The following is a 57,671-nucleotide window of genomic DNA, read 5'->3' as shown; positions in this document are numbered from 1 at the left end:
ACACCGCGCTGTCGGTGTTCCTGGACCCCGACGCCAACCTCGCCGCGCTCGGCATCCCCCACGACCCGGCCGGTGTCGGCAACCTGTTCATCGTCGCCTGTCTGCTGTGGGTCACGGTGCAGATCCCCGGCATGATGCGCCGCTACGTCACCCGCGGCGGTCAGCAGAACGCCGCCGGGATGTTCCTGCGGATGCTGCTCATCCAGCCGGTGTCCCGCTTCGTCCGACCGCCGTTCGGCCGGGCAGCCGGCCGCGGCCGGGCAGCCGGTGGCGCGCGGGCCCCGGCCTCCGGAACGGCCGGTGGATCGTCAGCGGCCACCGTCGTTCCGTACTGGCGGCCGCGGATGCCCCGGCCCACGCCGGCCTCCCGTCCGGCCACCGGCAATCCGACCGCACTCACGCCGGCCGGTGGCACCAGCGCCGCGACCGCCGGCAACGCCGACTCCGGTGGGCCGTCGGCGGGCGGATCGAGCGGTCCGCCGCGCCGCACGGTGCCGGCCGGTACCACCCCGGCGACGGTGATGCCGGTGCGGCGGCCCCGCTGGCAGGCGTACGGCGCCCGCCCGTCGAGCACCGGATGGCCCGACCCGCCGGTGCGCGGCGCGACCGGCAACCGGCCGACCCCGGCCACAGGGCGGCCCTCGGGCACCGGCTGGCCCGGCACCCGCGTGCGGCCCGCCGGCGACCCCCGGTACCCCGTCACCGGTCAACCACGTCCTGGAGGAAACCGTGGAAGCTGACACCGGCGTCCGCGCCCGCATCCCCGCCGATGTGGAAGCGCCCGACCGCCTTATCTGGAATCTGACCGCGCGGCAGGTGGCCATCCTGGCCACCGCCGCCACGACGGCATACCTGCTGTGGCAGGCCATCGGCAGCCGGCTACCGCTGCCGGTGTTCGCCGCCGCGGTGGTTCCCCTCGTCGGGGTCGCCGCGGCGCTGGCCGTCGGCCGCCGCGACGGACTACCGCTGGACCTGTGGCTGTGGGCGGCCATCCGCTACCGGCGCAGCCCGCGCCGGCAGATGCCCGCACCCGACGGCATCACCGCCGCGCCGCTGTGGGCTCCTGCCGCCGACAGTCCCGAAGGGACGCAGCCGCAGGTATTGCGGCTGCCCGCCCACACGGTCGGCGACGACGGGGTGATTAGCCTCGGCGACGGCTCTGCCGTGGTCCTGGTCGCGGCGACCACGGTCAACATTGGGCTGCGCACCGGTGCCGAGCAGGCGGCCATGGTCGCCGGCTACGCCCGCTGGCTCAACTCCCTGACCGGCCCGGTGCAGGTGGTGGTGTCCGCGCAGCGCGTCGACCTGACCGGACATGCCCAACGCGTCGCCGACGCCGCGCAGGCCTTGCCCGATGCGGCGCTGGCCGACGCGGCGATGGACTACGCGCACTTCCTGGCCGAGGTCGCGCAGCGCCGTGACCCGCTGTGGCGCACCGTCACCATCGCCTGCCGGGCCACCGGCCCGCACCCGGCGGCCGAGGCGATGCGCCGCGCCGTGCACACCGCCACCGCGCTGGCCGCCCTCGGCTCGCAGACCCGCGTCCTGGACGGTCCGGCCGCCCTGGCCGTGCTGACGGCCGCGGTCGACCCCTACGCCGGCGGCGACGCCAGCTGGCCCCGCGCCACCCCTCACACCCCGATCACCGCCCCACCAATTCGGGAGAGCCCGTGACGAGCACCACGAAGAGCCAACGAATGCGCACCGACGACAAGTGGTGGCCCCGCCGATGGGGCCGCGCCGGGGCCGCCCAGAGCGGTGAATCGGCCAGCGAACTCGCCGCCGTCATCGGTCCGGCGGCCATCGAGGTCGCCCCGCGGCACCTGAACCTCGGCGACGGGCACGCCGCCACGCTGGCGATGACCGGCTACCCGCCGGAGCTCAATCTGGCGTGGCCGGACATCCTGCTGTCCTGGCCGGGCCGGCTGGACTTCGCGCAGCACATCGAGCCGATCCCCGCGGCCACCGCGGCGGCGAAGTTGCGCACCCAGCGCGCCCGGCTGGAATCGGCCCGCCGTCTGGACGCCGACAAGGGCCGCCTCGGTGACCCAGCCACTGACGCCGCCGCTGAGGACGCCGCCGATCTGGCCGACCGGGTTGCCCGCGGCGCCTCGCGGCTGTTCCGCGCCGGGCACTACCTGTGCGTGCACGCGCCCGGTGAGACCGACCTGGTCGAGGCGGTGGCGGAGGTCCGCGCCGCCGCGGCGAGCGTGCTGCTGGACACCCAACCGGCGACCTGGCGGCAGCTGCAGGGCTGGACGTCCACCCTGCCGCTGGGTGTGGACAGCGTGCGGATGCGCAGGGTGTTCGACACCGACGCCCTCGCCGCCGCCTTCCCCCTTGCCTCCGCTGACCTGCCCGCGCCGCTGCCCGGCGACGGGATACCCGCCGGCGGGGTGCTCTACGGGTTGAACACCGCGAGCAACGGGGTGGTGTGGTGGAACCGGTGGGCCCAGGAGAACCACAACTCGGTGGTGCTGGCTCGCTCCGGCGCCGGCAAGTCGTACCTGGTCAAGCTGGAGACCCTACGGTCGTTGTACGACGGCGTCCACGTGTCGATCATCGACCCGGAAGACGAATACCTGCGCCTGGCCGACGCCGTCGGCGGCACCGCCATCCAGCTCGGCGCCCCCGCCATCCGGGTCAACCCCCTCGATATTCCTTCGAATGACAGGCGTCCGGACGCGCTGACCCGCCGCGCCCTGTTCCTGCACACGCTCGTCGCGGTGCTGCTCGGGGAACAGCCACCCCCGGCCGAACGCGCCGCCCTGGACAAGGCGATCACCGCCACCTACGCCGCCGCCGGGATCAGCAACGACCCAGCCAGCTGGGCGCGTCCCGCGCCGCTGCTGCGCGACCTGGTGGCGGCCCTGGACGCCGGCGCCGACCCGGCGGCCGGCACCCTGGCGGCGCGGCTGTCGCCGTGGGCCACCGGCTCCTTCCGTCACCTGTTCGACGGCCCCACCACGTTCCGGCCGCGCGGGCACCTGGTGGTGTGGTCCACCCGGCAGCTCGCCGACGAGCTACGCGCACCCGGCATGCTCCTCGCACTGGATGCCATCTGGCGCGAGGTCGACGTGCCCACCCACACCCGCGCCGACGGGCTCGGCGTGCGGCGGCTCGTCGTGGTCGATGAAGCCTGGACGTTGCTGAAGGACCAGGAGGGCGCCAAGTTCCTCTACCGGCTGGCCAAGGCGGCCCGCAAGCGCCGCGCCGGCGTCGCCGTGGTCACCCAGGACGCCGCCGACCTGCTCGGCAGTGACCTCGGGCAGGCCGTCATCGCGAACTCCGCCACCCAGATCCTGATGCGGCAGGCACCGCAGGCCATCGACCTGATCGCCGACACCTTCGCGCTGACCGGCGGCGAAGCCCGCATGCTGCTGGCGGCCGGAAGGGGCGAGGCCCTCTTGCTGGCCGGCTCGCACCGGGTCGCGTTCCAAACCGTGGCCTCAGCCCGCGAGCACCAGCTCGCGGCAGGGCTGGCCGACCTCATCGACGACGCCGACCTGTAGCGCAAACACACCCCTACGCGCAGGTGCATCGCCCCATCCTTCGACCATCCACATTGGAGTTTGCCGTGTCCGCACTTCCTGCATTGGTCTTGTCGCTTGTTCCTGCTCGGGCACCGTCGCCGTCGGCGGACCCGAACATGGTGCCCACACAGCCGCATTCGCCGTTGCTCGACGCCGCCGCCCGGGTGGTTGCCTGGCTGGCCGACCGGCCTTGGCTGGCCGCAGTCGTGGTGCTCCTGGTGGTCGCTGTGCACGCTGCCGGTGCGGCAGTCTGGCGGTGGCGGCACCGGCAGCTACTGCGCCACCCGCACCAGATCGTGATCACCCCGCCGCCGGAAGTCGACCCGGCCGGCGCAAGCGCCTGGTGGGCCAACCTGCACGAGCTGCTGATGCCCCCACGCTGGCGCCGGCTGCGGCACGGCGTGCCGCACCTCGCGCTCGAGTACCGGTGGGCCGGCCGGCAACTGACCATCGTGGTGTGGGTGCCCGGCACCGTGCCGGCCGGACCGATCGCCGCCGCGGTCCGTGCCGCCTGGCCCGGCGCCGCCTGCACCATCGACGACGCCACCGCACCGATCCCGGCCTCCGGCGCCTCCGCTCCGGTGGCGGTGGGTGGCGCGCTCGCGCCCGTGCTGCCGGCCTGGTATCCGCTGTCCGTCGACCACGACACCGACCCGATGCGTCCCCTCGTGACCGCCGGTGCCGGGCTGCACAGCACCGAGCACGCCTGTGTGCAGTTCCTGGCCCGGCCGGCCACCCCGCGGCAGATCACCCGACTGCGCAAGGGCGCCGCCGCGCTGCGCATCGGCAAGCCGGCCGGCGGCGGGCTGCTCGACCCGACGCCGCTGGTGCGCGGCGGACTCAACCTGATCACCGAGATCATCACCGAGCTGCTCACCCCGGGCCCGCCGCGCCGCACCACCACCGCCACGGGCGCGGGTTCTCGCCCCGTAGGGCTGGATCCGCTGCGCGACCGTGACGCCCGCCCCGCCATCGACAAGACTGTCGGCCCGCAGTGGGAGACCGCCATCCGCTACGCCGTCGCCGACACCCGCGACGGTGATGACTGCGACGCGCTGACCCGCCGGCTCACGACCGTCGCGCACGCTCTGGCGTCGGCGTTCGGCGCGTACGCCGGCCGCAACCATCTGCGCCGGCTGCGGCTGGCGAGGCCGGCCGCGGTGCTGGCCGCCCGGCCGCTGCGCCGCGGGTTCCTGCTGTCCGCCGACGAGCTGGCGTCGCTCGCCGGGCTACCCACCGATCTGGCCGTGGCGGGGCTGGACCGGGCGCGGGCCAAGGCGGTGCCGGCCCCGATCGACGTGCCCACCGGTGGCCGCAACACCAAAGCCCTCGGCACTGCCGAGGTCGGCGGTCACAAGGTGGCGCTGCCGATCGTCGATGCCCGCCAGCACGTCCACCTGCTCGGCTCCACCGGGTCGGGCAAGAGCACCGAGATGTGCCACCTGGTCCTCGACGACATCAGGGCCCGCCGCGGCGTGGTCGTCATCGACCCCAAGGGCGACCTCGTCCTGGACATCCTCGACCGGATCCCGGCGTCGCTGGCCGACCGGGTCGTGCTCATCGACCCCGACCAGCCCGGCGGTGCCACGCTCAACCCGCTGCAGGGCCTGGACGCCGATTTGATCGTCGACAACGTCGTGTCGATCTTCTCCAAGATCTTCCAACGGCACTGGGGACCCCGGATCGACGACGTGCTGCGCGTCGCGTGCCTGACGTTGATGCGTAAGGCCAACGCCACGTTGACCTTGATTCCGCCGCTGCTGCAGGGCCACCGGTTCCGGGCCGCATTCACCGCTGACTTGAACGACCCGGAGGGCTTGCTGGGCTTCTGGGAGTGGTACGAGTCCATCCCGCCGCCGCTGCGGGCGCAGATCATCGCCCCTGTGCTGTCGAGGTTACGGGCGTTCCTGCTGCGTGACTTCGTCCGCGCCACCCTCGGCGTACCGAAGTCGTCGTTCGACATGGGTCACGTGCTGGATCGCGGCGGCATCCTGCTCGCCCGGCTACCCAAAGGGCAGATCGGCGAAGAAACCGCCAAACTCATGGGCTCGTTCGTGTTCGCGTCCGTGTGGCAGGCGGCCACCGCCCGCGCCCGAATGCCAGAACCCGAGCGCCGCGACGCCTGCATCTACGTCGACGAGGCGCACAACGTGCTCAACCTGGCCGGCTCGGTGGGCGACATGCTCGCCGAGGCCCGCGGCTACCACCTGTCGCTGACCCTGGCCCACCAGAACCTCACCCAGCTGCCCCGCGAGACGCAGCTCGCGCTGTCCGCGAACGCCCGCAACAAGATCTTCTTCTCCTGTTCGCCGGAGGACGCACACCAGCTCGCCCGGCACACCCTGCCGGAACTGACCGAGCACGACCTGTCCCACCTCGACGCCTACACCGCCGCCGCGCGGCTGGTCGTCGCCTCCCGGCAGACCGCGGCGTTCACCCTGCGCACCCGCCCTCCGGCGCCGATCTTCGGCGAAGCCCTCACGATCCGCCAACGCGTCGAGCGCACCGAACCGACCGAACCCACCGGCGTCGGCCAACTCGCCCGACGCTCCCGCGGCCGAGCTCGCGGCGACCAGTAGCCCGCAACTGCCGAAGCCTGCACCTTTCCGTCTGCGGTTCGGAGCCGATGCCAACTTCCGTTCCACGGCGGCATCGGTTTCGGACCGCCTTGTCGTCTGGGGCCCTCATGCAAATCCCGAGTTCGTTGCTGCGGTCGAGAGGACTTCACCGTCATCGCACCCCCGACAAGTGGGTGCGAAGACGGGCCGACCGGCGGGTGCACCCCCGGGCGCTGTCCCATCCCGCTCGGCCGTGATCCACAGTGCCCAACCGCACCCAATCGCCCAGCTAGGAGGCCATGATCGAACCATCCGACGTAACCCGAGATATCCCTGCGGGGGATATCTCCCGACCGGGGGTACCGCATACCTCACGGCCCGCGAAGGCCCGGTCGTCCGACACCCCCCGCAGGTCTCGACCCGGCGACTCGCTGCGGGAGATCTCCTCGCGACTGGAACCCCGCGACTACGTCCTGGCTCATCTGCTGCACGAGCACCGTTACCTGACCACCGCACAGATCACCGCGATCCTGTTCACCTCGGAACGGACCTGCCGCAACCGGCTCAACGTCCTGCGCAAGATCGGCTTCATCGACTGGTTCATGCCGGTCCGGCCCGTACGCGGCCGGCTGCCAGTGCACTGGGTGCCCGGCCCGCTGTCGGCCCGTTACGTCGCCCTGCACCACGGGCAGCGGCCACCGACGGCGAAGGCGGTCCGTGAGGCCCAGGACGCGCTGGTGGCCGGCGGGCATCTGGACCACACCGATGGCGCCAACCAGTTCTTCGTCGACCTGCTCGCCCACGCCCGCAGCCATACCGGCACCCGGCTGATGCGCTGGTGGCCGACCCGGCGCATCGCCGCCGCGGTCAACCACAACGTCCGCCCGGACGGGCACGGGGTGTGGCGTGAGGACGCCCATCAGGTGGCGTTCTTCCTGGAGTACGACACCGGCAGCGAAGCGCACGCCGTCCTGGCCGGCAAACTGGCCGCCTACCGGAAGGTGGTCGCCGGCGGCGGACCGTTCTGGCCGGTGCTGTTCTGGCTGCCCACCGCGGCCAGGGAAACCAACTTCCACCGCCGGGTCAACGGTTCGGCGCGCGGGTTGATCGTCGCCACCGCCAGCCGCGACACCGCCGCCGCGCACGGCCCGGCCGGGCCGGTGTGGAAGGTCGCCGGCAACGGCCGGCGCCGGCTACGGCTGGCCGAACTACCCGGCCGGCTCGGCAAACCCGGCCCCTACCATCCCGGCCCGGCCACCGCGGAGCAAGACCCGCTGCACCTGCTGTCCGACGGCGCCGCCTGATCCCCGCGAGGCCCGCGCCGCCTGGGCGCGCGGCCCGGCGCCCGGACCAACGAAACCCTTCGACCGATGCTCAACCGCCACCGGTCCGGGCCGTGCCCCGGACCGGTGGCTTTCGTGTCTGCACTCCTGCAGCCGGACTCGGCATGGTCGTGGCCGGGCGTGCGTACCCAACTGACCCAACAACCCAACTGCGCCCGTCAGTGGTGTGCCGCCCACCCGGTCCGCGACGGACCCAACAGCGCACGTCATAGGGCGTTTCGTGGGCCACGCGCGGGACCGCCCGGCCTGTTGGGTGTAGCGGCTACGGTCGAGTCTTCTTCAAGAATCTCATGCAGCTCCACCTCGGGCGTCACCCGCCACGGCTGGGACACCGCACTCGCCCACCCGCCACCTGCTGGCCGGTCGGCCGCGACAGCTCCCACCCCGGGCGCCCCACCCACCGCAGCACCAGCGCTTCGGCGCTGTCCTCGGGCGCCATGCCGCCCGCACCACCACCGCGCACCGCCACTTTCCGGCGGACATCCACGCGGCCGTTCGGGCCGCCGTTCGGTCACGGCCACATTCCCCGCTTGCGCGATCAGCACCGTCTACCTGTCCGCGGGTCCACGTTTCGCGCACCGCCGCTCGCGCAGCGTCCAGCAAAGGAGGTTCCGTCATGCTCCGTACCGTGCGCGCACGTCTGCGCACGCCACCGCCTGCTCGACACGACCACCGCCACCACGACCGCCAGGTCCACACCGCCTCGCCTGGCTCGCTGCGGTCCCGCCCACGGGCTCGCATCCGCCGACCGTGACGGTTGGTTCACCGCCGGCAGCGGAGGACTGATCGACCAATTCGCCTATCTGCAGGCCGCCAACCACCTGGCCGGCTTGCACCCAGGCATACCACTCGCCGCGATGGCGATCCCCGCCTGACAGCCCTTCAGCGCCGCAACGGCATCACCGCGGATCGGCCGAATCCCGTACCCAGGGAACCGGCACGTCCGCCCGATCCGGATGACGGCCTGCTGACCGGCGGGTGCGACTTCATCGTCGGTCACCGCCACACCGGAACCGTTCACGGTAACGGCTCCGGGCAGACGGATGACCGAAGCGATCCGTGACGGATCGCGCCCGGAGCAGCTTGCGCTGCTTCCTTCTCCATCCCGTAGTTCCCACGCCTTTCTGGCAGACGCCAGGCGCGGACACCGGGACGGAGGTCCCGGTGCGCCCGGTGTCCGGGGACGTGTTCCCTCGGAGGTACCCATGCCGTGCCGGAATCCGGCCATCACGGTCAACCCCGATCCCGCAGCATCCGACGGCCGGCAGGCCGTCTGCGGCGGCTGCCAACAGCCGTATTTCGGCGACCGCTGTCTGACCTGCCGCCGCTGCGCCCGCTGCCGCGTGCTCGCCGCGGAGCACGACACCGCGACCACAGTTCGCGGCTCGACGATCTGCCTGTCCTGCCGCGACTGCTACTACTGGCAGTGCTCCAGCTGCGAAGGCTGGAACCGCGACAGCGACCGCTGCGGCAACAGCTGCGTGTGCTACTGCGGCAACTGCGACGACTGCGACGACCGGGCCAGCGACTTTCGCGGCCTCGTGCACGACTACGCGTACCGGCCGCGGCCGGTCTTCTACGGCCGCGGGCCGCTGTTCCTAGGCCCCGAAATCGAGCTGGAGATCATCGGCGGCGACGGTTACCGCTGCGCGGAGATCGCCAGCGAGGCACTCGAAGGCCTCGGCTATCTCAAGCATGACGGGTCCCTGTCCGCCGGCTTCGAGATGGTCGGCCATCCGATGGCCTACGACTGGGCGATCGAGAACTTCCCGTGGCCGATGCTGGCCGAACTGCGCCGCCACGGGGCGGAGGCCACCGACGCCACCGGCATCCACGTGCACGTGTCCCGAGCCGGGTTCTCCTCCGTGCCGCACACGTACCGGTGGATGAAGTTCATCTACCGCAACGAGACCGACGTGGTCCGGCTGGCCCGCCGGCAGGCGCCGAGTTGGGCGGCGTTTCGGCCGGAGGACCGGCGCGCGGTCAAGCACTACGTCAAGGGTCAGGGGTACGGCGACCGGTACCGGGCGATCAACACGAACAACCCGGACACCCTCGAGTTGCGGGTCTTCGCCGGATCCCTCGACCCGGACGTGATCAAGGCGGCGTTCGCGTTCGCCGCCGCGAGCGTCGAGTACACCCGCACGTTGACCATCCCGGACATCAGCGTCGGCGGTTGGGCGTGGCCGACGTTCACCGGCTGGCTGGCCGAGCGGCCGCAGTACGCGCCACTGACCCGGGAGCTGGAGGCGCTGTCATGTGCCTGCTGACCTTCCTGCCGCCCGGCGTCCAGCCTGATCCGAACGCCCTACACAACGGCAGCCTGGTCAACGACGACGGCCACGGCTTCGCCATCATCACGGGCAACACTCTGATGGTGCGGCACAGCATGAACGGCGAGCAGCTGATCGAGCAGTTCGCCGCCGAACGCCGGACCCATCCGGACGGGCCGGCGCTGTTCCACTCCCGGTACGGCACTGGCGGCACGGTCGATGTGGGCAACTGTCATCCGTTGCAGGTCGGCGGCGACGCCCGCACCGTCCTGGCCCACAACGGTGTCCTGCCGATCGACACCGGCAAGAGTGAACCGCGATCTGACACCCGCATCGCCGCCGAACAGCTGATCCCGGCGATGGGATCGCTACGGCTGCGTCGAACCCGGCTACGGCTGGAACGGTGGATGGGCCCACACAACAAGATCGTCATCTTGTCGGTGGACCGCCGCTTCCGTGACAACGCCTACCTGCTCAACGAGCAGGCCGGTATCTGGGACGGCGGCATCTGGTACTCCAACGACGGCTACCAGGACTTCGCCAGCCGGTACACGTCTCGGCTGACCTTCCTGACCGGCGGGCAGTGCTGCGCCTGGTGCGGCGAGCCGGTCGACGACAGTATGCGCGACTGCCCGGAGTGCGGGCTCTGCCTGGACTTGCGCACATCCGACGGATGGTTCGCCTGCCGGCGGCCCTGGCGACGGGCCAGCTGATCTTCCTCTGACCAAACTCCCCGGCCGGGGAACCCGACGCGTGTCTCCCGGCCAGTGGCCGGGAGTGTGTCCGCGCTCGGGTTCCCCGGTCCCTTTCCGGACTGGAGCAAACCGATGCACCATTCGCACGTCTTTCGCCTGACCAGCCTGCCCGAGACCGTGGCACTCGCCCCGTACCTGATCGGCTATCAACCGCAGGACAGCCTCGTCGCGCTGGCGCAGCACGGTCGGCAGGTCGTGTTCGCCCTCGCCACCGCGCTGCCGCAGCACCCCGAGTTCGACCACGAAGCCCTGCGTATCACCCGGCTGCTGGCCCGCGAGCACGCCGACACGGTCTTTCTGATCGGTTACGGCCCCGCGCTGCCCGTCCAGGTCGCGGTCGACCGAACCACCGACGCCTTGCGCCACTACGGGATCCCGGTGTTGGCCGCGGCCCGCGTCCACGACGGCATGCTGTGGCACCTGGACTGCCACGACAAGCTGTGCCCGGCTGCCGGCATCCCGTTCGATCCGGCCACCACCGCGACCGCAGCCCAGGCCACCGTCGCCGGCCTGGTCGCCCTGCCCGACCGGACCGCCGTCGCGGTCAGTCTCGACCCGGCCACCGACGGCGAACGCGACGCCACCAGCGCGGCCGTCCCGCGAGCCTTCGCCGACATCGCCCACCAACTGGCCGCGGCTGCGGGCGGTGACCGTGCTGCCGAAACCCAGCTCGGTCGCCTCGCCGAACAGCTGGTCGCCGAGGCGGTCACCGCCGCCGGCACCGCCGGCCGGCTCACCGACCCGCAGGCCGCGCTGCTGCTCGTGCTGTTGCGCGTGCCGCGGTTCTGGGACGCCGCTGTCCGGCACGTCGACCACGAGGATGCCCAGATCCGCGCGTGGACGGATCTGACCCGGCGCGCGGACGACCTGCTCGTACCCGGTGCTGCCCTCCTGCTCGCCGTGGCCGCGCTGACGGCCGGCAACGGCGTGCTCGCGGACGCCGCCGTCCGCCGCGCCCTGGCCGCCGATCCTGGCGACGAGATGGCGCACACCCTTCTGCAGGCGATCCAGCTCGGCATCGATCCGCCGACCGTGAGCCGCATCCTGCGCAGCTGATCTCTTCCCTACCGGCCGACGCCCGGCCACCTCATCTGGAGTACCGGGCGCGACGCGCCCGGTACTCCCTTACCCACGGGAGCAACCCGATGGCCTACACCCACTACTGGAGCGTGCCGATCACCCACCCCGACTACCGCGCCGCCTGGCCCCGGCTGGTCGGTGACACCGCCCGCATCATCGACGCCGTCCGCAGGCATGGCATCGTCATCGCCGGCCCGCACGGCTTCGGCCGCCCGATCCTCAACCCGGCCTGCGACATCGCCTTCAACGGCGACGCCACCAGCGACCTGGACGGCGACACCTTCGTCCTGCCCGCACCGCCACCGGCCGCCGAGCCCACCCCATGGCTCGCCAACTTCTGCAAGACCAGCCGCAAACCGTACGACGCCGCCGTCACCGCCGTACTGCTGCGCGCCCGCCTGCTGCTGCCCGAGGTGTTCATACTCTCCAGCGACGGCACCTGGAACCGGCAATGGCGGCTCGGCGCACGACTGCCCGGCGGCCGCCGCCGCGCACCCGCCACCCGCACACTCGTCACCGACCTGTTCGGGCCGATCCCGCAGGCCGATCCACTCACGCGCGTCGACCCGCACGCCTGGCGGGCGGGTCCGTGACCGGCGAACGACCGGACATCCCGGTCCACCTGCGGCAGCGGCCGACCAGCAGCGGCCTCGTCGTGCCAGTCCCCACACCCCGCACCGCCGACGGCCAGTACCTGTTCGGGCTGATCGAACGCGGCCAGCAGCAACGCCTGCTGCACGGGCGGCTCTGCCAGATTTGCGGGCAACCCCTGGACGGGCGACTCATCCTGTTCGCCCGGCCCGCCGACCTGCAGCTGTGCGGTACCTCCGAGCCGGCACTGTGCCCGCCGTGCGCCGCCTACAGCAGCCGGGCCTGCCCGATGCTGTCCGGCCGCCTCGCCGAGTACCGGCGCCGACCCCGCACCGCGTTCGCCGGGATTTCTGCCGACACCGGCGGTCACCTGCGGGCCGGTACGCACGCCGACCCGTGGTTCGCGGTGTGGGTGCGCGGCTACGACGTCGTCGCCCACCCCATCCGCGGCCAGGTGCTCGCCGCGTCCTGGCTGCGGCACCCGCCGCTGATCATCCGGCCGGTACCCGGCCGCTGACATCCGCCCCCTCCGGGCGGCTCCACCTCGCGCAACGCGGGCAGGGGAGGGCCGCCGAGTGCGGTTCCTTCCTGCCCGCCGCGCGGCACCCACAGGAAGGACAAGGCCACCCATGGCCCCCACACACCTTGAGCAGATCAAACACGACTTCGACGACCGGCTCGCCCAGCTCGCCGCCAGCCCGCAGCAATGGGCCGAGTTCCTCGATCAGGTCGCCGTGTTCGGCGCCCAATACAGCCTCGGCAACCAGATCCTGCTACTCCTGCAGGCCGAAGAACGCGGGGTCACACCCCGCTACTTCCTGCCGTACGGCAACGCCGAGGGCACCACCGGCTGGAAGGCCCACGCTCGGCACGTGCGCCGCGGCGAAATCGCGTACCAGATCTGGGCGCCAGTGCGCCGGCGCCCCACCGACGCGCAAGCCCGGCAGTGGGAGGCCGCCGGCCGCACCGTACGCCGCGACGCCCACGGCAAACCGGCCCCGCAGATCGTCGGGTTCCGGCTGGCCGGCACCTTCGAACTCGGGCAGACCGACGGCGAGCCGTTCGAACCGCCCACCGTGCTGCGCCACCGCCGGACCCGCACGTTGCCGCAACTGCTGACCGGCGAGGACCCGACCCACGTGTACGAGGACGTGGTCAGTTTGATCCGCGCCCACGGGTACACCTTCGACCTCGTGCCGCCGGGCAGCCCGTACCTCGGCGCCGCCAACGGTGTCACCGTTCCCGGGCCCCGGCAGGTCCTGATCCGCGACGACGTGGACCCCGCCCAGCGGGTCAAGACCACGATGCACGAACTCGCCCACCTGCGCTGCGGACACCCTGAAGAGCTCGACGCCGCAGCGAAACCACACCGCGGACGACGCGAAACCGAAGCCGAGAGCGTCGCGCACATCGTCTGCGCCGCGCTCGGCCTGGACACCAAGGACTACAGCGACGCGTACGTGCTCGGCTGGGCCGACGGCGACCTCAACCTGATCCGCGACTGCGCCGCCACCGTGCTCCGCGTCGCCAAACAGATCCTCACCGACCTCACCCCGAACTCGACCGGCCCCGACACCGGCACAGCATCCGACGACATCCACCCGGCCGACGGCAGGGAGTCCATCGCAGGGGAGGGCCGGTGAACCGCCGCCGCCGACTCACCGCCACCCGGCCCGAACCGGGCACCGGGCACCGGACGCGACAACCGTCGCTGCCGGCCGGACAGCTTTGCGCAATGGTGCTGACCCACCTGCACGCGTACTCGGCACTGGACTTCAGCCCCACTGAACTGGCCAACGTGCTGGGCCGGCCGAAGTCGCGCGGCGCGATCACCAACGCCTGCCGGCGGCTCGCCGAACTGGGCCTCGCGACACGAACCCAGCACCAGCCGCAACGCTACCGCGCCAAGACCTGACCGCCGCGCCGCGACCAATCGGTAGCCCTGAGCGGGAACTCGGGGGCGCCGGCGCTCCGTCGCCACGCCCCGACGACCAGAACCGCCTTCGTCGCCTGTTCCACACACGCCCCCGCGTGCGGTCCGGCGCCGGCACACCCAATTCACCGCTTGTGCCGGCGCCCTCGGGTGCCGGCACCAGGCCGTCATCCGACAGGAGCCCACCCTCATGTTCATCACCGACAGGCTCGCCCGCCGCGACCGGCGGAGCAGGTCATGACCGCCGCGACCACCATATCGACCACCGCCCCGGCCGCCGATCCGGTCAGCGAACCGGCTGGCGCCTCCCGCCCGGCCGTGCATTCCCGGGCGGCCCGCGTGACCATGGGCATCCTGCTGTGCATCGTCGGCGTGCTGCTCACCGTGGTCATCTGCACCCCGATCGCCCTGTCCAGCCAGGACCTCATCGACTGGGCCGGCGCACCGACCGGGCTGGGCCTGCCCGACCCGTGGCCGATGCTGGTGTTCGTCGCGCTGGACGCCGCAGCCGGAGTGTGTGTGCTGCTCACCGTGTACTGCGCCTGGCGCGGCGAGCCCGCCGGAGCGTTCGGCGCGCTGGTGTGGTGCTTCGCGTTCGGGTCCGCGTTCGCCAACTACCGGCACAGCACCACACCGAGCGCGGCACCGGACGCCATCTGGTTCTTCCCGCTGATGTCGGTGGCCGGACCGGCGCTGCTGGAAGCGATCCTCGGCCGGTTCCGGCGCTGGTTCCAACTCGACACCGGCCGCCGCGGCCGCCGGCTGCCCGCCTTCGGCTGGCGACGGTGGACGCCGGGGCTGGGTGCGCTGCGCGACACCTACGGCGCCTACCGCACCGCCCTGCTGCAGGGCATCGACACCGTCGACGCCGCGATCGCCGCCTACCACCAGCTGTGCCCGGACGGGTCCCTGCGGGTCGCTGCCGCGTTACGCGCCCGGCACGCCGCCGATACCGTCGGCGTGCTCACCGACGCGGCATCATCCGGCACTGGGCCGGGCGGCGGCCTGCCGGCCGCCATCATGCGCCGCATCCCCGTCGACCCTGCCGCCTACCGGCGGTGGCTGCAGGTCTGGGCCGACCTGAGCGATGCCACCGCCACCATCGATCTCGCCGACATCGCGGCACGGCACGGGTTCAGCCGGCGACAGATCCAGTGGGTGCGCCGCGCCGGTCAAGCCGGACTGCTCAATTCGCCGATCCCACCTGCGGTGCGGATGGCGGAGCTGGCCGCCACCGGCAACCACCACCAGCCCGGCAATGGACTGGTCGGCGCCGCCGGATAGCCCGTGACGCCGACGTGCCCGTTGGTGGCCGGGCTGTCGCAGCAGCCGCGGTCCCCGCAGGCGCAGCCTGGTGACGCTCCCCTTACGCCAGGCTGCGCCTGACCGCCGCGGCCATCAGCGCAGGTGACCTGTTGGCCCTGGCATCCGCCGCGCTGGGTGCGGACTGGGCCTGTTCGTCCCCGTGCTCGTCCCGGCGTCCGGATGGACCGGTGACGCGCAGCCGGCGGTGGTCATCGACGGCTGCCTCTGCTGGCTCGATCTCCCGTCGTCACCGCCACCGTCCCGTCCGTCCTGCTCGCCGCCGGGCCATGCCGCCGCCGGGCTCGCCGCTGGCCGCCTCGCCCGTCGTGACCCGCGCCGTACAGGGCTTCATGCTGCTCGGCGCGCGCTGCTCGCCGCCGCCGTCATCGGGTGATCCCGAGCCGGGCCTCGACGGACTGGCTGGGGTCGGCGCACCCAAAGGGGCGTGAAGCCCGGTTGTGCCCGAGCTCCGCCTGATCGCCTTCATCGCCGTCCTCGGCGCGCACAGCCGCGCCCTCTTTTCGTTTCTGCACCTTCTACTGCCGTCGCGTCGGCGCGCACAAGCGCGCCATATTCGTTTCTGGAGGTTCTCCATGCCCCTGCAACCCGCCGTGCAGCGATGACCCTCAAGGTGCTGGGCGGGATCGTCGCGTCCGCCATCAGCCTGGTCGTGGCCTGTGCCGCCGGCGTCATACTGCTGTTCGGCAGTGGCCCGGCGTCCCGCTGCACGATGCCGCTGCCCGCCGGTGCGATATCGATGTCCGTTCAGGTCGAGGGCCGGCAGCCGATCGGCCGCTTCAACCCGGAACAGGTCGGCCAGGTCAGCACCATTGTCGCGGTCGGCGCTCGCAAGGGTGTGCCGATCCGGGGCTGGATCATCGCGGTGGCCACCGCGATCCAAGAGTCGGACCTGCGCAACCTGCCCGGCGGCGCAGACGACTCGATCGGTCTGTTCCAGCAACGCCCCAGCCAAGGCTGGGGCACCCCGGCCCAACTCCGCGACCCCACCTACGCCACCGAAAAGTTCTACGACAAGCTCGCCACCATCACCGGGTGGCAGACCATGCCGCTTACCGAGGCCGCGCAAGCCGTCCAACGCTCCGCCTACCCTGACGCCTACGCGAAGTGGGAAAACGACGCGACCTCACTCGTGCAGCAGCAGTACACCGCAAACGGCGGCGCCGACGTCGACTGCTCCACCACGACGCTCGGCATGGCCGAACCCGCCCCGCGCAACCCCGATGGCTCGTGGCCGGACGAAGGCTGCACCATCCGCCCGGATCTCACCACCGGCCACGGCTGCGTCACACCACGCCTGGCCCACCTTGTCCAACAGGCCGTCGTTGCAGGCTTCCCGACGCCAGCCTGCTACCGGCACAGTGACCACGGCGAGCATCCCCAAGGCCGCGCCTGCGACTGGATGATGACCGCCGGCGGCCAAGCCTATGGCGCCGAGAAAGCCCGCGGTGACGCGATGGCGGCATGGGCCGTTGCCCACGCGGATCGCCTGGGCATCATGTACGTCATCTGGTACCGCATGATCTGGACCCGCGCCGAAGGCTGGCACGCCTACGACAACCCGTGGGGCGGCGACGACCCGTCCGGATGGCACACCAACCATGTCCACATCAGCGTCCACTGATTTCGCCAAAAGTTTCATCCGATGGTGGATTCGCATCGTTGGCCAACGGTCGGCGACGCTGTCACCAGCGGGAGCTCTGTCCGCGGGGAGACCTTACTATGCCACTGATAACGCTTGGTCCCCCGACGCGCGCGTTCAGGTCGCCGAGGAAGCAGTGCGCGGCGACATCGCCTTCCGCGAGGGCGCGCGAATACCATCCGAAGCTAGACCTATTGGCCGGGAGCGGTGGAAGGTCCTGGCCAGCAGAACGACATCAGTGTCTTCAGTGCTTGCGAACCCATGGCGTCTCCGGTCACCGGGATTTGGCCTGCGGCCCGGCCGCGAAGTTCATCGGCGTAGGCCGAGAAGGCGTCGCTCAACTTCGAATTGGTGGCCTCGGCGGCGAGCGTTCGCGGCATTGCCTCCTGCGCACTCCAGTAGGCGCGCTGGATCTCGATCAACTCGGGTTTCGGGTGCTGCTTGCCGACGTACTCATCTTCAAGGGCTTTGCGGTAGGCCTGCGTCTCGGGAGCCAGATTCTCATCCTCGGTACCCACGAAGGCCCGTGTCGAGTCCTTCCACCTTGTACACAGCGCCGCCGTGTTATCGGCGTTCTTCTGAGGCTCGTCGCGGATGATGCCACACCCGCTCACGGTCAGAGCCGCCGCTAGGATGATCATGCCCGAATGTGCCCGCACGCCTACTCCCGTCATGATCTCTGTCGATGCGGCTGAACCATAACCTAGGCATCACTCGGTGCGATCTCCGCTGCCCTCGTCGCATCGCTCCACCGAGCCGGCGTCATCCCTGACCAGAGCCCAGCCGGCCCAGTCGTCCACCGCGCGCTCGACACATTCCTGCACGCCGCGACATCACAGGCGGTCACCCGGCTACTGCCGCTGATCGACGCGATCCCGCCGATCCTAGGCCGGCGTGGACCAACGCCGCCCTTCGCCTCCCCATTCGCGGCACCTGTCCGGATCGGATCGCCCATGGTGGCCAGACGCGAGCCGCTGTGCGTGTCGGTGCATCTGTGCGGGCAGCCATGATGTCGACGCGAGCGCCTGTTGGCGCCGACCTCCGTGCCCCCTCGAGGCGATATCTAGGTCGGCCACGGTTCGTCGGCCAGACGTTGAAGCGAGGTGATCTTGACGGGCTCTGTCCTGTTTTGATAGCTCGGGGTTGCTGCAACATTGATCATTCTCTTAGTCTCCGTCGGCAGTCACACCGAGGGGGACCGAGAGCGATGCCTGGAACGAATGGTCGAGGGTCGGGCTTCTTGCCTCGGCAAGCGGCGGTGGTGGCTGTCCTGTTGTTGCTGGCGGCGTCCGGCACCATGCTGCCACCTGGTTCTGCGGTGGCCGCTGCTCCTCCACTAGGAGCACCTGCGGCTGTTCGCGATGTCGGTGCGGCGAAGGCTGCTGCGAAGGAGTCGGGCGAGCCAGTCGAGGTGGTAGGCGCGCGGACCGAGTATGAGCAGACGTTTGCCAACCCCGATGGCACGTTGACGACGGCGGTCGCGGCTCGGCCACAGCGCATCCGAGCGGCGAACGGTGCCTTCGTGGCACCGGATCCGAACTTGGTCCGTGCGGCGGACGGGTCGGCGACGACTCGCGCGACGTCGGTGTTCGTGAAGCTGGCTGGTGAAGGCTCGACCGAGCTGATGCGTGTCGGATACCGCAACTCGACGCTGGTGCTGACCTGGCCGACCCCGCTTCCTGAACCAGAGCTCGACGGGCCCGTGGCAACCTACCGCGACGTCCTTCCTGACGTGGACCTCATGGTCCGCGCGGACGTCGATTCGGTATCGCAGATCCTGGTGGTCAAGACACGGGAGGCGGCGGCGCTGCCTCAGTTGAAGGCGGTGCGGTTCGGCGTGCGCATGAGCGGCCTGACGTTGTCGTCGGACGCGGACGGTGGCGGCGCATGGCTCGACTCCGAAGGCACGGAGGTGTTCGAGACGGGACCGGCCGCGATGTGGGACTCCTCTGGTGGTACTGAGCCGACGGGGTCATCCCGGGTCGCGACCAAGGCTGCGGCGGACGACAAGACCGGTGACTCCGATGGCGGCCTCTGGGAACCGGGACGGTCCGCCAGGCAGGCCGCCATGCCCGTCTTTGTCAGCACCGACGAGTTGAGCATCGTTCCCGATGCCACCCTGATCGACGACCCGAAGACGGTCTTTCCCGTGGTCATCGACCCCACGGTGTCCCGGTCGAACTGGTCGATGATCAATGACACGTACCCGAATCAGTCGTATGTGATGAACGGTTACGACAAGAACGACCACATGAAGGTTGGTTGGACCAACGTCCCCAAGTCGATGCATTACCGCTCGATGGTCGACTTCTCGCAGGCCTCGTTCGCCCGCAAGCATGTCTTGGACGTCGAGCTCGAGTCCTACCTCACCTACTCGTGGGACCTGAAGAACGACAAGTGCACCGCCACCAAGACCCGCCTGCACTCCGTCGGCGCGTTCAACTCCAGCTCGAACTGGAACAATCACGAGAGCACCTGGAGCGGAACGCTCGCCGAGTCACCGTCGAACGAGAACTGCACCGGCGGCTCCATCCGCACAGAGTGGAAGTCCGACGCTCTCCGCAGTTACGTGCAGGGCCGTGCCACCAACAACGGCAAGGTTTACCTCGGGCTGTCCGGCTCATCTGACTCACACTGGAAGAAGTACGACGAGAACAAGACGAAGCTGCTCGTCACCTACAACTCGTATCCCAATACTCCGACGAACCCGACCGTGCAGAGTGGTACCTCGACCGCGGCGAAGGGGTGTGTCACCGGCGCCGGCCGTCCGGTGATCGGACTGCGTGCCGACGGAACGTTCCAGCCGATTCTCAAGGCGAAGATCACCGACCCTGACGGTGCTGCGGAGAGTGATCTGAAGATCGCGTTCACGTGGCAGAAGGACGCCGTCGCGGACGCGCCCGGCTGGACGGCGGGCGGTACCGCGGAGGCGACCAAGCTGAAGTCCGGCGGTGTCGGCCCGTACACGATCCCGGCCTCCGCCAAGATCGCCGATGGCGACCTCGTCCGGTTCAACGCGCAGGGCCTGGATCCGTGGTCCTACGCCGGGGAGTCCGGGACCGACAAGTCGAGTGTCACGGGATGGTGTGAGTTCCGGGCGGACAAGACGTTGCCGTCGGTGCCTGTCGTCTCCTCATCGACCTATCCCCAGGACGACGCTCCGCACGGGTCGGCGGGCGAGACCGCCACCTTCGCGTTCGGTCCGGGGCCTGCGACCGACGTAGTCGGGTACGAATGGGGCTGGTCAGAGCCACCGACGACGTACATCGCGGGTGCGCAGGTCAGCAGGAAGCTGACTCCGCCGCCCCCGCAGGCATCGGATCCCACCGATGGCGGCCCGGTGTCGCTGTATGTTCGCAGCGTCGACGGTGCAGGCCAGCGCAGCGACACCCTGGCCTACGACTTCCTCGTCGGTGAAGCAAGCGGACCCGTCGCCGACTGGAAACTCGGCGGGCCGGCCGGCGCCGCGACGCTGCCCGATGAAAGCGGATCCGGCGCCGACCTCACCGCGACGAACGTCACCCTGGGCGTTTCCGGCCGGGTGCGCGACAGCGCGGCGAGGACTGCGCCGACGGCTGCGGGCTTCAACGGCTCCAGCTCGCGTGGCCACATCGGACAAGCGGTTATCGACACCAGCAGCAGCTTCTCGGTAGCCGCCTGGGTGAAACCTGATCAAGTCCAGGGCGATCGCACGATCCTGGCTGCAAATGGCACCCAGACGGCAATGTTCCGGCTGCTGTACCACAAAGACTCCAACGCCTGGTGTGTTCAGCTCCGGGCCTCGGACCTGCCTGACGCGACCTTGCAGAGCGTCTGCGCCGCTGCTCCGCTGCGCGTTGGTGTCTGGTCTCATATCACCGCCGTCGTCGACCGCGGTGCCGACGCCAACGGAGTACGGCTCTACGTCGATGGTGTATTCAGGGCTCAAACAACCGGAACTCATGCGTGGACGTCGACCGCCTTCTCCGTCGGATCCGCCATGGTGAGGGGCGCGCAGGGCGACTGGTTCAACGGCAGTCTCGCCGACGTCAGGGTCTGGAACCGCGTCCTCACCCCGGCGGAGATCGCTCCGATGGCCACTGACCTGGTGGCCCGCTACCGCCTGGACGGCGATGGCTCCGACGCCGCATATGGACGTGATGCCGCCGCGACGGGCGTCATCCAGTGGGGTAGTGACCGCTTCGGCAACGACTTCTCGGCCGCCACGCTCGGCGACTCGCACAGCTATCTGGCCGGCGAGGCGGCGTTGCGAACAGAACAGTCCTACACCGTCTCCGCCTGGGTGTATCTCGACGTGGCGCCTGGCGCGGGTCACATGTTCCTGGCGGGTCAGGGCGGCACATCGCGCTCCGCGTTCTACCTTCGCTACCAGGGCTCCTATCAACGGTGGGAATTCATGATTCCCTCCGCCGATGTCGCCACTCCGACGTGGATGGCAGCTCGATCAACGGCTCCGCCGGTGATCGACAAGTGGGTTCACCTCGTCGGGGTTCACGATGCCGGGAGTTCTCAGCTTCGCCTATACGTCGATGGCGTTCCGCAAGGTGTGCCGGTGGCGATCACGGGCTGGGCTTCTGGAGGTCCGGTCATGATCGGGCGGCATCCCATGGGCAATATCGACTTCTTCGGCGGCACCGTCGATGACGTACGGATGTATGCCGGCGCGATGGCCCCCAGCGAGATCGTCAATCTGTGCGACTGCCCGGCATGAGGAAGAGGACACCGTTGAACATGTCAGCCCTTCGGCGTTCCCGTGCGGCTGGCTCCGGCCGTCGTCTGCTCATCGGTGGTACAGCCCTCGCTGTCCTCGCCGGGGTGCTGACCCTGCCACCTGTCGAGGCGGCCGTGGCCGCCGACCGGCCCCGCGCTCAGGTGGACGCCTCCGTCAGCACCGTCGCGGTGAAACCGGTCGACCGGTCGACACCTGTCGGCGACTTCTTCACACCGCCGGAAGTGCGCTGGCCCGCTGCCGCCACGGCCGAGCTGGCGCTCGGACCGGCCGCGGTCTCTCCCACCGCGGCCAAGACCTTGTCGGGCACCAAGGTCGGCGGGATGCCCGTCAGCGTCACCGCGGTCGCACCGACGAAGGCGCCGGAGCGGATGTCGGCCGCCGACGAGCTGGCCCGGGTCCGTGTCGAAGTACTCGATCACGCACAGTCGGAGAAGGCAGGCGTTGACGGTGTCCTGCTCCGAGTGCAGCGGACAGACGGCGCATCCTCGACCACCACGGCGACCGTGGCCCTCGACTACTCGGCCTTCCAGTACGCCTACGGTGCCGACTGGTCGTCACGGCTGCGCTTCATGACCCTGTCCGACTGTGCCCTGGACGCGCCCGCGAAGACGAACTGCCAGGGCCAGAGCGTCCCGACGACCAACGACGGCAACGGCATCGCTTCCGCCGAGATTCCGATGAAGTCCACCAGCACTCTTGTCGCGCTCGCCGCCGACCAGAGCAGCGACAACGGCACCTTCGCTGCCACCAGCCTGCAGCCGTCGTCGACCTGGTCGGTCAGCGGCAACTCGGGTTCATTCAACTGGTCCTACCCGATGCGCGTGCCCGCGCCGATCGGTGGCGACGCGCCGCAGGTGTCGCTGGGCTACTCCTCGCAGTCGGTCGACGGCCGGATGAGCGCGTCAAACACCCAGCCCTCCTGGGTCGGCGAAGGCTTCGAATACTCGCCGGGCTACATCGAGCGCAAATACAAGACCTGCCGCGAGGACAAGAAGGATGGCAACAACACCACCGACGCGGGCGATCTGTGCTGGGTGACCGACAACGCGACCATGTCTCTCGGTGGCCAGTCGACTGAACTGCTCTCCACGGAACCGGCCGAGGCGTACCACGGCGAAGGTAAATGGCGTACGCGCGAGGACAACGGCTCGCGCGTCGAACGCAAGCTGAATCGCGACAACGGCGACAACGACGGCGAGTACTGGGTCGTCACGAACACCGACGGCACGCAGTACTGGTTCGGCAGCCGATCGGCCGCAAACTCCACCCTGACAGTGCCGGTCTACGGAAACCACGACGGCGAACCATGCCACGCCGCAGCCTTCGCCGACTCCGCCTGCGGCGGCAAGCCCCAGGCCTGGCGCTGGAACCTCGACTTCGTCGTCGACCCGCACAAGAACACCCGGACGTACGTCTACGCCAAAGAGACGAACAAGTACGCCCGCAACCTCAAGACCACAGACCTCGCCGAGTACGACCGAGGCAGCTATCTGACCCGGATCGACTACGGCTCCCGCGACGGCGAGGCGGGCACCGCACCGTTCCGCATCTCTTTCACCCCGGGCGACCGGTGCGTGACCTCATGCTGGACCAGCGGGAAACCCAACAAGTCGAACTGGCCCGACACCCCCTGGGACCAGGAGTGCAAGGAAAGCCCCTGCCTCAAGCCCAGCCCCAGCTTCTGGACCACCCAACGCCTGGCCAAGGTGACCACCCAGCTGTGGAGCGGCACCACCGACAAGTACAACCCGGTCGATTCCTGGACCCTGAACCACAAGTTCCCCGACATCACCGACGGCAGCCACGCCGGGCTCTGGCTCGACAGCATCACCCACACCGGCCACACCGGCGGAACCGACATCACCCTGCCGAATGTCACCTTCGCCGGCGAGGCGCTGCCGAACCGGGTCGACTCCGGCTCATCCGACCCCGCCCCGGCCATGAAATGGTGGCGGCTCAAAGGCATCACCACCGAGACCGGCGCGACGATCGGCATCCAGTACAAGCCGTCGGACTGCTCAAGACCGGGTGGCCTGCCCGCCGAAGAGCACGACAACCCGAAGCGCTGCTATCCCGTGCGGTGGACGCCTGACGGCGCTGAGAATCCCATCAACGACTGGTTCCACAAGTACGTGGTCGACTACGTGACCGAATCGGACTCGGCACTGCCCGCGGCCTACCGGTCCCCACGCGTCGTCACCTCCTACGACTACGTCGGCGCACCGGCATGGCACTACACCGACGACGACGGCCTGGTCGACAAAGAGGACAAAACCTGGTCGGTATGGCGCGGCTACGACACCGTGCGCGTGACCAAGGGTGACCCCGGCCAGCAGCACCTCACCGAATACCGCTACTTCCGCGGCATGGACGGCGACAAGCAGCCCAGCGGCAAACGGTCCGTCACCCTGCCCGCCGTGGGCACCTACGCCCCGGCGGTCAAAGACGACGACGTCTTTGCCGGCATCATGCGCACGTCCGTTACGAAGAACGGCACCACCCAAGTCTCCGGACAGGTCCAGCAACCGTGGCACTCGGCACCCACGGCCACCCGAACGATCAACGGCGACACCGTCGAAGCCGTCTTCACCGGCATGACCGCTACCTGGTCGTGGACCGCGCTGCCGGGCGGCAAGCAGCGCGTCACCGGCGTGCGTAACACCATGGACTCCTACGGCATGACCCAGCGCGTCGACGCTCTGGGTGACATCGCCGTCACCGGCGACGAAACCTGCTCGATCACCACGTACGAGCCCCGCAACATCGACGCCTGGCTGGTCAAATACCCCCACCGTGCCCAGCACTACGCCACCTCGTGTTCCGCCGCGACCGATGGCCGGGCGCTGAGCACCGACGACGTCATCAGTGACACCTGGACCTGGTACGACACAGAGAAGAGCCGCGGATCCGCCGGCCCCACCAAGGCAGATCCGGTCAAGACCGAAAGCCTGTACACCTGGAGCAAAGGCAGCGGCAACGGCGACCCCGGAACACCGGGCTACCGGGTCACCGCGACGCGGACCTATGACAAGTACGGCCGCCTCGAAACCGAGACCGACGTCAAGAACCGGCTCACCCGCACCGAATACACCCACAACAGCGGGGGACAGACGGTCGGTCTCGCCGTGATCAACCCGGTCGGCTGGCGGACCACGTCGGTCCTCGAACCGGCCTACGGCCAGCCGATCAAGACCACCGACCCCAACGACCGGGTCACCGAGAAGACGTACGACTCGCTGGGCCGACTGACCCAGGTATGGCCAGCGACGCGGAACCGGGCCAGCGGCCAAACCCCTCAGATCAAGTACACGTACACCGTCCGCAACAACGCAGCCTCCGCCGTGACCACATCGGCACTCGACGCCAACGGCAACTACCGCACGGCCGTCTCCCTCTTCGACTCGCTGCTGCGCCCGCGACAGACGCAGGTGGAGGACACACCCGAGCCCGGCAAAGCGCAGGGCCGCATCATCACCGACAACCACTACGACACGGCAGGTCGCAACTGGGAGTCGTACAACGGCTTCGTCACCGATGGGGCACCTGAGGCCAACCTGCGCTTCCCCGAGTCCGAGACCCAACTGACGAACGTCACCTCGACGAAGTTCGACGGTGTCGGCCGGCCGATCCAGACGAGCGTGGCAGGCGGCGGCAAAGTCCTCTGGAGCACCACGACCGCTTATGGTGGCGACCGGGTCACCGTCACGCCACCGGACGGCGGCACCGCCACGACGACCGTCCAGGATGCCCAGGGCAGAACCATCGCGGTACGGCAGTACAAGAAGCCCGCCGACGCAGGCAGCGACGACCCGCAGACCTACACCGCGATCTCTTACGCCTACAACCGCAAGGGCCAGCTCTGGCGCGAGACCGACGCGCTCGGCAACGCCTGGACCCACACGTTCGACGTGCTCGGGCGGCAGACCCAGAGCATTGACCCCGACAAGGGCGTGACCGAGAGCTTCTACAACGAGTACGACGAACTCGACCACACCCGCGACGCCCGCGGGACGTTGCTCTACTACGGCTACGACACGCTCGGCCGCAAGACCTCGCTGCGGGAGAACACCGCAGGCGGGCCACTTCGCGCAGCCTGGACCTACGACACCATTCAGTCGGACACCACCAATCCGCCGACCACCATGTCCGTCAAGGGCTACGCAACCAAGACCGTCCGGTACGACAACCGCGGCACCAGCCCTGCTGCCTACGTCAACGAGGTCGCTGGGTTCACCCCCGACTACCGGCCGACAGGCGCGAAAATCACCGTCCCGGCTACCCTGACCGGACTCGCCGGTACCTACCGCTACGCCTACACCTACAAGGCCAATGGAGCACCCGCCAGCACGACCGTGCCGCAGGCAGGCACCGGTGCCGGCCGACTCAACCGCGAAACCCTGACCTACCAATACGACGCGCAGGGCGAAGCCAACACAGTCAAGACTGACCTGTCGGCCAGTGGTGATCCCGTCTTCCTCATCAACGGCACCAGCTACACCCGGTTCCGTGAGATCGGTGTCGTCGGGTACCGCTACGACGGCGGCAAGGGAATCGACACCCAGATCCTGTACGACCAGTACAGCCGACGGGTCAAGCAGACCAAGGTCACCCGTGCCACCGCGCCGGCGACCATTCTCGACCAGCGCTACACCCGCAACGACTTCGGCAACATCACCGGCATCTCCGACGTCACCTCGAGCGATCATCAGTGCTTCCGGCACGACTACCTGCAAAGGCTCACCGAGGCATGGACGCCCCAGGCCGAGGGATGTACCCCTGACCCGTCCGAATCCGAACCCCTGCTGGGCGGACCCGACCCGTATTGGCAGTCGTGGACCTATGACGAGATCGGCAACCGCCTCACCTCAACAACCCGGACGGCCGCCGGCAGGACGACCAGCAACTACACCTATCCGGTTCCCGAGCCGTCACTGCCGGAGAAGGCTACCTATCCCCATGCGGTGAAGAGGATCGTCACCACCGGCGCCGAGACCGCGGACACCGCATACGGCTACGACGAAGCCGGCAACACGATCAGCCGGGGCGACGACCAGACCCTCGCCTGGGATCCCGAAGGCCACCTTCAGCGAGTCGGCGAAGCCGACGGCGACACCACCTATCTGTACGGCACCGACGGGTCGCGCATGATCGCCGACGACCCGAAAGCAATGACGCTCTACCTCCCCGGCCAGGAGGTCCGATACGACAAGACGACCAAGGTCGCCAACACCACCCGCCACTACCAGCACGGCGGCCAGGTCGTCGCCTCACGCACAGCCAAAGGCCTGAGCTGGCTCATCAACGACCACCTCGGCACCGCCCTCCAATCCGTCGACGACAAAACCCAAGCGGTCACCCCCCGCCGCCACCTCCCCTTCGGCGCCACCCGACCCGCCAACACCGCATGGACCGTCAACAAGCTCGGCTTCGTCGGCGGCAACCTCGACGACACCGGCCTGACCCACCTCGGCGCCCGCGAATACGACCCCAAACTGGGCAGGTTCATCTCGGTCGACCCGATCATCGACCTCTCCGACCCCCAGCAATGGAACGCCTACGCATACTCCAACAACTCGCCCATCTCCTACAGCGACCCGTCCGGCGAGACACTCGGCTCCGCAAGCTGTCCTCCGGGCATGGTCGATTCCTCCAGCGGCTGCACCGGCGGCGAGAACGGCACCGCCAACGCCAAGGGCCAAGGCGGTTACAACGAGTCGGTCGAGACCTACGACAACGGCACCACCCACACCACCAAACCGGGCGGCAACAACCGCATCAACAACGTCGAATACCCGGGCTGGGAAACCCGCCCGATCTACTGGCCCTCGACGGAGGACATGGCCAAGGCGCTGGACCGTTACAAGGGCGACCACCCCGTCATGCCCTGCCCGTGCGTCATCGACCAGGACGACGATGACTTCACCACGGCGATGATCCTCCAAGCCAAGATCAAGGGTTACCTGAAGGTCGATCCTAGGGCGGAGGCAGAAGCTTTCGATACGCGCCTCTACGCCAAGGCGGGGAACCTTGCGGGCGACGCCAACGGCTTCGGTCATGGCCCCGTCATGGCTGGGCGGGTACGAATGCCCGCCGGCGGAGTGAGGATCCCAAGGATCCCCAACACCTGCCGAAGTTTCTCTGGAGAAACCCGGGTCCTGATGGAGGGCGGCACCTCCCGCGCCATCGAAGACTTGAAGCCTGGTGACAAGGTCATCGCTCGTGACCCTCGCACCGGCAAGGCAACGCCCCGCCAGGTCAGCGTGGTCTGGTCCCACGAAGATGAAATGTCGGAGCTCCGCCTCGACAGCGGAACGATCGTGACGACCGAGGATCACCCATTCTGGAGCCTGACCGAGGGCCGCTGGAATCGCGCGGACGAACTCGACCTAGGTGAACTGATCCTGACCGCAGACGGCCAGGGTGAACCAGTTCGTGGCCTCGACACCGCCAAGCGCCCCGGAACGGCAGTCAACCTCACCGTCGACGACCTCCACACGTACTATGTGCTCGTCGGCGACGTTCCGGTCCTGGTACACAATGCCGCCCCTGAGCCCGACCCGTTCGGTGTGCCTAGAGTCCCAGGGGTCTATATCATTACCCTGGATACAGGCGAACAATATGTTGGTCAGGGGAAAAACATCTCTGAGCGATGGAGGCAACACTTTTCCCCGAAAGGTACCCTCACTAAGGCTAACTTTACTCGGGAAAATATAGCGGGTATCGAATATCGGCTTCCCGGGCCGGGGATCTCCCTCAACCAACTCGAGAGCGAGGTTTTTGACGAATTCGGTGGCAAGGCGAAGCTTCCTTACAATACTAACAATCCCACCATGTACAAGCTTTTCGGAACAGGTCCCGGCGGCAAGTGTGGTTGAGGTGAATAACTTGGCAATTAGGCCATCAAGCGAATGGCGTTGCAGTATTGCGGAAGAGGCTCGCCTCGTTGCTGAGGGTGTGCTGGAGGACGAGTTTGCGGTAACTGCTGGGTTGTTTCCTCCAGCTCTGTTGCAGTGCTTCGATGAAGTCTTCGATGCCTTCGAGCGGGACGTGTCCGAGCTGGAACCGTCATCGGACATAGAGGTTACTGCTGCTATTCGAAGGGTTGTTCTTGAGCTTAACTCGCTAAATGAAAAGCATGATCATGATGCGATTGCCACAGCTGAGCGCGCTCTGCTGTGTGGATACATCGATCAAACGATGACCGAAGCGGGCGTCGACCTTGACGCGCTAGCCGCTCGCCGTGGCGTTTCGCGTGAGGATATAACTGACGAGTGGCGTACCTGGTAAGTATCCTCGACCCTCGCTAAACGCGGTCGCGTGGATGGTGGCAACGAACCCACCGGCGGTCGCAGGTCGGCTGGCAGTGTGAGGGCGGCTGGACCGATCACCGCAACTGCCATGGGCACGTCGTCGAGCGCGACGCGACCAGGGAGGTGAAACGTCTCATGGCCGCGTACACGCGGTGGTGCCGATAGCGGCCGTCTTCATCACCAGTTGCCCCTTCTCGACCTCGCCCGGCCACCGTTGGGGCCGGTGATGCAGGCGGCGAGCCTCTCAGTTTTGATCCGGGGCCGGGTCAATTCGGCGGCCCCGCATGCAGTTGCGTCGTGTGACAAGGGGCGGCGGTGACCAGTTGCCCGGCTGACGTGCTGTAGGCGGCGTGAGCATCTCGGTAGCGGCGTACCGCGCGGCGGCCCGTTCCTGTCGAGTCGTCGGGGCGCCCGGCAGTGCGAGCGAGCTCCGCGCCGGTCGGCTCGTGACCGATCTCTACGCCGCGTAGCCACGTCCGGTACATGACGGCGTCGATGTCGGAGGTGGGCCTGTAGAACTCGGGTGATCCTACGGCCGTCGGTTCTTCCGACCATGCCGGTTGCTTAGGGCATTCCGTCGTGGCGTGCGGTGAGATCGCAGTCAGCACGTCGCTGCGGTCGTTGTCGCGTCGATCGGCAATCGGCGGTGGCAACCTGCAGTCGGCGGCATCCCTGGTAGGAATCGGGGAATGTTCTTCGAGTCTTGCAAGCCGGTCCCCATCGATGCCGATGGCTGCTCCGCGGCGAGCCTTCGCAGTGCGACGCCGGTTGGACGCTTGGCTACCCGTCACCTGGTATCGCTCGTCGGCTCGAGCCATCAGTAAAGGTGCTGTCTGCTCCGTAGTCGGCGGCGAGGTTGCAGCAAACGTCGTCGGGTCGGTCCCCATGTGAGCGCGACGTACGGCGAGCTCCGCGGCCCGGTTTGCCGTGGCGCGCCGGGCGCGTGCCGTGCCGGTGGTGGCGGTGTGTGTGTCTCGGGCGGTGTCGTGCCACAGCCGTGCGCGGCGCAGTGCCTCGTCGGTGTCGCGCAGGTTGTATTCGATGGCCAGGAGCCAGGCTCGGCAGGTCAGCCGGGGCATGACGGCCCAGCGGATGAGTCGGAATTTCGCGGTGGGTGCGTCGATCAGGCCGTTGGCGCGGCGGGTGGCCCGGTATCGGTCGCGGAGTTTAAGTAGCCAGAGGACGAACGTGACGACGGTGGCGGCGGCGTAGATCCGTCCGGCGCGGGGTCCGCCGTGGGTGAGGTTGGTCCAGGTGGCGAAGCTGGCCACGCCGGCGGCCAGGAGCCATAGCAGGGCGGGGTTGTCGCCGTCGCAGGCGCGCAGGTAGCCGCCGAGGATGAGGAATATGGCGGCGATCTCGAGTATCGCGGGTACGAGGAAGCGGCGTAGGTCGGTGATGTCGGCGGCGATGGCGTATTCGACCTGTCCGCTGGCTGCCAACAGGGTGGCGCTGGCGGCCAGGAGCCATCCCAGTACATCGTGAATCACCTTGGCCGCCGGCGGGAACCGGCCGGGATGGCCGGCCTTCGGCATGACCGTTCGTTGATCGGGGGCCGTCGGTGCGTTTCGAGCGGCTGTAGCACGGCGGGCTGGCGTGTCGTGGGTGGACATGGCAGGGTTTGACTCCCTTCATGGCAGCCGCGACGTGCTGGTCGGGCCCGGCGCACGCGCTGGCGGGATGGCTTCGGTTATTCGTTGGGGTCTTGCAGCTGTGCGGCGAGGGCGAGGGTTTCCTCGGACGGTTCCTCGTCGATGCCGTGCAGGGCTTCTTGCAGCTGCTGCAGCACCGCCCGTATGCCCGTCCTGTCGCCGGTCTGGGCGCAGGCACGCATGACGCGCCGGGCCAGGTCTTCGTTGGTCGGGTCGAGGGCGGCCGCGGCGTGGAGGAGACTCGTCGCGGCTGCCTGGTCGTGGGGTGCCAGGAGATCCGCCAGCTCGAGCCGGCTACGGATTCCGCACCGGCGAAAGTGTTCGCGGGCGGGTTCGATCCACTCGTAGTCGTATCCCTGGGCGAGGGTGCCGGTGTGCACGTCGATGGCCTGCCGCAGCAGTTCAGTCCGGTCGTCCGGGTCCGCGGTTCGCGCGCGCCGCAGTGTGTCGTTGAGTCGCCAGACGTCGATGTCGAGGAGGGTGGGGTTGAGGTGGTAGCGGCCGCCGGTGTTGACGACTGGCTGGATGGTGGTGTCGCCGGCGGCTTGCCGGATCCGGCGGCGGAGGTCGGCGGTTTCGGTGGACAGTCGTTGTGCGGCGCGGCGCATGGTGGCCGTAGGCCAGAGTGCTTCCATGATGTCGGGTAGGTCGGCGCCGTCGCGGTGGATGGTCAGATAGACGAGGAGCTCGCGGGCGTGGTGGCGCAGGCCGGCGACCGGGTTGTTGTCACGGTCGTGGATGGCTGGTGCGCCGAGTAGGCGGATGCGGACGCGGTGGTCGGTGGCCGGGCGGGTGCCGCCGGTTCGATGGGTGGGGGCGGTGTGCTCGGCGTCCCCTGCTCCGTCGGGCGGTGCGGGGGTGCTGTCGTTGTCGCTGTTCATGTGGCCAGGCGCGGCTGCCATGCCGGTTCGGTTGTGCCCAGGGTCGGCATCCGCGGCGTCGTCGGGTTGATCCTCGGCCGGATCAGCGGGTGCCGTGGATGCCACTGGTGTGGGGGAGGCAGCTTCGCCGGTGTGCATCTCGTGCAGCGCGGCCAAATGTTGGATGGTCGTGGCGGTATCGAGGACGGCGAATCGCTCGCTGCCGGTATGGCCATCGGCCTGGACGGCGGTGGTCTCGCCGTGGGGCCATTCACCCAGGATGATCGCCTGGATCTGCAGGGGAGTGCTGAGCAGCAGTGCGGCGCACAGGCGGGCGTGCAGATTCTCCGGCGGGCGGCAGGTTATGAGGAGCGCCGGTGGCATGGGCGGGCGTGGGTCGGCGGCGCGCAGCGCCGGCAGGTCATCGACGTCGTGGTCCTGCAGGTGCCGGTGGCGTTCGATCACGAGGTCCTCGAGGTGTGCCAGCGCATCGGAAAAGTTGGCGCTCACATGCAGTCGTGGGATATCGGCGGGTGCAGCAGCGCCGCCGAGTAGGGCGGTGAGGGTGTCGGCGGTGACGATGGCCAGCCCTTGGGTATCGGGGTCGGCAGGGGTTCCCGACGACAGGGCGGCTACCAGCAGCGCGCGGGCGGCGGACTCGGCGCCGGCGCCGACCAGGCCGCGCCCGGTCCCGGGTTCGGTGTCGCCGGTTCCGCTCAGGACCGCGGCGGTGGGCCCTGGGGGAGGAAGGTCGGGCTGTACGGCCGCTGGCAGGCCGGCGGCGTCAATGACAGACGGCGGTGTGGACGACGTGCCGGTCGAGGTGGGCTCCTGCTGGCCTACCTTGTGCCTGATCGCTGCGATCATCGGTGACAGGGGCGTAAGGCTGGGATCATCGTCGGTGGTGCGGCGGCGCTGTGCGGGGACGACGGTGCGGTGGCGGCGTCGCAGCCAGACCGTCGCGCCGGCCGCGGCGAGGGATGCAGCCAGCGGCAGTGTGATCCATCCATGGGGGACTGCCCTACCGTCGATGCGGGGATCGGCCGGCGCGGTGGGGGAGGGATGTGGAGCCTGCCCAGCCGTCGGGCCGCCGGCGTGGGGCGGTGCCGTCTCGGCATCGCGTGATGCGCTCGGTGCGGCAGCCGAAGGGCCGGCGGTCGCGGATGCTCGCGGCACTGCACCCGCTGCTGGCGACCCCGGGGATGAGGTGTCGGGTCGGTGGGGCGGGGTGATGCCGGGCCGTGGCGGGCGGCGATCGGGTGCGGTGGTGCGCGCGGGCAGGGTCAAGGTCCAGCCGGGTTCGATGTGCCGGCCGCCGCGCATGTGGCGATAGCGGTCGTTGTTGAGCTGGTAGATCTGTCGCCATTGGTGCGGGTCGCCGAGCCGGGTAGCGGCGATGTCCCACAGGGTGTCGCCGCGGTGGACCGTGACGGTGCGCGAGACTTTCCCCGGCTCCGCAGTTTGCCGGCTCGCGGCCGCTGCCAGGACGGGGACAATGTCGGCGGTGATCGCGGTCGCGTCGGTGTCGGTCACGGTGGTGGGCGCGGCGGCGTTCACCGGCAGCGCGCCGACGGTGGAGGTGACGGTGGCGGCGCCCAGCACCGTGGCTGCCAGTCCTTGCACCGGGCCGGGTAGGAGAGCGGCCGCACGCGCCCATCGCCAGTGCCACCGCCGGACACGTAGCGACCACACGGCGAGGATCATGGCGGCCAACAGTGCCCAGATCAGCCACGCCACAGCCCGAGCCGTCGCGGGCACGTACTGGGGCCGCAGGGGGTCCTGCAGCCAGGTGTGCAGCTGTGCCGCCGACGGCACCCGATCCGGTAGCGGGCTGCCGCCGAAAACGGCCAGGACGAAAGGCGTCCCGGCCAGCACCGTCACCGCGACCACCGTGGCCCGGACCGCAGCGATCACCTGGATCATCTCGACACCCTTCCTTTCCTCGTCGCCGGGCCCGATAAGGTTCCGAGTCCGGGCCCGTCGACGGGCGCGGCATCCAGGCCGCCTGCGATCACCGCCTGCCACGGGAACCCGTGGTAGGCGGTGATGCGAGGCTAGGCACCGGCCGGCCCTCCTGGCGGTCTTCGGCGCCTCACAGCCGCTCACAACGACTCACACAGACTCACCACCGCAGGTCAGCACCCGTGTCCGCAGACGGGAGTGGCGGAGCTACGGAAGTCCATTGCGGACTGACGGAACGGCGATCTTCTGCTTCACTGGCTGGCGTGCATTCACGGCTGGCGATCAACTACGGCGCCGCCACGGTGCGGGCGATCCTGGTCGCACCCGGCGGCAGCACGACGCTGCATTTCGACGGTGCCGCCGAGATGTCGACCGCGGCCCACGTCAGCAACACCGGGATCGTGACCGGGGCGGCGGCATGGCGCCACGCCGCCGCCGACCCGGACGGCCTGGTCGTGTCGCCGCTACGCGCCGGCACCGGCCGCGTCACCGTCGGCGGCGTTGAGGTCGAGGTCGTCGACCTGGTCGCCGCGGCCCTGCGTCAGGTGGCAGCCGAAGCCCAGCAGGTGGCGGGGGAGCCGGTCGACGATGTGCGCATGGTCGTCCCGGCCGGATGGGGTCCCCGCCGTCGGACCTGGCTGCGGCACGCCGCCCGCCACGCCGGCCTGCCGGTAGCCCGCCTCATCGAGGCGCCGGTCGCCGCGATCGCCCACCTCGACGACACCGTCGCGGCCCGGGCGAATGCCGGCGGGCCGGCGCTGGTCCTGGATGTCGGTGCCGGCGGCGAGGTGACGGTCGTCCAGCACGCTGCGGGCGGTGGCGAGGTGCTGTCCACCCTCGCCGACCCGGACGCCGGCGGGGACCGCATCGACGCCGCCCTGATCCGCGCGCTCACCGGAACCGACCTGGCCGACCTGCCCGCCGAGCACCGGTGGCCGGTGCTGACCAACGTCCGGGCCGCCCGGCACGCGTTGTCCGAACAGGTCGCGGTGACGATGCCGGTGCCCGGCGGTCAGCCACCCATGGTGGTCAACACCCAGCAGGTGGCCGAGGCGGCGCAGCCGGTGTTCAAACGCGTCGGTGAACTGGCCGCACAGGCGCTCGGCAACGCCGACCTCACCCTGGACCAGGTCAGCGGCGTGTACCTGATCGGCGCCGCGGCCGTCACTCCCGGCGCCGGCGAGATGATCGCCTCGAAACTTGGCGCCACCCCGCAGCTCACCAATTCCCCGCAGCTGGCGGCCGTGCTCGGCGCCGCCGACACCGACACCACCGCGGTCGCCGGCGGCGTCGAGGAACCGCTGCGGCTACCGCCGCTGCACCGGCTGATCACCCTCGCCCTGCCCGGCCTGGCGTCCCTGGCCCTGTACGCGCACTTCGTCTTGTCCGCCGACTTCTACAACGGCACCCCCGACCGTCCCGGAGTCGGCTACTACGTCATGGCGAACTGGGGCGAACTCGCGGTCGCCGCCGTCCTCGCCGCGATCACCGCCCTGCAAGCGGCGGCGTTGTTCGCGGCCCTGCTCGACCAACGCGCCCCCACCCGAGCCGGGCAGGCCGCCACCGGCAGGATCAGCGGCGGTATCGCGATCGCGGTCGCTGCCGGGCTGGCCACCGCCGGCCTGTATGCGATCACCGCCGCCGTGTTCTTCAACCATCCCACCGCAGACCTGCTGCGCTGGGCACTACTCCCAGTCCTGCCCACCGCGGCGATCGCCGCGCTCGTCGCCGGGCTCGCCTGGCGGCGCGCCGCCGCACCCGTCGGCGGCTGGGACGGCTTCCTCGCGTTTCCCGCCAGCTCCATGACCACCGCCACTGCCGGCATTCTCGCCGTGAGCCTGTGGTGGCACGGCGGCCTACCCGCGTGGCTCAACGACTGGACCACCGTCATCGGCCTGACCGGCGGCCTGCTGATCGGTACCGCCGTCGCCTGCGCTCTCGTCCGGCATCCCGCCGCCCGCCTCGCGCTCACCGTGCCGATCGGCGTCTTCACCACCATCATCTCCCGCAGCGGCCCCGACATTCCGGCGATCATCTGGGCGATCGCCGTCGCAGTCTGGTGGGCCGGGCACGCGTGGGCACTGGTCCGCACCCGGCCGAACTGACCCACAGGCTTTGTCATGCGCTGGATGAATCGCCTCGCCACCGCGGTGGCCGTGCTGATCATCGTCATCGGCCCGCCGCTGCTCGCCGGCCTCTGGCTGCGGCACCATCCGTGGCGTCCGCCCACCCAAGCTCAGGTTCACGCGTGGCTCGAGCAGCCGGTGACCGCCGGCACCATCATCACCGCCTGCGTCACCGTCGCCGGCGTCGCCTGGCTGCTGCTCCTGACGCACCTGACCCGCCGCGCCCTGACCGAGCTGCGCCGCCGCCTGCACCGCATGCGTCACCTGCCGGTACCCACCCCCGCCCAGATGACCGCCAGCTCGATGGCCGGCATCGCCGCACTCACCCTGCCCGCCACACCCGGCGAACACCCCCCACCGCCGCCGGCGACGGCAGGGACACCGCAACCCTCCGACCCAGACCCGGACCGAGCCGCGCCCCACCCGGACCAGCCGGTGAAGACACCGCCGGCGGGTGTCGACCTGCCCGGCGGTGGCTGGATCCCGTACCGCACCGCCGCCGCGATCACCGCGCTGGCCGGCCTGGCCTGGCTGCACCGCCGCCGCTACTACCGACCCGACCCCCACCGGCCCCGCGACCACCGCCACGACCCCGACCTGCAACCGCTGCCCGGTGCTATCCACACCATCACCACCGCTGTCACCGGCACCGCAACCACCGGGCACGACCACACACCGTCGACGCTGCTGGCGCTGCGGTTGCCTGAAGGGGTTCTGCAGCTCACCGGACCCGGTGCTGCCGCAGCCGCCCGAGGACTGCTGATCGTTTCCGCCCTCACCACCACCAGCGGCGATACCCCCGCAGTGTCGGTGCCACCCAGCGACCTGCGCACCCTCCTGCCTGCCGGCGACCCGACGGACCTAGGCGTGGTCGACCTCGTGGCAGCGCCGGGCGCCAGCACCGGTCACCGGACCGGCACCCTCGTCGTGCTCGGCGACGACCCCGCCGCCACCCACCGCTGGCACGTCACCGCCGACGGCACCGCCACCGGGACCGGCCTCACCGAGGCCCGCCGACTCTGCACCCTCGACCCGCAGACGACAGCCGACCTGCTCTCCCTGAGCAGTCCCTGGCCGTCACCCGCACCTGTCGCCGACCCGCCACCCACACCCCAGCCCGGCCCGGCGACCGTGCTGACAGCGGAACCCGGTACGGCTACCGCGGCGCACCTGACGCTGCTCGGCGGCTGTCACCTGAGTGTCGCCGAGCAACAGGTCCACATACGGCGCACCGCCGGCCTGCAGATCCTCGCCTACCTCGCCGTGCACCCCGACGGCGCCACCCGCAACGAACTCACCCACGCCATCTGGCCACACCTACCCGCCGCCACCATCAGCCAGCGACTCCACACCACCCTCACCGACCTACGCCACCAACTACGACCCCTGCTCGGCGACGACCCCATCACCCGCCACGACCACCGCTACCTGCTCAACCGCCGCGCCATCCCCACCGACCTGGACCAATGGCACACCGCCGTCCACGCGATGACCCACGCCATCGGCACCACCGCCCAGCACCACGCCTGCCGGCGCGTCGTCGAGCTGTACCACGGCGAACTCGCCGCAGGCCGCGACTGGCCGTGCCTGATATCCGCGCGAGAACAGGCTCGTCGCACCGTCGTCGACGCCTGCGTAACCCTTGCCGAACACACCGAACCCGACCAGGCCCTCACCTGGCTCCAACAGGCCATCACCATCGACCCCTACAACGAGGCCGTGCACCAGCACGCCGCGGACCTGCTCAACGCAGCCGGTGACCACGCCGGCGCCCGCGACTTGATCAACAAACTGAAACGGCGCCTGACCGAGCGCACGCCCACCCCGCTCTGATCGATCGCCTACTGCGCCGCCGACGGCCCGTGACTGCCACCCCGGCACGCCCGCGCCAGGCCGTCCGCTGGATGTGGCATGCCCGAAGCGGGCGCGACGGGTAGCGAGGTCCTTCAGGGGTGTTTAGCTCGGCGCATGCCCGAGCGAGATCACGGATCGCGTCGTCGATGACCCGGCGGTGGGGCCGGCGGACAAGTCGGGCTACTCCGTGACGGTGCGATAGCCGTATGGTGCCAGGGTGATCAGGATTGGGCCCGTTGCCCTGCTCTTCTCCGCCGTCCTCCTCGCCGGCTGCACGTCCGCTTCGGACGCCCCCGAGACCTTCCGAAGCGGAAAGAACGTGCGGATCGAGCGGATGGAGCGCCTCGGCGTGGTCGAGGAGGCCTACTGGCACACCGAGCAGACCAAGGACCTCACCCCCGGCGACGACCAGGACGACCCCTGGGTGCAGGGCGTGGCCCGACTTTCGAAGAGTGAGTTCGACCGGCTGTTTGACGCCTGGGAGTGGTATCCGGTCAGTACCGAGCCGATCATCCCGGTCGACCTCAAGGGCAAGCTCGACGCCGGTGATTCCTGGTACCTGGGCGAGCTCGAGGACGGCGTCTACTACTTGGAGACCGACACCCGGTTCGTGCTCTTCATGGTCTGGCCGTAGGTCACCGCTGCCGACTGTTTCGCCAGGGTGGCGATGCCGCGAGGATCAGGATGCGGCCCAGTCGACGGTGTCCGGTGATGGTCGCCCCGCGTCGCATCGCGGCCGGGCGAACAGGTCGAACACCTCCTCGCTGATCTCGATGATGTGCGGTTCGGGTGCAGGCGTGGTCATGTCAGTTCCTCCTGTAGCCGGCCGAGACCCACGGCACCGATGTCGATGGCGCGCTGCGCTGTCTCATGCAGGCACCGGCGGTGCCGACCAACCCGGATGACGGTGAGGATCGGGACGAGTGAGCTGACGACGTTGGGCGCCGCCGGGCGGCGCCTCACGTCCTTCACCGTCAGTCCGTTGCGTGGTGCGTGGCGGGACGCTGAGGTCTCAGGAAACCGGTGCCGGTGTCGCGCCGGTCGCGGTTCGCAGACTTCGGGCGGTTACGGCCGCGGGGTCACGAGTTGTCAAATCGCGATAACGAATCGATCGAGCTAATTCGGCGCTTTCGGCATCGTTTTATCGGTTCAGCTCTCATGGATGTGAATGACAGCGTCGAGAGTAGCGCGTGGCTCATGCAGCAACCTTGCCCCAGGGTAACGAAGTGCTGGCCATATGTCCGTTGCGTCTGATTGATCATCGCCAGTTGTAGTCATCTCTTGCGGACATCGTTTAGATCCTCATAACATCCGCACGTCTCAATGTGAGGCTTCCACGGGGGAAGGGCCGGGCATGGACTCGGAAGTCGGTTCGTCGTCTCTGTTTGAGGGTCTCTGGCGCTGGATTCGCCGGTCCACGCTGACAGTGGCCATGATTGTTCTGGCCGGATCGCTGCCGTTCGCGGGAGTTGCGCGGGCCGAACCCAAACCCGCACCGAAACTCAAAGCCGACAGGTCGGTCGCGGTCGGTACCGTCGAGGCCCGGGCGCCGCAGAGGTCGCAGACGCAGACCGACCTTTGGGAGCCGTCTTCGCCACGGTGGCCGTCCCCGAGCAAGGCCGAAGCAACATTGGGGACAACCGGTCTCAGCAGCGTGGCCGGCCAGCCGGTGCGGATCGGAAGGACTGTCGCCCAGGCGGGGCGGCCAGCATCTGCGCAGGTCGACAAGGTCACCTCCGAGGTAATGAGCCGTGCGCAGGCGGCCGCCGCCGGTGTCTCCGGGCTGATGATCGGCCTGACCCGCGCCGACGGCGAACCGGCCGCGGCGCCAGTGTCCGTGGAGATCGACTACTCGGGTCTTCGCAACGCCTTCGGCGGCGACTACGCACGCCGGCTGCAACTCGTCGAACTGCCGGCCTGCGCGGCGATGACGCCCGCCGAGGCGCAGTGCCAGGCGGCGACGCCGATCCGCGCCAAGAACGACCTCACCGGATCGCGGCTGGTCGCCGACGTCGACGTCGACGCGCAGCAGGCCACCGTGCTGGCCGTCACGACCCTCGCGGCCAGCGCCGACACCGGCACCTTCGCCAAGAGCGATCTTGCCGATTCGGCGTCCTGGGCGGCCGGCCGGCAGTCCGGCGACTTCTCGTGGTCGTATCCGATGACGGTGCCGCCTTCGCCTGGCGAGCTTGAGCCCGAGGTGGGGCTGAGTTACAGCTCGGGTGCGGTGGACGGGCGTACCAACGGGGAGAGTGCTCAGCCTTCCTGGGTTGGTGAGGGTTGGGGCTACGAGCCGGGTTTCATCGAGCGGCAGTACCGGGCGTGCCGTGACGACGTGACCGGTTCGACCACGGCTCAGTACACCAATGCCACCGACGACCTTTGCTATCGCGATCAGAACGCCGTGCTGTCCTGGAACGGTCAGTCGACCGAGCTGGTGCTCGACGACGCCACCGGCAAGTGGCGGCTGGCCGACGACGACGGCTCCTACGTGGAGCTGGTCACGGGTGGTGGGACCGGCACGGGGTACTACAACAATGAGCATTGGAAGCTGACGACGCCGGACGGCACGCAGTACTGGTTCGGTAAGAGCCAGCTGCCGGGCTGGCAGAGCCCGCAACCGAACACCTCGTCGGTTTGGGGTGCGCCGGTCTTCGCCAACCGCTCCGCCGAGCCCTGTTACAAGACGGGCGGTTTCGCCGGGTCCTGGTGCGCGATGGCCTGGCGCTGGAATCTTGACTATGTCGTCGACCCGCACGGCAACACCATGTCGTACTGGTACCAGAAGGAGACCAGCAACACGAAGCTGGCCGGTACCACCACGGTCAGGGCGTACGACCGCGGCGGCTGGCTGAAGCGCATCGATTACGGCACCCGCTACGGCACCGAACTGACCACCACGGCGCCGATGAAGGTCGACTTCACCCCCAGCGACCGATGCCTGGCGACGTGCTGGAGCGGCTCGACGCCGGTGGCGGCGAACTGGCCCGACACCCCGTGGGACCTGCAGTGCAACGCGGCGCCCTGTGCCAACAACACCGCGCCGTCGTTCTGGACGGCCAAGCGCCTCACCAAGATCGCCACTTCGGTGTATTCCGGCGGCGCCTACACGCCCGTGGACGAGTGGGCGTTCACGCACAGCTTCCCCGCCACCAACGACACCACCGACCCTTCGTTGTGGATGTCGACCATCATCCGCACCGGCCGTACGGGCGGCAGCCAGGCGCTGCCCCGGGTCGACTTCGGCGGCACCCGCGGCGCGAACCGCACCGACTACAACACCGCCGCCGCGGTGCCGACCTCGAACAAGTACCGCATCACCCGGGTCACCTCGGAGACCGGCGGCGAGCTGCAGATCGCCTATCAGGGCTCGGACTGCACCACCACGTCGCAGGCCAATCCGGACACCAACTCCAAGCGCTGCTTCCCGCAGTACTACACCCCACCGGACGCCGCCGCGGGCTGGGCGTGGTGGAACAAGTACCGCGTGAGCAGCGTGACCGAACGCGATCTGGTCGGTGGCTCCCCGGACGTCCTGCACACCTACGCCTACAGCACGGCCGGATCCAGCACCTCGGTGCTGTGGCACCACGACGACACCGGGAAGTGGGGGAAGTCGCTGCCGCTGCGCACCTGGTCGGACTGGCGCGGCTTCTCCAACGTCCAGGTGATCACCGGCCCGACGACCGGCACCCGCACCAAGACCGAGTACCGGTACTTCCGGGGCATGCACGGCGACCGCACCGATGCCGGTGTGACCGCCCGCACCGCCTCGATCACGGACTCGCACGCCGCGAGCTGGCAGGACACCAACAACCGGGCGGGCTTCCTGCTCGAGGAGACCACCTACGCGGCCGACGGCACCACCGCGCTCTACAAGACCCGCTACCAGCCCTGGCCCAAACGGACCGGACTGCGCACCGAAGCAGAAACCCATGCCCAGCCGCCCACGACGGAGTCCTGGTTCACCGAGGTCCTGCGCGAGGAATCCTTCGAGTACCTGCCGGCGACGTCGACCTGGCGCGAACACGAGGTCGAGTACGCCTTCGACGCCACCTACGGGCAGGTCGTCAAGGAGACCGACCGCGGCCTGGTCGGCACCACCGACGACGATGTCTGCACCACTACGACGTACGCGCGCAACACCGCCGCCACCGCCTGGCTGCTCGACTACCCGGCCGAGGAACTCGTCACCAACTGCGCCGCCACCCCCGGCCCGGCCGACGTCCTCGGCGGCGAACGGACCTACTACGACGGCTCGGCAACCCTGGGCGCGGCACCGACGCGCGGCCTGGACACCCGAACCGACGACCTGGCCTCCTACACCGGCACGACCGCGAACTGGGTCACCTCCGGGACCGCCACCTGGGACGCACACGGCCGCGCCCTGAGCGAGACCGACGCCCTCAACCGGACCACGAGGACGGAGTACACGCCGGTCCTCGGCGGCCCGGTCACGGCCGAGAAGGAATTCGACCCGGCCGGCTACGACACGGTCACCGCGTTCGACCTGCGCGGTGAGGCCTCCTCCGAGACGGACTCCAACGGCCGGGTCACCAGCGCCGCGTACGACCCGCTCGGCCGGATGACCAAGCTCTGGCTGCCCGGCCGCACCACCAGCCAGACGCCGAACACCCAGTACGAGTACACCGTCAACGGCTACACCTCCCCGAGCCACACCCGCACCCTGGACCTTGGCCCGAACGGCAACCAGATCAGTTCGTACGAGATCTACGACGGTCTCCAGCGCCTGCGGCAGGAACAGATCACCACCCCGGACGGCAAACGGGCGATCGCCGACACCCGCTACGACGCCCGCGGCCTGGTGGGTGCCAGGACCGACTTCTACAACAACGCCTCCGCGCCGGCCGCCACCCTGGTGAGCTTCGCCGACACCGCCGTCGACGCGCAGACCCGCTACACCTACGACGGCCTGGAACGAGCGACCGAGTCCGCGTTGTGGTCGCGCAACGTCAAGAAGTGGGCCGGCACCGCGACGTTCTCCGGAGACCGCGTCACCGTCATACCGCCGGCCGGCGGCACCAAGACCACCACAATTCTCGACGTCACCGGCACACCGACCCGCCTGCAGCAACACCGCGGACCGGGCGCGCAGGACCCCGTCGACGAGACCGTCTACACCCACGACCGGCTCGGCCAGCTGACCAGGATCACCGACCCGGCCGGCAACAACTGGACCCGCAGCTACGACCTACTGGGTCGGCTGACCGGCACCACCGACCCGGATGCCGGAAGCACCGCCTACACCTACGACAACGCCGACCAGCTCACCACCACCACCGACGGGCGCGGCGAGACGCTGTGGCGCCGCTACGACTCCCTCGGCAGGATGACCGAGCTGCGCGACGACTCCGCAACCGGCGCCCTGCGGGCGGCCTGGACCTACGACACCCTCGCCGAGGGCGAACTCACCTCCGCCACCCGGCACGTCAACGGCAAGCAGTACACCCAGGCAGTCACCGGCTACACCGCCAACTACGACCCGACCGGCATCAAGGTCACCGTCCCGGACGGACACACCGGCCTGACCGGTGAATACACCACCGGCTACACCTACAAGGCCGACGGCTCGATCGACACGATGACCTACCCCGCCGTCGGGACGATGCCGGCCGAGACCGTGACCGCCACCTACACCGACCCCGGTGACATCGCGACCCTGACCGGCACCGACACCTACCTCGCCGGGGCGACCTACGCCTGGCACGGCGGACTCAAGCAACGCCTACTCGGCTCCGGCGGCAAGCGGATACGCCTCGACGACACCTTCGAGGAATCGACGTTGCGCCTGACGAAGTCCCAGGTCTTCACCGAGCGCGCCGGCGCGGCGAACACCTGGGACGAGAAGCTCACCGAACTGTACGGATACGACCAGATCGGCAACGTCACCTCCATCAACGAGGTGAACGAGGCCGCCGGCAACACCACCATCACGCAGCAGTGCTTCGAACAGGACTACCTGCGCCGCCTCACCGAGGCCTGGACCACCACCGCCGGCACCTGCCAGGCCGACCCGAGCCAGGCCGCCGTCGCTGGCCCGGACCCGTACTGGCAGTCCTTCACCTACGACGTGATGGGCAACCGCACGACCGACACCACACACACCGCCACCGGCGACACCATCCGCGACTACGCCACCCCCGCCGCCGGCGGCGCACAGCCACACGCGCTGACCCGCCGCGACACCCGCGGCGGCGGCCCGACGACCTCCTACACCTACGACCCGGCCGGCAACCTCAAGACCCGCACCGCAGCGGCCGGCACCGACACGCTCACCTGGGACGCCGAAGGCCTCCTGCAGAGCCTCACGGCCGCGGCCGGCGGCACCCACAACTACCTGTACGACGCTGGCGGCACCCGGCTGCTCACCACGGACCCGCTCGCCACCACCCTGGAACTCGGCCACAGCGAAATCCGCGTCGACAACGCCGGCACCGTCAAGGCGACCCGGTTCTACGGCGACGCCGTCCGCACCACCGACGGCGGCCTGACCTGGGTGACCACCGACCACCACGGCACCGGACAACTCGCGATCGACGCCGCGACCCTGACCTCGGCCCGGCGCCGCACCACACCCTTCGGCGAACCGCGGGGCGCCGCACCGATCTGGCCCGACCGCACAGGCTTCGTCGGAGGCACCAACGACGCCACCGGATTCACCCACCTCGGCGCCCGCGAATACGACCCCGGCACCGGCCGCTTCATCTCAGTCGACCCGCTCGTCGACTACGGCGACCCGCAAACCCTGCACGGCTACGCCTACGCCAACAACAACCCGGTCAGCTTCTCCGACCCCGACGGCCTGATCCTGGACCCATGGGCCGGCGGCGGAGGACCCGCGGGCAGCAGGGGCTACATCTCCTTCGGCGGCGGCTTCGGCAAGGTCGGCGGGTCCGGCGGGGCACGCGGCGGCGGAGCCCACCGGGCGAAGGCAAAACCCAACAAAGCACAGAGCAAGGCCAAGCGTCAGGGCCAGTACAGGTCCGAGGTCGACCGGCAGCGCGCCGAGAAGAACTACTCGAAGCGTCACCCCGCCAAGAACAGCAAAGCGAAGCCGAGCAAGCACAAGCCATCCGGCAAGAAGGGCGGCGGCAAGAAGTCCGGCGGCAGTAAGCCCAAGGGCAAGACCGGCGGCAAAAAGAAGTCGGGCGGAAAGAAGAAGCAGCCCAACTACAAAGCCGCGAAGCCCAAAGGCAAGCCAGGCAGACCCAAGCCGCCGACACCGAGGGAGATCATCGAGGCCGGTGGAGCCCAGGCGCCCAAGCCTCTGCCCAAGAACCCGCACGCCGTGTCCCTGCCGAGACGCATCATTGAAAGAATTAAGGATGCAATTGGCCGTCAAACCGATCGGACGGGCGATGGTCTGAAGGATCTAGGCACTTCGGGTGCGGACCACGGTGCCGCCCTTCTTGAGGGACTCCCTCGAGCTGGGACGGCTGTCCCGCGCAGCTCTCACCCGCAGATCAAGAGCAGCGCGGGAGAAGGCGGGTTCGAGCCTGGCAGCGAATGGCTGCTGGCTCCATACGTCACCGTCTGGAGCATCCTCCGGGCCGTCCGGCTATGGCGAGTATGGCGACGACGATAGGATGACGAACGTTCCCGTTGGGAGGCATGAGTGAGCGGCGGTATCTCCCTGCAGTCGCTTGAGGCTCGCATGCTCAGCGCCGAGCTGCGCGGCGACGAGCAGGGCCGGCGCGAGTTGGACGCCCTGGATCCGAGTGACGAGAGCGGCTGGGCTGAGGTCATGCCGGTCGCGGTCGCGATGGCCGCGCAGCGGCGGTTCGGACCGCATGATCTGCGGCTGATCACGGTTTTCGTGCGGCGGTTCCTCGCTAGGGATCCACACGGGGTCTTCTCCGCCGCCGATGTCGAGGCGGTGCTGCGCGGTGTGCTGGGTGAGGAACTGCTGTTCAACTCCGTCGATCGTGCGACCTGCGGTGAGATCATGTATGCCCTGTTGTTCGCGCTGGTCGACGAGCTCGAGCTCAGCGACGAGCAGGCCGACGGTCTACTGGTCGCCGCCGAGCGGCGGGTGGCGGCGGAGTATCGCGGCGTGGAGGTGCCTCCGGAAGGGCCGCCGGACGCGCCGGTGATCACCCGCGGTACGCGTCGGCGCACGAGGCGGCCGTACCTCGGCGGTGACGTTTCCATGCCCGCGGCACCGGAAACGCCGAAACCAGCCCGCGGCGCTTTGGGCCGTGTGTTCGGCGGACGCAAGTCCCGGCCGGCGCGGCCCGGTCGCGGCGCCCGGAACACCTCGCCCTCGACGTTGGCCGGGCGTTTCTTTAGCGCTGCCATGCTTCGGCACAGCGAGGAACGCATACGCCTGTCGGCGATTCTTCACGAGTCGGGCAGCGACGATGTCACGCGCCTGGGTAGGGTCGTATTTGCCGTCGCCGTGCACATCCAGTTCCGTCCTGATTCTCACTTGCGTGAGATCAGCGACCTGATCGCGGCGGCGCACGGCTACTATTCCGATCTGGATCTCATGGCCACGGAGTACATGGTCCGCGCGGCCCTCGGTGAGGACGTCCCCGAGCCGGATCTGACCGTCGATGACGAGATGCTGATCAGGATGCTGGTACTCGGAACCCTCGCCGACCTGTGGAAGCGCGATGAGCCTGCGGTCAACGCGATGATCGTCCAGGCGGAGGCGAATCTCGTAGAGGCCGGCGGTTCACTCGCGCCCGCCGGAAGTTGACGTACCTCTCCATGGCAGCAGAACGATACGAGGCTTGGGTGATTCTGTCGGCCTACGCGGCGCTCGCGGTTGCCGTCCTGGCCGTCTCCGCGGGTGCGCGATGGTGGCTGCGGCGCGGCGCTGGCCGAGACGAGTCCTGGACGGCGATGGAGGTCGCCTACCTCAACGGCGGTCTCAGGCTCGCCGGTTACGCCTGCATCGCTGAGCTGCATCGGCTCGGGATCGTCCGCGCCGCAGCGTCCGCGAACCTGATCGCCGTCAGGCCGTCGGCTGGCCTGCCCGAGCGTGCGCCGAGGCTGCTGAGCGCCGTCCGGAACGCTCTGCGACAGCCACACTCCTGGCAGACGCTGACGCTTGACGCCGATGTTCGCCGCGTCGGCGCGGCGCTGGGTACGAGGCTGGTGAAGCGGGGCTGGATACTGTCGGCCGCGCGGCAGAAGAGGCTGCGCCTCCTTCGCATACCGGGTCTGCTGGTCGTCGGCTGGTGCCTGGTCTGGCTGGTGATTCTGGCGATGGACTTCTCGGCACCAGGCCATGCCACGCTGGTGCTCGGACTCGGCGTGATCGCGCTGTCCCTGGGCGTGGCCACGGTCGTGGTGTCCGATGTCCCACCGGCTACCCGTGCGGGCAAAGCGGTGCTGCGGCGGGCCCGCCATGACCTCAAGGACCGCACGGACGGCGCATCGCTGATGGCCCGGGTCGCCGTGTTCGGCGAGCCGGTGATGTGGAAGGCCGACCCGGAGTTCGCGAAGCACGCTCAGGCCGAGTCAGGCAAGCTGACAGCCCATCCGCGATTCTTTGACAAACCGCATGACAGGTTCTATTACCGCTAAGACCCTGGTAAATAAGGGGGTCCCGGGCGGCGGGCGTAGGTCGGAGATCGATACCTGTGCGTCCGGGCGGCGTGGCCGCGTGACATGAAGAAGGGCCTTCGGTACGAGCAAAGGTGACTAAACCAGCAGCCCGACTCCGAAGGCCTACCCTGTCTGTATTCCTTGTGCCGGGACCGCCGCGTCGGCCACCCCGGCCGCTCTCAACGAGCACCTACCCACCGCCCGACCCCGGCATTACCCCTCCGACACAGCGACGCCGAATGGGCCGTACTCGCCCCGCACGTGCCCGCCGGGACGGGACGGGGACGCCCGATCATCTACCCCCGTCGCGACATCGTCGACGCGATCCGCTACCTCGACCGGACCGGCTGCCAATGGGACGCGCTGCCCGCGGACTTCCCGCACCCGAAGCTGGTCTACCACTACTTCAAGGCCTGGACCTGCGACGGCACCCTCAACCGGATGCACAACCACCTCCGCGAACGCGTCGAAGGCCGCGACCGGCACCCACCGCCGCCCTCATGGACTCCCAATCGATCCGCGGCGCGGAACCGTCGGCCGCTCCTGCCGCGGCTACGACGCCGGCAAGAAGTGAACGGCCGCAAGCGTCACATCACGGTCGACACCTGCGGGCTGCTCCTCGCGATCCTGGTCACCGGCGCCGGAGTGCAGGACCGTGACGGCGCCCGATCACTGCTCTGGGCGGTGCACGCCTGCTTCCCCGGCATCCGGCTGGTCTGGGCCGACTCCGGCTACACCGGCCAACTCGTCGGCTGGGCCTGTACCGCTCGAAAACAGGGTTTCGGGGTTTGACCTGCGGTTCTGTGCGTTGCCGGTCACTGGTCGGGAGGCAGGCTGTCCGGCATGGTCGTGTCGTTCGGATACCTGGTGCTGCGACAAGTGCTGCAGTTGATCGTGTTGGGCCTGCGTGGCGAGCGGGCGAACGAAGTCGAGATCCTGGTCCTGCGCCACCAGGTCGCGGTCCTGCGTCGTCAGGTCCAACGTCTTGATCTGGAACCGAACGACCGGGCGGTTCTCGGCGTTGTCCCGGCTGCTGCCGCGGCCGCGGTGGGCCACGTTCCTCGTCACCCCGGCCACCCTGCTGCGCTGGCACCGCACCCTGAACGCCAGGAAATGGACCTTTCCCCGGCGCCGGCCGGGTCGCCCGCCGGTCCAGGCTGAGATTCGGGCGCTGGTGCTGCGCCTGGCGAAGGAGAATCCGAGCTGGGGCCACCGCAGGATCCAGGGCGAACTGGTCGGGTTGGGCCACCGGGTGGCGGCCAGCACCGTGTGGTCCATCCTGACCAAGGCCGGGGTGGATCCCGCACCCCGCGGCGCACCGGGCCGACCTGGACGCAGTTCCTGAGCGCTCAGAGGTCGGTTCGTGAGATTAGGTCCTTTTCTGGATCAGAGTGAATATCCCGGGCTGTGTCTCGACGGCGATTTCGCGGGTGACCAGGCGTTTCAGTTTCGCGCGGGTGCCTTCAACGTGTTTCGGTAGCGGTTCGATGCCGAGGGCGAGACAGATGTCCTTGGCGCGCATCCCGGCGTTCGCGGTGCCGAGCACGGCGAGGATCTGCTGGTAGGCGGAGCTGATCACCGTCGGGTCGTCGGCGGTGAACTCGGTCGCGGCGAGGCTGCGCAGGGTGGTGCGGGTGGTCGCGAGGTCGGCCAGCTCACGATCGATGCGGGTGAGTTCGGTGGACAGCAGCGCGATCTGCTCGCGGAGCCGATCAACGGTCGCAGCTGCGGCGGCTTCGCGTTCGGTGATCAGGCCGAGGATCGTTTCGAGATGCACCGGCGGGCCCCTATCCGTGTCGCCAGGTCGGGGTGCTGGTGCCGGTCAACCTGCGGGCCATGTTCGCCATCGACGCCCACAACGTGCGCGACACGCTCGATTCGGGCCGGCTCTCGTACTCGCGCACGAGGCGGCGGTGCAGCATCAGGGTGCCGTAGACCTGCTCGACGATCCACCGCTTCTTCACCGGCACGAACCCAGGCAGGGTGTCGGATCGCTTGACGACCTCGACGTCGATGCCCAGGACCGCGCCGTGCACACCGACGTCCTGCTTGAACCCGGCGTCGACCCAGGCCACGGTCACCGTCGGCGTGTGCTGCGCGACCTTGTCCAGCAGTCGGATGCCGATCGCGTTGTCGGTCACCGACGCCGCGGTCACGACCACGGCGATGATCAAACCCAGGGCGTCCACGGCCAGGCCGCGCTTGCGGCCCGGCACCTTCTTGCCCGCGTCCTTGCCGGTGGTGGCGGCCGGGACGTGGTTCGCCGCGCGGATCGACTGGGTGTCCACCGCGACCGCGCTCGGATCTTCGGCCCGGCCGGCTTTCTCCCGCGTCTGGCAGCGCAGCAGGTCATGGATGGTCTGGTCGGTGCCGTCGTCACGCCACAACGCGAAGTAGTAGTAGGTCACCGGCTTCTGCGGCAGGTCATGCGGCAGATACGCCCACTGGCAGCCGGTCCGGTTCTGGTACAAGATCGCGTTCACGATCTCCCGTAGATCCTGCTCGCCCTGGCGGCCCGCGACCGAGACACGCGTGGCCCGCCACGCGTCCAGGAGCGGTCCGATCAACGCCCACTGCTCGTCGGTCACGTCGCCGGGGTACGGCTTTCGATCACCCATGCCAACCCAACGTCGCAGCTAACGACCCGGTCGCGACTGGCATTCACCTTTCACGCCATCGAGTGATCACTATCCATGGCGAACCCACAGAACGATCTCCAAACGGACCCAACGCATAGATCAACCCTAAGGATCTCGAACCGCCCTCTCAGAGAGACCGCCGACGGCCTCATCGTGGCCGGTTTCGGCTACGGCATCTTCGTCTACCAGGCCCCAAGCCCGGCAGCAGCCTGCGCCTGATCCGCTGGGACGCTTCTGCGTGAACCTCTTGGGCCTTGACGGTTTCAGCGTCCGACACAGCTCATGCCGCCGACAGGTCGGCCGTGGCACGGTGGATGCACGTCTCCTGCCGCCAGCGTCAATGCGTAAAGTAGTGCAGCGCATTGACGAGTTGATGTTGGGCGCTCGTTAGGTCCGAGGCGCTGCGGTGGTTTTCGAGGTGCCAGATCGCTGAGTGCACGCGGTGCCAGCCGAGCGCCCATACTTCGGCGGTCAGACCGCCGCGGTTGGCGGTTGCGCTGGTGGGCCCGCCTGCTTGCACGTACTGGTGGATGAGGTGCCGCATGGCGGCGGGTTGGGGCTGGGTGTTGCTGCCGAAGTGTGCGGCGAGGTCGAGCAGGCCAGGTCCGGTGTAGGCCACGGCGAGGTCGAGCAACATGACGCGGCTGGCGGTGACGTGCACGGCGCTGGGGTGCAGTTCTCCGTGGCACAGCCCGAATGGTGGCAGTTGCGCGCCGGCCGTTCGGTCGGGTGTTCGTTCGGCGATCTGCCTCAGTAGGCGCCGGATCGCGTCGAGTTTCCCGGGGTGTTTGCGGGCGATGCGATCGAGCGCCGCGGTGCCGCGGTGCGGGAGTTCGCTCAGCCCGGTTTCGTTCAGCAGGTCACCGTGGCTTGTATGCGCGCCGTAGCGGTGCAGGCGGGCCGCTGCGTAGGCGGTGTCGCTGGAGTCTGCTGGGCGGATGGCCGGGCCGAGGTCTTCCATGAGCAGGTACGCGGTGTCGGCGTGGGTGCAGGTGGCTTGCAGGGTCGGCACGGGTGCACCTGCCCGGCCGGCGGCGGTGAGGGCGTTCGCCTCGGCCGGGAACATGGATGCGTCGGTGCGTTTGAGGATCGCTGTGGAACCGTGGGGCAGTATAAGCCGCTCCACGACCGAGTACGGGCCGACGGCGATCGTCTCGCGCCTGAGCGCGTCAGCCTGGCAGGCGCCTACACAGCGGTCCGGGACGGGCGCGGTGCGGCGCATCACGTTCGGGTTCGGAACGCTGCCATCGCGGCGTCGATCTGGTCTAGCGACGAGGCGAGGTCTGCGGACAGAGTGGCGGGGACGACTCCGACGCCGGCCTGCTGGTAGCGCCGGAAGTAGCCGAGCAGGCAGATCATGCCGGTCTTCGCGCCGAAGAAGCCGGCCATGTCGCCGCTGGTGTGAGCTCGGTGAAGATTGCTGCGAAACGCGACGGCCTGGTCGGCGGTCGACAGCATCAACAGGGTCACGTCGCCGGTGCTGATCCGCGGGTTCGGGGTGTCCAGCGACTGGTGCTCGGCGTGCAGGTCGATGACGAGTTGGGCGACCCGCCCACCGTAGGTCTCGGTCAGGTAGTTGGACAGGTCGAGATCGTCTGGGGCGCACTCGGGCGCGTCGTGTAGCAGTGCCGCAGCGACGACCTCCGGGGAGGCGTCCGGGGTGTGCTGGACGACCTCGTAGGCGACGGCGGCGGCGTGCCGCAGTGCGGGGCGCTCCTCGATCAGGTGCCCGGCACACCACGCGCGGGCTTCGGTGAGCGCGGCGTCGACGAGGGGGTGTCGCGGCGGGGACAATACGGTCATCGGTCGCTCCCGGGGGACGTTCTACGATGGGTGTCGTGATGCCGCCGCAACCGTGCTGGGCCGACGACACGTGTGGGGTCTGCCCTGGGCAGAGCCTCGGACCCGGCGGCTTCGACGTGGTGGCGCGCCCGGGCTATCAGTTCCCGTTCCGCCCGGAGCTGGGCTACCGGGCGACTCCGGACGGCACGCCGATCTGCGTGCATCCGTATCGAGTGGGGATGCCGGTGGGTGCGTACGCCTCAGGTGGTGTCCCGGTGCCGGACCTGGACGGCCCGGCACCGGACCCTTCACCGGTGGCCTTGGAGATGCCTGAGCACCTGGACGACCTGGCGGCGTGGCTGGTGGCCGTGCTGAGAATCGCCGACAGCGACGAACTGTTCCGGGCGGCGGGCCGCGCCGAGCGGCAGGCCCTCGAACGGTTCCCGGCCAAGGAAGTCGTCAAGGCGATGCGGCACACGCTGTCGCGGGAGTTGCCCCGCCGCTCGCGTGTCTAGGCGGGAACGGTGGCCTCGTCGAAGGAGTGCTCGTGCCGGCGGCCGAAGCCGTCGATGCCGATCGAGTCGTACAACTTGACGAGAATCGCCAACCGGCGGCTGACCTCGTCGGATGTCAGCCAGTACCGGGTGGGCTGCGGACCCCAGCCCGCAGCCGCATAGTAAGCGTCCGTTTCGCAGCCCCTGGAGTAGGTGAACTCCTCCAGCTCGGTGGCGTGCACGAACCGGATACCCAGGTCCTGCTGGATCGCGGTCATGACGTTCCACTGCGCAAGGATCGCGTGGATCATCTCGTCGACCGGGGCGGGTACCAGCAACTCGGCGCGGACCTCGTCACCGGTCATCTCGTAGACCGCCGCCTTGATCGCGAGTACGCGCAGGCCCTCGACGGCCAGCGGCGGCGCGTCGCTCTCGAGGTCCCAGTTGGAGATCGTCGCGTACCCGGTGGTGGTGAACCAGCAGCTGGTGTACTTCAGCGACGACTCGGTCAGGCGGGTGTGCAGCGGATGCTTCTCGATCGCCTGGAGGATCTGTGCGGCCCGGGCGCCGACGGCCTGAGCGTCGAGTGGGGTGGTCGACATGGTCGATCTCCTTCTTGGTTGCGGACGGTGAACCCTGACCAGGTCAGCGTCGCCCGGTCGGTGACGGCTTGAGAAGGAGGTTGGTGTTGCGGCAACATCGACGGCAACGGATCCGGGGAGCGGTCGAATGGATACCGACAGCGATGCCGTACGGCACGTCTTCGGCGTGGTCCTGCATCGCCTGCGCACCGACGCCGGGCTGAGCCTGCGCGGCCTCGCAGCAATAGCGCGCTACGACTTCACCCGGCTCTGCCGTGCCGAGCGGGGCGAGCATCTGCCCGCGCCCGAATGGGTCAAAGGCATCGACGACGCGCTGCACGCGAGCGGTCTGCTGATGACACTGCGCTCACTCGCACCGGAGCGCACACCAGCCCCGAAGGGTCGAAGGACCCTTCCGCTCGTCGGGTTGCACGTCGATGATGGCGGGAGCGATAGCGTGACCTTGGAAATGCGGACACCGGACGGGAGGACGGTGCGAGTGGCAATTTCCCGCCGCGAGTTCGCCGAGCTGGTGGCCGGCGGAATGCTACGCGCGGTGCTGCCCGGCGGGGTCATCGACGCTGAGCAGGCCGACCGGGTCGCCAAGGTCCTCACCGAACAGCACCGGATCGACCCCCAGGTCCTCGGCTATTTCGGACGCCTGCTCGACGAGCACTTCACCGCGGACAAGATGATGGGTCCCCGGCAACTGATCGGCACGACCCTCGCCCAGCTACAGGTCCTCGACCGGCTGCGCAGCAACGCGAGACCCGGGACCACGGGGCCGTTGCTGCGGCTACTCGCGCAGTACGCGGAGTTCGCCGGCTGGCTGCACCAGGACCTCGGTGACACGACAGCCGCCCGCTACTGGTCGGATCGAGCGAGCCAGTGGGCGCAGGCCACCGGCGACTACGCCATGGTCTCCTATCTGCTCGTGCGTAAGTCCAACATCGCCCTGCTCGATCAGGACGCCCGTGAGGTGATCGAACTGGCAACGGCAGCTCGTAAGGTGCCGGGCGCCCTCAACCCACGCCTGCTCGCCCTCGCGGCGCAGCAGGAAGCGCGGGGATGGGCGCTCTACGGCGACGCAAACCGGTTCCAGCAGGAACTGGAGACCGCGGCTACGTTGCTGCGCGAGCATCCCGGCGACGACGATCCTGACGCTCCGGTCTACCTGCACCAATACGGCCTCGACGTGTTGGAGGAGCAATCCGCCAGCGGCTACCGCGCCTGCGGTCACGCCGCGACCGCAGTCCGGATCCTCGAGGACAAAATCCGAGTAACAGATGCGCATCTCCAGCGCGATCAAGGGCACCTGCTCGCCAAACTCGCCAACACCGTGCTGGCAACACGGGAGCCGGAACCCGACCGGGCGATCGTGTTGGGTCTGCGAAGCGCTTCGGCAGCTCAGCTCACCGGTTCCGCCCGCATCGGCCAGGAACTGCGGACTCTCGACGGCATGCTCGCCCGGCGCTGGCCCAATCTGGCGGGCCGGCAGGAGCTCCACGACATGGTCGCCGCGCTCGCCTGACGCTCCGATAGGGCTGACACACAGCGATGCTTGGGGCTGCTCAGATCAGGCGGCTCGGACGTAGGTGGACCATCGGGTCGTCTGGTCCCCGCTGCGGTAGGTGTTCATCCGTGCTTGCCATTGCGGACGGAGTACCGCACGGCTGCCGAGCACTGGAACCAGGCTGGCCACCAGCTTCAACTCCCGCAGGCGCCGTAGGACCGGGAATCCCGGCCAGCTGATTACGTCGAAGTCGTACTCACGGGCCATGTCGCTGTAGTCGTCGCCGGGGTAGTCGAAGCGAAGCTTGCCGACCGCGAGGGGGACGAGGTCCCACTCCCGCGGGCCGTCGCAGCTGGAGTCGAAGTCGCAAATCACCGCGCCGGTGGCGCCGTCGATGACGTTACCCATGAACGCGTCACCGTGGATCGGTCCTGTCGGTAGCTCGTATGACAGGCCGGCGAGTTGTTCCTCGACCCGGTCGCATTCGGCACGGAGGTAGGCCACGTCGTCAGCGTCGACACCATCCGGTTCGGTCAGCCGACTGCGGATCTCCGCCACAGGGTCCCAGGTCGGGAGGCCGCCCTCAGGCGGGTTCAGCGCGTGCCACTGTTGCAGGATCGCGGCCAGGTCGGCGCCGGTCGGTGGAGGGCCGCCGCCGGGGATCTTGTCCCATAGCGTGATGTTCAAACCGTCGATGACCAGGGGTTGGTCTAGGTCGAGAAGCCGGACCGCCGGTACGCCACCGTCATCAAGCCATCGGGCGACCTTAATGATCTTCTCGACTTGAGCGGTCATCGTCGCCGATGCCGCGATCCGCACGACAACGTGAGCGTGGGGAAGGGTATAGACGGCGTTGTTGGTGAACTTGATCAGTTGGGCACCGGTCACGTCGATGCCAGTGATCGCCTCGACGCCCTCGAGCGCCGTGCGCAGTCGTTCATCGGTGATCCGCCCGCTTGGCGGTGAATTCCTGCTCGTCATCCCCCTCGTAGGGTAGCAATGCAATGGGCGAGTGCTGTGGCGCCCTCGTCTTCGGGGTGTGCCTCTGCCGCGAGCTGTAGCGGTCTGAGCCGGTCGATGGTTCGCACCGATCTCACCTGCTCGGCAAGCAAGACGGTGCGGTCGCCGTCGCCGACTCCACCGGCGACATCGCCGTTGTTCAGCTTCGTGGCGCTCAGCGCGGTCAACTCGAAGATCGTGCTGCGGGCTGTCTTTCCACCGCGGGCGTTGATGCTGGTGGTCAGGTGGGTGACCGCCTTGTCAGCGCTTTTGTCGCCGGGAAGCAGGCTGTAGACCATCCCCGTGAGGGCGGACAGGTCGGCTGCGCCGAAGAACGCCACCCATGCGGGAAGGCTGCCCTCCCCGCGGACGAACTCGTCCTCCGCCCGGCCGAGGGCGCTGACCGCCTTGGCGTTGTTGCCCATGATGGCGTGGGTCCAGGCGAGGTTCGCGTGCAACATCGCCACGGTGAGCGGGTCGTCGGCGTCCTGCGCGGCGAGCTGCCCGAGTTGGAAGAATCGCAGTGATTGGCTTAGGAACCCTTGGTGCAGGTGGACCCGGCCCTGCCGGTAGAGGACATTCGCCGCCAGGGACAGGTTGTCGGTTTCCTTGGCCTGTTCCAGCGCCAGCGAGAAGTGCAGTCGGGCGGTGCTGTGCAGGCCGACGTCGAATGATGTCCACCCGGCCAGGTTGTGTAGGTCGGCGACGGCGAGGTGAAGCCGTCGCCTGACTTCGTCGGTGCAGTCCGAGCGCATCATCGCGCGAGCGTGCCCGGTCTGGGCGATGACCGCCTCGCGGCATGCGCCGCCGCCGTTCTGGTAGTCCACTGCTCGTAGGACGCGGGTCAGATGCTCCAGGTAGTCGACGTCGGTGTCGCCGATTCGGTCGGGGACAGGCGTGCGGGGTTCGGTGAGTGGCTGCCACCAGCGGGCGGTATCCGGCAGCGAGGTGCCCATCATCACCTCGGCGGCGTGCCGGAGCGCGGCGTGGATCTCCTCGGCCTCGTCGAGCGTGGTGACCCCAGTCGTGAGCGCGTCCTCCGTTGGGGTGTGTTCGTCGTGGTCGTAGCTGCCCAGGCCCATGTAGCCGCGGGGGATCCGCAGACCGTCGGCGATGCGCAGCAGGACCGAATAGGCGAGCACTTCTCTGCCACCCATGATGTCGGAGATCTCCGACTGGGACTGCCGGGTCAGCTCGCCGATGTTGCGTTGGGAGTAGCCACAGCTTTTCAGCTTGCGGAAGACGAATGCCAGGTCGTGAGTTCGCAGGGCGAGCCGCATCTCTGGGGTCTCCCATGTCGCCAGCGGGGGTGGACCGCCGTCGAATCGGCTCGTGTTCACGGGCGCTCCGTACCGTCAGGATGCGTTGCCGAAGAGTAACCCCCGTTGGTCGTGGACGGAACGGGTGATCGGTCGGGCCGATCACCCGGACCGATTAGGGGAAAGATCGGCGTTGGTGATCGTCTTCACGGCTTTGCCGGCCCGTTGCAGAGTGGCACTTTCGTCCTCGTTGGCGGATGTCAGATATCCGCCCATGCTCTTGCTGGAGCGAGGCGAGAAATGTTTCAACGACATCCTGAGGTGCTCGGTTTCGGACCCGACGGTCCCGGCTTCTTGTCGGCTGAAAGCCATGGTCGGGCAGTTGGGGGCAGAGGCTACTTCGGTGGCGTGCCACCGTTGCCAGAGGCCCTGTTGTGGTCGGCGGTCGGCGACCTCGATGTGATCGAGCGACTCGGCAGGCATGCGCACCAGGTGCGAATCCCGGTCTGGACGTGCGTCCGCTGTGAGTTGGCATGGCCGTGCACCTCTGCCCGACGTGACCTGCTCGTCGACCTTGGCTGGCACAAGGTGGCGATCTACAGCGCCGTGCTGATGGAACGCGCAGCCAAGGATCTCACCTCGCTCACCCCGAAAGTCCTTTGGCACCGGTTTCTCGAATGGACCGAACCGCCTGAGGATGTCCGCGACTTGCTGTTGAAGCCAACCGGCTGAGGCTGCCGGTATGGAATTGCTCCCGGCCGTGGCGTCAAGCGTGCTTGCTGGCGCTGCGTCCAGGCCTCACCACCTGACCGACCCGCACCCCGGAACACCCGATCGGTCAGGTCGCGGTGGAGGGCCGGGCGTACCTCGTACGTCGCCACGGGTCGCTGCGCCCGGCTCCCACTCCTCATCTCCGTACCGCCCGCGACCCACAAGGAGGCACCGTCATGCACCCCACCTCCGCCGACGACTTTGAACCCCTCGGGGGCCCTCGAAGGGTGGCGACGGACCTGACCTATCCGCGACGGACACGCGGCCGGCCGCTACCCGAGGGCCAGGCCGGCGCCCGCCACGCGGCCGATGACGCCGTCTCGTCGGACGTGCAGCCCGCGGTCTCGCAGACTGGTGACCCGTGGCCGGCCGATTGGCCCAGCCGCTACGGCGTCCAGCCGGCGCGCCCAGCTGCGCCGCGCTTTCCGGAACCGCCGGTGCGAGCGCCGCAACCTTCCGTGTATCCCGCTTCGTCCAGCCACCTCGAGCCACCGCCACAGGCATGTCTGCCGTCCGGGCAGCCCTCGGCG

Annotated in this window: 40 protein-coding genes (1 of these 40 running past the window's edge); 29 read left to right on the top strand and 11 right to left on the bottom strand. The window is 69.1% G+C overall.

Features of this window, described 5'->3' with window-relative positions; genetic code table 11:
• From ACIBSW_RS39735 to ACIBSW_RS39670, 14 genes are all read left to right on the top strand, one after another.
• On the top strand, positions 1–740 hold the 3' portion of the coding sequence (locus ACIBSW_RS39735; RefSeq protein WP_354721354.1) for a conjugal transfer protein TrbL family protein. It extends 667 nt beyond the left edge of the window; only the last 740 of its 1,407 coding nucleotides appear in the window; its start codon lies beyond the left edge, outside the window; its stop codon occupies positions 738–740.
• Positions 730–1,674, top strand: a complete 945-nt coding sequence (locus ACIBSW_RS39730; RefSeq protein WP_354721352.1) for a PrgI family protein — start codon at positions 730–732, stop codon at positions 1,672–1,674. The genes ACIBSW_RS39735 and ACIBSW_RS39730 overlap by 11 nt, the downstream gene beginning before the upstream one ends.
• A 23-nt stretch (positions 1,675–1,697) precedes the next feature.
• Positions 1,698–3,512, top strand: coding sequence for a helicase HerA domain-containing protein (locus ACIBSW_RS39725; RefSeq protein ID WP_354721408.1), 1,815 nt, complete (start codon positions 1,698–1,700; stop codon positions 3,510–3,512).
• A gap of 137 nt (positions 3,513–3,649) precedes the next feature.
• Positions 3,650–6,112 (top strand): type IV secretion system DNA-binding domain-containing protein, encoded by a 2,463-nt coding sequence (locus tag ACIBSW_RS39720; protein ID WP_354721350.1) that lies wholly within the window; start codon positions 3,650–3,652, stop codon positions 6,110–6,112.
• A 278-nt stretch (positions 6,113–6,390) separates the two neighbouring features.
• The gene (locus ACIBSW_RS39715) at positions 6,391–7,395 is read left to right on the top strand and encodes a replication-relaxation family protein (RefSeq protein ID WP_354721348.1); all 1,005 of its coding nucleotides are present in this window, start codon (positions 6,391–6,393) and stop codon (positions 7,393–7,395) included.
• 1,244 nt (positions 7,396–8,639) lie between these two features.
• Positions 8,640–9,704 carry a hypothetical protein gene (locus ACIBSW_RS39710; protein WP_354721346.1) on the top strand — a complete coding sequence of 355 codons (1,065 nt, stop codon included), beginning with the start codon at positions 8,640–8,642 and terminating at the stop codon, positions 9,702–9,704.
• Positions 9,692–10,420: a hypothetical protein gene (locus ACIBSW_RS39705; RefSeq protein ID WP_354721344.1), complete on the top strand. Its 729-nt coding sequence runs from the start codon at positions 9,692–9,694 to the stop codon at positions 10,418–10,420. Before ACIBSW_RS39710 ends, ACIBSW_RS39705 begins: the two co-directional genes overlap by 13 nt.
• Positions 10,421–10,534: 114 nt before the next feature.
• A complete protein-coding gene (locus tag ACIBSW_RS39700) occupies positions 10,535–11,518 on the top strand; it encodes a DUF4192 domain-containing protein (protein ID WP_354721342.1) in 984 nt (327 codons plus the stop codon).
• 89 nt (positions 11,519–11,607) lie between these two features.
• Positions 11,608–12,135: a hypothetical protein gene (locus tag ACIBSW_RS39695; protein ID WP_354721340.1), complete on the top strand. Its 528-nt coding sequence runs from the start codon at positions 11,608–11,610 to the stop codon at positions 12,133–12,135.
• Positions 12,132–12,650 carry a hypothetical protein gene (locus ACIBSW_RS39690; RefSeq protein ID WP_354721338.1) on the top strand — a complete coding sequence of 173 codons (519 nt, stop codon included), beginning with the start codon at positions 12,132–12,134 and terminating at the stop codon, positions 12,648–12,650. Before ACIBSW_RS39695 ends, ACIBSW_RS39690 begins: the two co-directional genes overlap by 4 nt.
• A gap of 112 nt (positions 12,651–12,762) precedes the next feature.
• Positions 12,763–13,776, top strand: coding sequence for an ImmA/IrrE family metallo-endopeptidase (locus tag ACIBSW_RS39685; RefSeq protein ID WP_354721336.1), 1,014 nt, complete (start codon positions 12,763–12,765; stop codon positions 13,774–13,776).
• Between the two features lie 92 nt (positions 13,777–13,868).
• Positions 13,869–14,048 carry a hypothetical protein gene (locus ACIBSW_RS39680; RefSeq protein WP_354721334.1) on the top strand — a complete coding sequence of 60 codons (180 nt, stop codon included), beginning with the start codon at positions 13,869–13,871 and terminating at the stop codon, positions 14,046–14,048.
• Between the two features lie 255 nt (positions 14,049–14,303).
• Positions 14,304–15,350, top strand: a complete 1,047-nt coding sequence (locus ACIBSW_RS39675) for a hypothetical protein (protein ID WP_354721332.1) — start codon at positions 14,304–14,306, stop codon at positions 15,348–15,350.
• Positions 15,351–15,990: 640 nt separating this feature from the next.
• Positions 15,991–17,013 (top strand): hypothetical protein, encoded by a 1,023-nt coding sequence (locus tag ACIBSW_RS39670; RefSeq protein ID WP_404799606.1) that lies wholly within the window; start codon positions 15,991–15,993, stop codon positions 17,011–17,013.
• Between the two features lie 209 nt (positions 17,014–17,222).
• Here ACIBSW_RS39670 and ACIBSW_RS39665 read toward each other — a convergent pair whose 3' ends face one another.
• On the bottom strand, positions 17,223–17,672 hold the full coding sequence (locus ACIBSW_RS39665; protein ID WP_354721330.1) for a hypothetical protein: 450 nt from the start codon (positions 17,670–17,672) through the stop codon (positions 17,223–17,225).
• A 620-nt stretch (positions 17,673–18,292) separates the two neighbouring features.
• Here ACIBSW_RS39665 and ACIBSW_RS39660 point away from each other — a divergent pair.
• From ACIBSW_RS39660 to ACIBSW_RS39650, 3 genes are all read left to right on the top strand, one after another.
• Entirely contained in the window at positions 18,293–21,742 is a 3,450-nt protein-coding gene (locus tag ACIBSW_RS39660; RefSeq protein ID WP_354721328.1) for a LamG domain-containing protein, read from the top strand.
• A 104-nt stretch (positions 21,743–21,846) separates the two neighbouring features.
• Positions 21,847–28,638: an RHS repeat-associated core domain-containing protein gene (locus ACIBSW_RS39655; protein ID WP_354721326.1), complete on the top strand. Its 6,792-nt coding sequence runs from the start codon at positions 21,847–21,849 to the stop codon at positions 28,636–28,638.
• A gap of 1 nt (position 28,639) precedes the next feature.
• Entirely contained in the window at positions 28,640–29,050 is a 411-nt protein-coding gene (locus ACIBSW_RS39650; RefSeq protein WP_354721324.1) for a hypothetical protein, read from the top strand.
• 289 nt (positions 29,051–29,339) lie between these two features.
• Here the strand turns inward: ACIBSW_RS39650 and ACIBSW_RS39645 are convergent, their stop codons facing one another.
• Positions 29,340–30,608 carry a DUF2637 domain-containing protein gene (locus tag ACIBSW_RS39645; RefSeq protein WP_354721322.1) on the bottom strand — a complete coding sequence of 423 codons (1,269 nt, stop codon included), beginning with the start codon at positions 30,606–30,608 and terminating at the stop codon, positions 29,340–29,342.
• Between the two features lie 155 nt (positions 30,609–30,763).
• On the bottom strand, positions 30,764–33,508 hold the full coding sequence (locus ACIBSW_RS39640) for a BTAD domain-containing putative transcriptional regulator (protein ID WP_354721320.1): 2,745 nt from the start codon (positions 33,506–33,508) through the stop codon (positions 30,764–30,766).
• Positions 33,509–33,810: 302 nt separating this feature from the next.
• Here ACIBSW_RS39640 and ACIBSW_RS39635 point away from each other — a divergent pair, with 302 nt between their 5' ends.
• From ACIBSW_RS39635 to ACIBSW_RS39625, 3 genes are all read left to right on the top strand, one after another.
• Positions 33,811–35,652: an Hsp70 family protein gene (locus ACIBSW_RS39635; RefSeq protein ID WP_354721318.1), complete on the top strand. Its 1,842-nt coding sequence runs from the start codon at positions 33,811–33,813 to the stop codon at positions 35,650–35,652.
• A 24-nt stretch (positions 35,653–35,676) separates the two neighbouring features.
• Positions 35,677–37,506, top strand: a complete 1,830-nt coding sequence (locus ACIBSW_RS39630; RefSeq protein ID WP_354721316.1) for a hypothetical protein — start codon at positions 35,677–35,679, stop codon at positions 37,504–37,506.
• A 238-nt stretch (positions 37,507–37,744) separates the two neighbouring features.
• Positions 37,745–38,161, top strand: coding sequence for a hypothetical protein (locus ACIBSW_RS39625; protein ID WP_354721314.1), 417 nt, complete (start codon positions 37,745–37,747; stop codon positions 38,159–38,161).
• Positions 38,162–38,206: 45 nt separating this feature from the next.
• Here the strand turns inward: ACIBSW_RS39625 and ACIBSW_RS39620 are convergent, their stop codons facing one another.
• Positions 38,207–38,332: a hypothetical protein gene (locus ACIBSW_RS39620; protein WP_354721313.1), complete on the bottom strand. Its 126-nt coding sequence runs from the start codon at positions 38,330–38,332 to the stop codon at positions 38,207–38,209.
• Between the two features lie 939 nt (positions 38,333–39,271).
• On the opposite strand from ACIBSW_RS39620, the gene ACIBSW_RS39615 reads away from it, so the two are divergent.
• The 6 genes from ACIBSW_RS39615 to ACIBSW_RS39590 all read left to right on the top strand — a co-directional run bounded on the left by ACIBSW_RS39615 (position 39,272) and on the right by ACIBSW_RS39590 (position 48,448).
• Positions 39,272–45,133: an RHS repeat-associated core domain-containing protein gene (locus ACIBSW_RS39615; protein WP_404799605.1), complete on the top strand. Its 5,862-nt coding sequence runs from the start codon at positions 39,272–39,274 to the stop codon at positions 45,131–45,133.
• 30 nt (positions 45,134–45,163) lie between these two features.
• A complete protein-coding gene (locus tag ACIBSW_RS39610; RefSeq protein WP_354721310.1) occupies positions 45,164–46,249 on the top strand; it encodes a hypothetical protein in 1,086 nt (361 codons plus the stop codon).
• Between the two features lie 11 nt (positions 46,250–46,260).
• On the top strand, positions 46,261–47,082 hold the full coding sequence (locus ACIBSW_RS39605; protein WP_354721308.1) for a TIGR04222 domain-containing membrane protein: 822 nt from the start codon (positions 46,261–46,263) through the stop codon (positions 47,080–47,082).
• A gap of 162 nt (positions 47,083–47,244) precedes the next feature.
• Positions 47,245–47,895 carry an IS5 family transposase gene (locus tag ACIBSW_RS39600; protein ID WP_354721306.1) on the top strand — a complete coding sequence of 217 codons (651 nt, stop codon included), beginning with the start codon at positions 47,245–47,247 and terminating at the stop codon, positions 47,893–47,895.
• A 51-nt stretch (positions 47,896–47,946) separates the two neighbouring features.
• Positions 47,947–48,264, top strand: a complete 318-nt coding sequence (locus tag ACIBSW_RS39595; RefSeq protein WP_354721413.1) for a hypothetical protein — start codon at positions 47,947–47,949, stop codon at positions 48,262–48,264.
• A 13-nt stretch (positions 48,265–48,277) separates the two neighbouring features.
• Positions 48,278–48,448, top strand: coding sequence for a hypothetical protein (locus ACIBSW_RS39590; RefSeq protein ID WP_354721405.1), 171 nt, complete (start codon positions 48,278–48,280; stop codon positions 48,446–48,448).
• Between the two features lie 24 nt (positions 48,449–48,472).
• On the opposite strand, the gene ACIBSW_RS39585 is transcribed toward ACIBSW_RS39590, so the two are convergent.
• From ACIBSW_RS39585 to ACIBSW_RS39570, 4 genes are all read right to left on the bottom strand, one after another.
• Positions 48,473–48,880, bottom strand: coding sequence for a hypothetical protein (locus ACIBSW_RS39585; protein WP_354721304.1), 408 nt, complete (start codon positions 48,878–48,880; stop codon positions 48,473–48,475).
• A 10-nt stretch (positions 48,881–48,890) separates the two neighbouring features.
• Positions 48,891–49,721 (bottom strand): IS5 family transposase, encoded by an 831-nt coding sequence (locus tag ACIBSW_RS39580; RefSeq protein ID WP_354721303.1) that lies wholly within the window; start codon positions 49,719–49,721, stop codon positions 48,891–48,893.
• Positions 49,722–50,079: 358 nt separating this feature from the next.
• Positions 50,080–50,967, bottom strand: a complete 888-nt coding sequence (locus ACIBSW_RS39575) for an aminoglycoside phosphotransferase (RefSeq protein ID WP_404799604.1) — start codon at positions 50,965–50,967, stop codon at positions 50,080–50,082.
• The gene (locus ACIBSW_RS39570; protein ID WP_354721299.1) at positions 50,964–51,545 is read right to left on the bottom strand and encodes a metal-dependent phosphohydrolase; all 582 of its coding nucleotides are present in this window, start codon (positions 51,543–51,545) and stop codon (positions 50,964–50,966) included. The genes ACIBSW_RS39575 and ACIBSW_RS39570 overlap by 4 nt, the downstream gene beginning before the upstream one ends.
• 38 nt (positions 51,546–51,583) lie before the next feature.
• On the opposite strand from ACIBSW_RS39570, the gene ACIBSW_RS39565 reads away from it, so the two are divergent.
• Positions 51,584–52,039, top strand: a complete 456-nt coding sequence (locus ACIBSW_RS39565) for a hypothetical protein (protein WP_354721403.1) — start codon at positions 51,584–51,586, stop codon at positions 52,037–52,039.
• Here ACIBSW_RS39565 and ACIBSW_RS39560 read toward each other — a convergent pair.
• Positions 52,036–52,620 (bottom strand): hypothetical protein, encoded by a 585-nt coding sequence (locus ACIBSW_RS39560; RefSeq protein WP_354721297.1) that lies wholly within the window; start codon positions 52,618–52,620, stop codon positions 52,036–52,038. The genes ACIBSW_RS39565 and ACIBSW_RS39560 overlap by 4 nt on opposite strands.
• Before the next feature lie 127 nt (positions 52,621–52,747).
• On the opposite strand from ACIBSW_RS39560, the gene ACIBSW_RS39555 reads away from it, so the two are divergent.
• Positions 52,748–54,130 (top strand): helix-turn-helix transcriptional regulator, encoded by a 1,383-nt coding sequence (locus tag ACIBSW_RS39555; RefSeq protein ID WP_354721295.1) that lies wholly within the window; start codon positions 52,748–52,750, stop codon positions 54,128–54,130.
• Between the two features lie 45 nt (positions 54,131–54,175).
• Here ACIBSW_RS39555 and ACIBSW_RS39550 read toward each other — a convergent pair whose 3' ends face one another.
• Both ACIBSW_RS39550 and ACIBSW_RS39545 read right to left on the bottom strand, forming a co-directional pair.
• Complete coding sequence (locus ACIBSW_RS39550) at positions 54,176–55,093, bottom strand: aminoglycoside phosphotransferase family protein (RefSeq protein ID WP_354721294.1); 918 nt, start codon at positions 55,091–55,093, stop codon at positions 54,176–54,178.
• Positions 55,090–56,391 (bottom strand): transcriptional regulator, encoded by a 1,302-nt coding sequence (locus tag ACIBSW_RS39545; RefSeq protein ID WP_354721292.1) that lies wholly within the window; start codon positions 56,389–56,391, stop codon positions 55,090–55,092. Before ACIBSW_RS39545 ends, ACIBSW_RS39550 begins: the two co-directional genes overlap by 4 nt.
• Positions 56,392–56,787: 396 nt before the next feature.
• Between ACIBSW_RS39545 and ACIBSW_RS39540 the strand changes: the two genes are divergently transcribed.
• Entirely contained in the window at positions 56,788–57,102 is a 315-nt protein-coding gene (locus ACIBSW_RS39540; protein WP_354721290.1) for a hypothetical protein, read from the top strand.
• Positions 57,103–57,671: the final 569 nt, after the last annotated feature.

This window comes from Actinoplanes sp. NPDC049668, from assembly GCF_044465445.1.
Taxonomy (GTDB): Bacteria; Actinomycetota; Actinomycetes; order Mycobacteriales; family Micromonosporaceae; genus Actinoplanes.
Note: the sequence above shows the minus strand (reverse complement) of the source record. Positions and strands in the feature narration are given on the sequence as shown.

Excerpts from the sequence above, each read along its gene's own strand:
- ACIBSW_RS39725 (WP_354721408.1), top strand. The coding sequence starts at position 1,698 with ATGCGCACCGACGACAAGTGGTGGCCCCGCCGATGGGGCCGCGCCGGG.
- ACIBSW_RS39720 (WP_354721350.1), top strand. The coding sequence starts at position 3,650 with ATGGTGCCCACACAGCCGCATTCGCCGTTGCTCGACGCCGCCGCCCGG.
- ACIBSW_RS39715 (WP_354721348.1), top strand. The coding sequence starts at position 6,391 with ATGATCGAACCATCCGACGTAACCCGAGATATCCCTGCGGGGGATATC.
- ACIBSW_RS39710 (WP_354721346.1), top strand. The coding sequence starts at position 8,640 with ATGCCGTGCCGGAATCCGGCCATCACGGTCAACCCCGATCCCGCAGCA.
- ACIBSW_RS39705 (WP_354721344.1), top strand. The coding sequence starts at position 9,692 with ATGTGCCTGCTGACCTTCCTGCCGCCCGGCGTCCAGCCTGATCCGAAC.
- ACIBSW_RS39700 (WP_354721342.1), top strand. The coding sequence starts at position 10,535 with ATGCACCATTCGCACGTCTTTCGCCTGACCAGCCTGCCCGAGACCGTG.
- ACIBSW_RS39695 (WP_354721340.1), top strand. The coding sequence starts at position 11,608 with ATGGCCTACACCCACTACTGGAGCGTGCCGATCACCCACCCCGACTAC.
- ACIBSW_RS39685 (WP_354721336.1), top strand. The coding sequence starts at position 12,763 with ATGGCCCCCACACACCTTGAGCAGATCAAACACGACTTCGACGACCGG.
- ACIBSW_RS39680 (WP_354721334.1), top strand. The coding sequence starts at position 13,869 with ATGGTGCTGACCCACCTGCACGCGTACTCGGCACTGGACTTCAGCCCC.
- ACIBSW_RS39675 (WP_354721332.1), top strand. The coding sequence starts at position 14,304 with ATGACCGCCGCGACCACCATATCGACCACCGCCCCGGCCGCCGATCCG.
- ACIBSW_RS39670 (WP_404799606.1), top strand. The coding sequence starts at position 15,991 with ATGACCCTCAAGGTGCTGGGCGGGATCGTCGCGTCCGCCATCAGCCTG.
- ACIBSW_RS39665 (WP_354721330.1), bottom strand. The coding sequence starts at position 17,672 with ATGATCATCCTAGCGGCGGCTCTGACCGTGAGCGGGTGTGGCATCATC.
- ACIBSW_RS39645 (WP_354721322.1), bottom strand. The coding sequence starts at position 30,608 with ATGCCGAAGGCCGGCCATCCCGGCCGGTTCCCGCCGGCGGCCAAGGTG.
- ACIBSW_RS39640 (WP_354721320.1), bottom strand. The coding sequence starts at position 33,508 with ATGATCCAGGTGATCGCTGCGGTCCGGGCCACGGTGGTCGCGGTGACG.
- ACIBSW_RS39630 (WP_354721316.1), top strand. The coding sequence starts at position 35,677 with ATGAATCGCCTCGCCACCGCGGTGGCCGTGCTGATCATCGTCATCGGC.
- ACIBSW_RS39620 (WP_354721313.1), bottom strand. The coding sequence starts at position 38,332 with ATGACCACGCCTGCACCCGAACCGCACATCATCGAGATCAGCGAGGAG.
- ACIBSW_RS39615 (WP_404799605.1), top strand. The coding sequence starts at position 39,272 with ATGAGCCGTGCGCAGGCGGCCGCCGCCGGTGTCTCCGGGCTGATGATC.
- ACIBSW_RS39605 (WP_354721308.1), top strand. The coding sequence starts at position 46,261 with ATGGCAGCAGAACGATACGAGGCTTGGGTGATTCTGTCGGCCTACGCG.
- ACIBSW_RS39595 (WP_354721413.1), top strand. The coding sequence starts at position 47,947 with ATGGTCGTGTCGTTCGGATACCTGGTGCTGCGACAAGTGCTGCAGTTG.
- ACIBSW_RS39580 (WP_354721303.1), bottom strand. The coding sequence starts at position 49,721 with ATGGGTGATCGAAAGCCGTACCCCGGCGACGTGACCGACGAGCAGTGG.
- ACIBSW_RS39570 (WP_354721299.1), bottom strand. The coding sequence starts at position 51,545 with ATGACCGTATTGTCCCCGCCGCGACACCCCCTCGTCGACGCCGCGCTC.
- ACIBSW_RS39565 (WP_354721403.1), top strand. The coding sequence starts at position 51,584 with ATGCCGCCGCAACCGTGCTGGGCCGACGACACGTGTGGGGTCTGCCCT.
- ACIBSW_RS39560 (WP_354721297.1), bottom strand. The coding sequence starts at position 52,620 with ATGTCGACCACCCCACTCGACGCTCAGGCCGTCGGCGCCCGGGCCGCA.
- ACIBSW_RS39555 (WP_354721295.1), top strand. The coding sequence starts at position 52,748 with ATGGATACCGACAGCGATGCCGTACGGCACGTCTTCGGCGTGGTCCTG.
- ACIBSW_RS39550 (WP_354721294.1), bottom strand. The coding sequence starts at position 55,093 with ATGACGAGCAGGAATTCACCGCCAAGCGGGCGGATCACCGATGAACGA.
- ACIBSW_RS39545 (WP_354721292.1), bottom strand. The coding sequence starts at position 56,391 with ATGCGGCTCGCCCTGCGAACTCACGACCTGGCATTCGTCTTCCGCAAG.